Annotated in this window: 56 protein-coding genes, 3 tRNA genes, 2 pseudogenes and 1 other annotated feature (1 of these 62 only partly in view); of the genes and pseudogenes, 35 read left to right on the top strand and 26 right to left on the bottom strand. The window is 52.8% G+C overall.

From position 1 onward, the window contains the following. Positions 1-204 precede the first annotated feature (204 nt). Together tsr and MRY16398_RS24915 are read left to right on the top strand one after the other, a co-directional pair. Positions 205-1866 (top strand): methyl-accepting chemotaxis protein, encoded by a 1662-nt coding sequence (gene tsr / locus MRY16398_RS24920; protein WP_125125382.1) that lies wholly within the window; start codon positions 205-207, stop codon positions 1864-1866. Positions 1867-1949: 83 nt separating this feature from the next. Further along, positions 1950-2762 (top strand): GNAT family N-acetyltransferase, encoded by an 813-nt coding sequence (locus tag MRY16398_RS24915; RefSeq protein WP_125125381.1) that lies wholly within the window; start codon positions 1950-1952, stop codon positions 2760-2762. A gap of 15 nt (positions 2763-2777) precedes the next feature. Here the strand turns inward: MRY16398_RS24915 and MRY16398_RS24910 are convergent, their stop codons facing one another. Further along, a complete protein-coding gene (locus MRY16398_RS24910) occupies positions 2778-4139 on the bottom strand; it encodes an MFS transporter (protein ID WP_039078226.1) in 1362 nt (453 codons plus the stop codon). A gap of 214 nt (positions 4140-4353) precedes the next feature. Continuing rightward, positions 4354-5268, bottom strand: coding sequence for an FCD domain-containing protein (locus MRY16398_RS24905; protein ID WP_039078227.1), 915 nt, complete (start codon positions 5266-5268; stop codon positions 4354-4356). A gap of 139 nt (positions 5269-5407) precedes the next feature. On the opposite strand from MRY16398_RS24905, the gene MRY16398_RS24900 reads away from it, so the two are divergent. Continuing rightward, on the top strand, positions 5408-6430 hold the full coding sequence (locus MRY16398_RS24900) for a zinc-binding alcohol dehydrogenase family protein (protein WP_125125380.1): 1023 nt from the start codon (positions 5408-5410) through the stop codon (positions 6428-6430). Between the two features lie 139 nt (positions 6431-6569). Here MRY16398_RS24900 and opgB read toward each other — a convergent pair whose 3' ends face one another. From opgB to MRY16398_RS24855, 9 genes are all read right to left on the bottom strand, one after another. After that, entirely contained in the window at positions 6570-8861 is a 2292-nt protein-coding gene (gene opgB, locus MRY16398_RS24895) for a phosphatidylglycerol--membrane-oligosaccharide glycerophosphotransferase (protein ID WP_108702075.1), read from the bottom strand. Between the two features lie 237 nt (positions 8862-9098). After that, on the bottom strand, positions 9099-9599 hold the full coding sequence (locus MRY16398_RS24890) for a DUF2501 domain-containing protein (protein WP_039078230.1): 501 nt from the start codon (positions 9597-9599) through the stop codon (positions 9099-9101). Positions 9600-9672: 73 nt separating this feature from the next. Beyond that, the gene (gene dnaC / locus MRY16398_RS24885) at positions 9673-10410 is read right to left on the bottom strand and encodes a DNA replication protein DnaC (RefSeq protein WP_047371948.1); all 738 of its coding nucleotides are present in this window, start codon (positions 10408-10410) and stop codon (positions 9673-9675) included. 2 nt (positions 10411-10412) lie between these two features. Then, positions 10413-10952, bottom strand: a complete 540-nt coding sequence (dnaT, locus tag MRY16398_RS24880) for a primosomal protein DnaT (protein WP_125125379.1) — start codon at positions 10950-10952, stop codon at positions 10413-10415. Positions 10953-11137: 185 nt separating this feature from the next. Further along, positions 11138-11566, bottom strand: a complete 429-nt coding sequence (locus tag MRY16398_RS24875) for an organic hydroperoxide resistance protein (protein WP_039078233.1) — start codon at positions 11564-11566, stop codon at positions 11138-11140. 82 nt (positions 11567-11648) lie between these two features. Continuing rightward, positions 11649-12104: a MarR family winged helix-turn-helix transcriptional regulator gene (locus tag MRY16398_RS24870; RefSeq protein WP_039078234.1), complete on the bottom strand. Its 456-nt coding sequence runs from the start codon at positions 12102-12104 to the stop codon at positions 11649-11651. A 45-nt stretch (positions 12105-12149) separates the two neighbouring features. Further along, positions 12150-12791 (bottom strand): TetR family transcriptional regulator, encoded by a 642-nt coding sequence (locus MRY16398_RS24865; protein ID WP_071193580.1) that lies wholly within the window; start codon positions 12789-12791, stop codon positions 12150-12152. Positions 12792-12857: 66 nt separating this feature from the next. After that, positions 12858-13331, bottom strand: coding sequence for a threonine/serine exporter (locus MRY16398_RS24860; protein WP_039078235.1), 474 nt, complete (start codon positions 13329-13331; stop codon positions 12858-12860). Next, complete coding sequence (locus MRY16398_RS24855; protein ID WP_039078236.1) at positions 13322-14098, bottom strand: threonine/serine exporter family protein; 777 nt, start codon at positions 14096-14098, stop codon at positions 13322-13324. Before MRY16398_RS24855 ends, MRY16398_RS24860 begins: the two co-directional genes overlap by 10 nt. Before the next feature lie 515 nt (positions 14099-14613). On the opposite strand from MRY16398_RS24855, the pseudogene MRY16398_RS24850 reads away from it, so the two are divergent. Together MRY16398_RS24850 and bglJ are read left to right on the top strand one after the other, a co-directional pair. After that, positions 14614-15348 (top strand): annotated as a pseudogene (locus MRY16398_RS24850) (helix-turn-helix transcriptional regulator). Beyond that, positions 15348-15974, top strand: coding sequence for a DNA-binding transcriptional activator BglJ (gene bglJ, locus MRY16398_RS24845; RefSeq protein ID WP_039078239.1), 627 nt, complete (start codon positions 15348-15350; stop codon positions 15972-15974). The pseudogene MRY16398_RS24850 and the gene bglJ overlap by 1 nt, the downstream one beginning before the upstream one ends. 40 nt (positions 15975-16014) lie before the next feature. Here the strand turns inward: bglJ and MRY16398_RS24840 are convergent, their stop codons facing one another. Next, positions 16015-16473: a YbaK/EbsC family protein gene (locus tag MRY16398_RS24840; protein WP_039078240.1), complete on the bottom strand. Its 459-nt coding sequence runs from the start codon at positions 16471-16473 to the stop codon at positions 16015-16017. A 337-nt stretch (positions 16474-16810) separates the two neighbouring features. On the opposite strand from MRY16398_RS24840, the gene MRY16398_RS24835 reads away from it, so the two are divergent. Then, a complete protein-coding gene (locus tag MRY16398_RS24835; protein ID WP_071193582.1) occupies positions 16811-18151 on the top strand; it encodes a PTS sugar transporter subunit IIC in 1341 nt (446 codons plus the stop codon). A gap of 125 nt (positions 18152-18276) precedes the next feature. Here the strand turns inward: MRY16398_RS24835 and fhuF are convergent, their stop codons facing one another. Together fhuF and MRY16398_RS24825 are read right to left on the bottom strand one after the other, a co-directional pair. Further along, positions 18277-19068, bottom strand: coding sequence for a siderophore-iron reductase FhuF (gene fhuF / locus MRY16398_RS24830; RefSeq protein ID WP_125125378.1), 792 nt, complete (start codon positions 19066-19068; stop codon positions 18277-18279). A gap of 104 nt (positions 19069-19172) precedes the next feature. Then, complete coding sequence (locus MRY16398_RS24825; protein WP_071193583.1) at positions 19173-20243, bottom strand: GGDEF domain-containing protein; 1071 nt, start codon at positions 20241-20243, stop codon at positions 19173-19175. 252 nt (positions 20244-20495) lie between these two features. Between MRY16398_RS24825 and MRY16398_RS24820 the strand changes: the two genes are divergently transcribed. After that, on the top strand, positions 20496-20735 hold the full coding sequence (locus MRY16398_RS24820; RefSeq protein WP_039078244.1) for a DUF1435 domain-containing protein: 240 nt from the start codon (positions 20496-20498) through the stop codon (positions 20733-20735). 33 nt (positions 20736-20768) lie between these two features. On the opposite strand, the gene MRY16398_RS24815 is transcribed toward MRY16398_RS24820, so the two are convergent. The 4 genes from MRY16398_RS24815 to rsmC all read right to left on the bottom strand — a co-directional run bounded on the left by MRY16398_RS24815 (position 20769) and on the right by rsmC (position 22283). After that, positions 20769-20854: transfer RNA gene (locus MRY16398_RS24815), tRNA-Leu, on the bottom strand. A gap of 32 nt (positions 20855-20886) precedes the next feature. Continuing rightward, a tRNA-Leu gene (locus MRY16398_RS24810) sits at positions 20887-20972 on the bottom strand. A gap of 28 nt (positions 20973-21000) precedes the next feature. Continuing rightward, positions 21001-21086: transfer RNA gene (locus MRY16398_RS24805), tRNA-Leu, on the bottom strand. 168 nt (positions 21087-21254) lie between these two features. Then, positions 21255-22283 carry a 16S rRNA (guanine(1207)-N(2))-methyltransferase RsmC gene (rsmC, locus tag MRY16398_RS24800; protein WP_079497306.1) on the bottom strand — a complete coding sequence of 343 codons (1029 nt, stop codon included), beginning with the start codon at positions 22281-22283 and terminating at the stop codon, positions 21255-21257. A gap of 307 nt (positions 22284-22590) precedes the next feature. On the opposite strand from rsmC, the gene MRY16398_RS24795 reads away from it, so the two are divergent. The 8 genes from MRY16398_RS24795 (at position 22591) to MRY16398_RS24760 (ending at position 29052) form a co-directional block, all read left to right on the top strand. Next, positions 22591-23004 (top strand): DNA polymerase III subunit psi, encoded by a 414-nt coding sequence (locus MRY16398_RS24795; protein ID WP_075203559.1) that lies wholly within the window; start codon positions 22591-22593, stop codon positions 23002-23004. Further along, complete coding sequence (rimI, locus tag MRY16398_RS24790; RefSeq protein WP_039078466.1) at positions 22973-23413, top strand: ribosomal protein S18-alanine N-acetyltransferase; 441 nt, start codon at positions 22973-22975, stop codon at positions 23411-23413. The genes MRY16398_RS24795 and rimI overlap by 32 nt, the downstream gene beginning before the upstream one ends. Before the next feature lie 18 nt (positions 23414-23431). Beyond that, on the top strand, positions 23432-24109 hold the full coding sequence (gene yjjG, locus MRY16398_RS24785) for a pyrimidine 5'-nucleotidase (protein WP_071193585.1): 678 nt from the start codon (positions 23432-23434) through the stop codon (positions 24107-24109). A 91-nt stretch (positions 24110-24200) separates the two neighbouring features. Then, complete coding sequence (prfC, locus tag MRY16398_RS24780) at positions 24201-25790, top strand: peptide chain release factor 3 (RefSeq protein ID WP_039078247.1); 1590 nt, start codon at positions 24201-24203, stop codon at positions 25788-25790. Between the two features lie 385 nt (positions 25791-26175). Continuing rightward, positions 26176-26793, top strand: a complete 618-nt coding sequence (osmY, locus tag MRY16398_RS24775) for a molecular chaperone OsmY (protein ID WP_039078248.1) — start codon at positions 26176-26178, stop codon at positions 26791-26793. Positions 26794-26921: 128 nt separating this feature from the next. Next, positions 26922-27083: a DUF1328 domain-containing protein gene (locus MRY16398_RS24770; RefSeq protein WP_007373037.1), complete on the top strand. Its 162-nt coding sequence runs from the start codon at positions 26922-26924 to the stop codon at positions 27081-27083. A gap of 116 nt (positions 27084-27199) precedes the next feature. Next, positions 27200-28276, top strand: coding sequence for a patatin-like phospholipase family protein (locus MRY16398_RS24765; RefSeq protein WP_039078249.1), 1077 nt, complete (start codon positions 27200-27202; stop codon positions 28274-28276). Next, entirely contained in the window at positions 28273-29052 is a 780-nt protein-coding gene (locus MRY16398_RS24760; protein ID WP_125125377.1) for a TatD family hydrolase, read from the top strand. Before MRY16398_RS24765 ends, MRY16398_RS24760 begins: the two co-directional genes overlap by 4 nt. A gap of 1 nt (position 29053) precedes the next feature. Here the strand turns inward: MRY16398_RS24760 and MRY16398_RS24755 are convergent, their stop codons facing one another. Together MRY16398_RS24755 and MRY16398_RS24750 are read right to left on the bottom strand one after the other, a co-directional pair. Beyond that, entirely contained in the window at positions 29054-29908 is an 855-nt protein-coding gene (locus MRY16398_RS24755) for a YjjW family glycine radical enzyme activase (RefSeq protein WP_125125376.1), read from the bottom strand. Between the two features lie 91 nt (positions 29909-29999). After that, positions 30000-31565 (bottom strand): YjjI family glycine radical enzyme, encoded by a 1566-nt coding sequence (locus MRY16398_RS24750; protein WP_125125375.1) that lies wholly within the window; start codon positions 31563-31565, stop codon positions 30000-30002. A 252-nt stretch (positions 31566-31817) separates the two neighbouring features. Here MRY16398_RS24750 and deoC point away from each other — a divergent pair, with 252 nt between their 5' ends. The 5 genes and pseudogenes from deoC to MRY16398_RS24725 all read left to right on the top strand — a co-directional run. Then, positions 31818-32597 carry a deoxyribose-phosphate aldolase gene (gene deoC, locus MRY16398_RS24745; RefSeq protein WP_197718598.1) on the top strand — a complete coding sequence of 260 codons (780 nt, stop codon included), beginning with the start codon at positions 31818-31820 and terminating at the stop codon, positions 32595-32597. Between the two features lie 56 nt (positions 32598-32653). Further along, positions 32654-33976 carry a thymidine phosphorylase gene (gene deoA, locus MRY16398_RS24740; RefSeq protein ID WP_039078254.1) on the top strand — a complete coding sequence of 441 codons (1323 nt, stop codon included), beginning with the start codon at positions 32654-32656 and terminating at the stop codon, positions 33974-33976. A 52-nt stretch (positions 33977-34028) separates the two neighbouring features. Further along, positions 34029-35252: a phosphopentomutase gene (gene deoB, locus MRY16398_RS24735; protein WP_071193591.1), complete on the top strand. Its 1224-nt coding sequence runs from the start codon at positions 34029-34031 to the stop codon at positions 35250-35252. A gap of 87 nt (positions 35253-35339) precedes the next feature. Beyond that, on the top strand, positions 35340-36062 hold the full coding sequence (gene deoD / locus MRY16398_RS24730) for a purine-nucleoside phosphorylase (protein ID WP_039078256.1): 723 nt from the start codon (positions 35340-35342) through the stop codon (positions 36060-36062). 63 nt (positions 36063-36125) lie between these two features. Next, a pseudogene (locus MRY16398_RS24725) lies at positions 36126-36260 on the top strand (type II toxin-antitoxin system HipA family toxin YjjJ); the annotation flags it as partial. A 55-nt stretch (positions 36261-36315) separates the two neighbouring features. Here the strand turns inward: MRY16398_RS24725 and lplA are convergent. Further along, a complete protein-coding gene (lplA, locus tag MRY16398_RS24720) occupies positions 36316-37332 on the bottom strand; it encodes a lipoate--protein ligase LplA (RefSeq protein WP_039078257.1) in 1017 nt (338 codons plus the stop codon). A gap of 85 nt (positions 37333-37417) precedes the next feature. Continuing rightward, positions 37418-38062, bottom strand: coding sequence for a YtjB family periplasmic protein (locus MRY16398_RS24715; RefSeq protein ID WP_071193592.1), 645 nt, complete (start codon positions 38060-38062; stop codon positions 37418-37420). Positions 38063-38167: 105 nt separating this feature from the next. On the opposite strand from MRY16398_RS24715, the gene serB reads away from it, so the two are divergent. The 3 genes from serB to nadR all read left to right on the top strand — a co-directional run bounded on the left by serB (position 38168) and on the right by nadR (position 41901). Beyond that, entirely contained in the window at positions 38168-39139 is a 972-nt protein-coding gene (serB, locus tag MRY16398_RS24710) for a phosphoserine phosphatase (protein ID WP_071193593.1), read from the top strand. A 10-nt stretch (positions 39140-39149) separates the two neighbouring features. Continuing rightward, a complete protein-coding gene (gene radA / locus MRY16398_RS24705) occupies positions 39150-40532 on the top strand; it encodes a DNA repair protein RadA (protein ID WP_039078260.1) in 1383 nt (460 codons plus the stop codon). A gap of 142 nt (positions 40533-40674) precedes the next feature. Beyond that, the gene (gene nadR, locus MRY16398_RS24700; RefSeq protein ID WP_039078467.1) at positions 40675-41901 is read left to right on the top strand and encodes a multifunctional transcriptional regulator/nicotinamide-nucleotide adenylyltransferase/ribosylnicotinamide kinase NadR; all 1227 of its coding nucleotides are present in this window, start codon (positions 40675-40677) and stop codon (positions 41899-41901) included. A gap of 156 nt (positions 41902-42057) precedes the next feature. On the opposite strand, the gene ettA is transcribed toward nadR, so the two are convergent. Further along, the gene (gene ettA / locus MRY16398_RS24695) at positions 42058-43725 is read right to left on the bottom strand and encodes an energy-dependent translational throttle protein EttA (protein WP_039078261.1); all 1668 of its coding nucleotides are present in this window, start codon (positions 43723-43725) and stop codon (positions 42058-42060) included. Positions 43726-44025: 300 nt separating this feature from the next. Between ettA and sltY the strand changes: the two genes are divergently transcribed. Both sltY and trpR read left to right on the top strand, forming a co-directional pair. After that, entirely contained in the window at positions 44026-45966 is a 1941-nt protein-coding gene (sltY, locus tag MRY16398_RS24690; protein ID WP_125125374.1) for a murein transglycosylase, read from the top strand. 63 nt (positions 45967-46029) lie between these two features. Then, on the top strand, positions 46030-46359 hold the full coding sequence (trpR, locus tag MRY16398_RS24685) for a trp operon repressor (protein ID WP_039078263.1): 330 nt from the start codon (positions 46030-46032) through the stop codon (positions 46357-46359). Here trpR and yjjX read toward each other — a convergent pair. Continuing rightward, positions 46350-46865, bottom strand: a complete 516-nt coding sequence (yjjX, locus tag MRY16398_RS24680; RefSeq protein WP_039078264.1) for an inosine/xanthosine triphosphatase — start codon at positions 46863-46865, stop codon at positions 46350-46352. The genes trpR and yjjX overlap by 10 nt on opposite strands. A 102-nt stretch (positions 46866-46967) precedes the next feature. On the opposite strand from yjjX, the gene gpmB reads away from it, so the two are divergent. Next, positions 46968-47615, top strand: a complete 648-nt coding sequence (gpmB, locus tag MRY16398_RS24675) for a 2,3-diphosphoglycerate-dependent phosphoglycerate mutase GpmB (RefSeq protein WP_125125373.1) — start codon at positions 46968-46970, stop codon at positions 47613-47615. Here gpmB and robA read toward each other — a convergent pair. Beyond that, positions 47612-48481 (bottom strand): MDR efflux pump AcrAB transcriptional activator RobA, encoded by an 870-nt coding sequence (gene robA / locus MRY16398_RS24670; RefSeq protein WP_125125372.1) that lies wholly within the window; start codon positions 48479-48481, stop codon positions 47612-47614. The two genes, gpmB and robA, sit on opposite strands and share 4 nt — an antisense overlap. A gap of 211 nt (positions 48482-48692) precedes the next feature. Here robA and creA point away from each other — a divergent pair, with 211 nt between their 5' ends. From creA to creD, 4 genes are read left to right on the top strand one after another with little or no spacing between them, the layout of a single operon-like run. After that, positions 48693-49163 carry a protein CreA gene (gene creA / locus MRY16398_RS24665; protein WP_125125371.1) on the top strand — a complete coding sequence of 157 codons (471 nt, stop codon included), beginning with the start codon at positions 48693-48695 and terminating at the stop codon, positions 49161-49163. 12 nt (positions 49164-49175) lie between these two features. After that, the gene (creB, locus tag MRY16398_RS24660) at positions 49176-49865 is read left to right on the top strand and encodes a two-component system response regulator CreB (RefSeq protein ID WP_039078268.1); all 690 of its coding nucleotides are present in this window, start codon (positions 49176-49178) and stop codon (positions 49863-49865) included. Next, complete coding sequence (creC, locus tag MRY16398_RS24655; RefSeq protein WP_125125370.1) at positions 49865-51289, top strand: two-component system sensor histidine kinase CreC; 1425 nt, start codon at positions 49865-49867, stop codon at positions 51287-51289. The genes creB and creC overlap by 1 nt, the downstream gene beginning before the upstream one ends. A 56-nt stretch (positions 51290-51345) precedes the next feature. After that, entirely contained in the window at positions 51346-52725 is a 1380-nt protein-coding gene (gene creD, locus MRY16398_RS24650; RefSeq protein WP_125125369.1) for a cell envelope integrity protein CreD, read from the top strand. 38 nt (positions 52726-52763) lie between these two features. Here the strand turns inward: creD and arcA are convergent, their stop codons facing one another. Next, positions 52764-53480, bottom strand: coding sequence for a two-component system response regulator ArcA (gene arcA / locus MRY16398_RS24645; protein ID WP_039078271.1), 717 nt, complete (start codon positions 53478-53480; stop codon positions 52764-52766). A gap of 95 nt (positions 53481-53575) precedes the next feature. Here arcA and yjjY point away from each other — a divergent pair, with 95 nt between their 5' ends. The 5 genes from yjjY to thrB form a co-directional block, all read left to right on the top strand. Continuing rightward, positions 53576-53716: a YjjY family protein gene (yjjY, locus tag MRY16398_RS24640; protein WP_086870418.1), complete on the top strand. Its 141-nt coding sequence runs from the start codon at positions 53576-53578 to the stop codon at positions 53714-53716. Positions 53717-54115: 399 nt separating this feature from the next. After that, positions 54116-54802: a tRNA/rRNA methyltransferase gene (locus tag MRY16398_RS24635; RefSeq protein WP_039078272.1), complete on the top strand. Its 687-nt coding sequence runs from the start codon at positions 54116-54118 to the stop codon at positions 54800-54802. A gap of 210 nt (positions 54803-55012) precedes the next feature. Continuing rightward, a complete protein-coding gene (gene thrL / locus MRY16398_RS24630; RefSeq protein WP_071846003.1) occupies positions 55013-55081 on the top strand; it encodes a thr operon leader peptide in 69 nt (22 codons plus the stop codon). Beyond that, positions 55020-55137, top strand: a sequence feature (Thr leader region). (Overlaps the previous gene by 62 nt.) A 24-nt stretch (positions 55138-55161) precedes the next feature. After that, on the top strand, positions 55162-57624 hold the full coding sequence (gene thrA, locus MRY16398_RS24625) for a bifunctional aspartate kinase/homoserine dehydrogenase I (protein WP_039078273.1): 2463 nt from the start codon (positions 55162-55164) through the stop codon (positions 57622-57624). Position 57625: 1 nt separating this feature from the next. Beyond that, positions 57626-57671: the beginning of a homoserine kinase gene (gene thrB, locus MRY16398_RS24620; protein ID WP_039078274.1), read on the top strand. Its footprint extends 884 nt past the window's final position; only the first 46 of its 930 coding nucleotides appear in the window; its start codon is at positions 57626-57628; its stop codon lies beyond the right edge, outside the window.

Here is a 57671-nt window from a genome sequence, read left to right as displayed (position 1 = left end):
TTCGGCTTTTAAAGTGAAATTTTTAGCGAAACGTATTATTCCATGCTCGTTTATTTCCTTTATATCGACGTTTTAGACTAAATACTGTGGATGCTTACTGTTTACTCGACGTTCGTCTTTAGACAAATGCTCAATACGATCCACCATAAAGTTTTCTCTGGTCAGGCCGAAAAACTGTTACCTGGCTAATGGAAGATAGAAAACATGTTGAATCGTATGAAACTTGTCACCAGTTTACTTTTTGTACTGGGACTTTTTGGTCTTTTGCAGCTCACATCTGGCGGCTTATTCTTTAACGCACTTAAGCACGACAAAGAAAACTTCACTGTGTTGCAGACTATTCGTCAGCAGCAATCCACGCTCAACGCCAGTTGGGTGGCGCTTTTGCAGACGCGTAACACGCTCAACCGCGCCGGGATCCGTTACATGATGGATCAGAACCAGATTGGTAGCGGTGCAACGGTGAACGATCTGATGCAGATCGCCAGCAACTCGTTAAAGCAGGCGGAAACGCACTGGAAAGAGTATCAAGCTTTACCTCGCGATCCGCGCCAGAACGAGGCTGCGGCAGCGGAAATCAACCGTACTTATGATATTTACCACAATGCGCTGGCTGAGCTGATTCAGTTGCTGGGCGCAGGCAAAATCAATGAGTTCTTTGATCAGCCGACGCAGGGCTATCAGGACGCCTTTGAGAAGCCGTACCTTGACTACTTGCAGCAAAACGACCGTCTGTATGCTATCGCGGTCGAAGAGAGTAACGGCTCTTACTCCACTGCCGTATGGATAATTATTAGTGTCCTGTTGGTCGTACTGGTGGTGATTGTCGCTGTATGGCTGGGCATTAAGCGTGGTGTTATCGGTCCGATGAATCATCTGATTGAAAACATCCGCCATATTGCCGGTGGCGATCTGGAACAGACTATCGATGTGCACGGTAGCAACGAAATGGGCCAACTGGCCTCCAGCCTTCGTCATATGCAGGCTGAGCTGGTGCGTACCGTAGGCGATGTTCGTAACGGTGCCGATGCCATTTACAGCGGCGCAAGCGAAATCTCTGCAGGTAACAACGATCTCTCTTCCCGTACTGAACAGCAGGCTGCTTCGCTGGAAGAGACTGCCGCCAGTATGGAAGAACTGACCGCAACGGTGAAACAGAACGCCGAAAACGCCCGTCAGGCCAGTCATCTGGCGAAAAGCGCATCCGATACCGCGCAGAAAGGCGGTAAAGTGGTGGATAACGTTGTGCAGACAATGCGTGACATTACCGCCAGTTCGCAGAAAATTGCCGATATTATCAGCGTGATCGATGGCATTGCTTTCCAGACCAACATTCTGGCGCTGAACGCCGCGGTAGAAGCCGCACGTGCTGGCGAGCAGGGGCGTGGCTTTGCGGTGGTTGCTGGGGAGGTTCGTAACCTGGCCCAGCGCAGTGCGCAGGCGGCGCGTGAAATCAAGAGTCTGATTGAAGACTCTGTCGGTCGTGTTGAGCTGGGCTCTACGCTGGTGGAAAGCGCCGGTGAAACCATGGACGAGATTGTCAGTGCGGTAACCCGCGTCACCGACATCATGGGCGAAATCGCCTCTGCCTCCGATGAGCAGAGCCGTGGTATCGATCAGGTGGGTCTGGCTGTAGCAGAAATGGACCGTGTGACCCAGCAGAACGCCTCACTGGTAGAAGAATCTGCCGCTGCGGCTGCCGCGCTGGAAGAACAGGCCAGCCGTCTGACGCAGGCGGTTGCCGTGTTCCGTACCCGTCGCGTATCCCGCGAAGCACCGGTTGCGGCATCCACGCTGAAAACCCCATCTGCAAGCCCAATGCCGCGTAAAGCGGCGGTTGGCGACGAAAACTGGGAAACCTTCTGATAAACCTCGCGCCCTGCTGACGCGGGGCGCACTTTATCTTTTTTCATCGTGCTATCCTTGGTTTTTCCGCCCGGAGGAGCACTATGAATCTGACCGCCGTTTCTGCCCTTCACTACAGTAGCGAGCAGCTTTCTGCTTTTTTAGGGGAGTGCTTTGAAGGCTACCGTATTCCCATCTCTCTTACCCCTGAGCGTTTTGCGCTGCGTTTCGGCGCAGAAGATATTAGTCTGACCGACTCTTGTGTCTGGTGGGAAGGCGAAAAGCTTGTGGCTATTGCCCTTATCACCCGGCGTACCGAATCCGCGCGGCTGGCCGCCTTTGCCCTGCGCCCGGCATACAGGGGGAATGGGGTAAGTAAGCGGCTGTTGGTGCCCTTAATTGACAGGTTGAAGGCAAAGGGCGTTCAGCAGATGTGGCTGGAGGTGCTTGCAGACAACCAGACGGGGATCGGTCTGTATCGGTCAGTGGGTTTTGAGCAACAGCGGGTGCTGCGGGGCTATCAGGGCAATACGTTTACCGCTATCCCAGAGAACCTGTTGCGGGAGTGCAATCCCCTTGAGCTGCTCTGGCGATCCGTGGCTGAGGTAAAGAACACGCTACCCTGGCAGCTTGATCCTCTTTGCGTCATTACCCTTCCTTGCCGGGCTTTTGAGTATCGTAAGCATGCGTATGCGGCCATTTCAACGCTGATGGATGCTCCGCAACTGCGCTTTCTTTATGTCGAGCCGGAGTACCGCCACAAAGGCTTTGCCCGTGAGATGCTGATCACCCTCAATCATCACTTCCCTGGATTAACGACCAGTGTGGCGGTGCCGGAATCCTTCACCCCGCTGTTTTCCTCTGCGGGGTATTGCACGATGAACATCAGTCAAATTGAAATGCGGGCGATGTTGTAATCGCCCGTTTGTTCGTTAGTTTTGCTTCGGATCGCTGATCGGTTGGCGAACCAGCACCACATAAGCAATGGCGCCGAGGACTGTCACGCAGCCGCAGATAATCAGCGCCAGACGGAATGACTGGGTCGTATCGACGATAAATCCGGTGACAATCGGTGCAAATGAGGCGCAGATAAAGCTCGCGAAGTTCTGGATACTGCCTACTGAGGCGGTCATTCTTGATGCCACTGCGACGTGGATCAATCCCCAGCATGATGTGCCCGCAAAGTGGATGCAGAACAGCGCCATGCCAATCAGCAAGACGGCGGCCATGGAGGTTGTGGCCTCCGGTACGACGAAAGTAAAAGCGGCGGAGCAGAGCATCCCGGTGATGATACTGATTTTGCGGCTTTTGATCGGCGCCATACCGCGCTTTACCAGCCAGTCGGTGACGTAACCGTTGGTCAGCATCCCGGCGGCGCCAAACAGGAAGGGGATCGCGGCCATCATGCCGGTACTTTTCAAATCGAGATTGTAAGAGGTTTGCAGATAACCAGGCAGCCAGGCAAGGTAGAGCCAGGCGGTGTAGTTGATACCGCTAAAGCCAAGCATCATGCCCCACATGGTTCGGTTACGAAACAGGCTGCGCCATTCTGCGAAACTCAGCGGATCGCGTCGGGCATTGACACTACCGGCATTCAGATAGGCCTGTTCAACGCCGGTTAGCTGCAAATCTTCGCGGTTGCGATAGAGCATATACCAGCCAATAGCGAGGAAAATCCCCAGCACGCCAATCACGATAAACATGCCGCGCCAGCCGATCATTAGCATCATTGCGGCAAGAATAGGCGGGCTAATGGCGACGCCAATGGTCGATGCGGCGTTAAAGAAGCCCATCGGGCGGCCACGCTCTTTAATGTTGAACCAGTCGTTGATGACTTTGACGCCGCACGGATTCATTGGCGCTTCACCCAGTCCCATGCCGATACGTACCAGTACGAATTGAGTAAAACTGTGCACCATGCCGGAAAGCGCCTGGAAGAGCGACCAGAAAAACATGCCTAAGCCGAGCATGATACGCGGACCTTTGCGGTCAAGCAGAGGGCCACACGGGAGCTGTCCGATACCGTAAGCCAGTGAAAAGACGGAAAGCAGGGCGCCAATTTCGGTTGCACTTAGCCCTAACTCCTGGCGAATGGTTAAATTCGCGACCGATAATGAGCTTCTGTCGAGATAATTGATAACCGCAGCAAAAAATAATAAAAGCATCGCTGTGGTTTGGATTCGCTTAATTCGGGCGCTACGTTTTAATAAGCCATCTGGCGGAACAGGAATATCCGCTTCGGTTGTTTTATCAAACGTTGTCCGTGGGTCGAGGGTAATATCGTTTTTTTCCACGCCTGACTCCAAAATGTTACTTATCTCTCTTCGCGCTTTATCAGTGAAGGAGAAAATATCAATCCCGATGCCAGATTAATAAATCTGACACCACTCACTTACATCCAGTTAATTCAGTCGACTTAATCAAAGGATAGGAGCGGTGTTATTTTTAGTTCTTTGCCTTTTAGCAGAAGCGTGCTCCCGATTGAAATTTGCTGTTTTTAATTGGTACTTAATAGTGAGCGGCAAGGGATTGCTGAATAGAACGGATCATGGATTCTTTAGCGGTATGCAGATGGTTGCGCAACGCACATGTGGCATCAAGATCGCTGCGGCAAAGCAGGGCGCTGAGGATGGTCATATGTTCATCAATGGCGATGATATTGCGCTGCTTCAGGTCACTTTCATCCCACTGATAATGAAAATGGAAGATAACGGATATGATTTCAAGTGATTGATTAAAAAAGATATTATCGGCAGCGGAAAGCAATAACGCGTGAAAATCCCGATCCAGTTGCGAAAACATGCGAAAGCTATCGCCGATACTATCGCGCAGCATACGGTGGCGTTCGAGCAGCGTTTTGGCACTCAGCCAGCGAGGGTCATCTGCGGGCAGATTCAGGAAATGCTGCAGGGCATGGGTTTCCAGCATCTCCCGCAGTTCAAAAAGCTGTTCGGCGTAGCGCTGGTCGAACTGTTTCATGCTCCACTGGCCGCGTTTTTCATTCTCAATGAGATTATAACGGCCAAATTTGAGCAAATATTCCCGTACCACCACCGGGCTGACACCTGCCGCACGCGCCAGTTGTAGCTCGGAAAAAGATTCGCCTGCGCGCAGCTGGCGCTGGTTAATCATGGTAAAGAATGCTTGCTCAAAGAGACGATTCTGCTCGGCCAGCGGCGCGCTGATGCAGTTGAAGCCATCGTCCTGCGTCGGTTTGCGGATAATGCACCAGGCGCCTTCGGACTTGACCAGAACCCCGCACTCACACAGATGCGACAGCAGGTGCCGTACGGTTGTGCGGCTGATGTTATACATTTCTGCCAGCGCGTTTTGCGTGGGCAGCGGGGATGGAATATGACCACGCGCCATATCATCAATCACCTGATTAATTACGTTATGGCGTAAGTTTTGCGAACGGCTCATCGTGTCTCCTGTTTTTTATTATTAAAAACCTATTTAAAACATTTTTATGGGCTGAGTTTCACAATTCAGCACGCCGGTTTCGTTTTGTTTCTGCTTTTCCCTGATATCTGGAGCAACAAGAAATACGGGAGAATGAATAATGACCACAATGAATACACTGGTATGCCAGGAACCAAAAGTAATGATTTGGAAAAAACGTGAAATTCCAATGCCTGGCGATAATGAAGCGTTAATAAAAATAAAAACAGTAGGGATATGTGGAACGGATATTCATGCCTGGGCAGGTAATCAACCTTTTTTTAGTTATCCACGTGTTTTAGGCCACGAAATATGTGGCGAGATTGTTGGTCTGGGGAAAAAAATAAACCATTTGCATAATGGTCAGCAGGTTGCGGTTATTCCTTACGTTGCCTGTCGTAAATGCCCGGCCTGCCGTAGTGGGCGCACCAACTGCTGTGAGAACATCTCGGTGATCGGTGTGCATCAGGATGGCGGCTTTAGCGAGTTCCTGAGCGTGCCGGTGGCAAACCTGCTGGTGGCCGAGGGCATCGACCCGGAAGCCGCCGCATTGATTGAACCTTATGCGATCAGTGCCCATGCGGTGCGCCGTGCCGCGATCCAGCCAGGGGAACAGGTGCTGGTTGTGGGGGCGGGGCCAATCGGGCTGGGGGCGGCGGCTATTGCCAACGCCGATGGCGCGCAGGTGCTGGTTGCCGACACCTGCGCGGCCCGCCGTGCACATGTCGAAAAACATCTGGATCTGGTGACCCTCGATCCTTCCTCGGCAGATTTTGAAGCCCTTTTGCGCGCCGCCTTTGGCGGTTCGCTAGCGCAAAAAGTCATTGATGCAACGGGTAATCAGCAGGCGATGAATAACACGGTGAACCTGATTCGCCACGGCGGCAGCATCACCTTTGTGGGGCTATTTAAAGGGGATTTGCAGTTTTCCGATCCGGAATTCCACAAAAAAGAGACCACCATGATGGGTAGCCGTAACGCGACGGAGGAGGATTTTGCCAAAGTCGGGCGTTTGATGGCGGAAGGGAAGATCACCGCACAAATGATGTTGACACACCGCTATGCGTTTCACGCGCTGGCAGAAATCTACGAACAGCAGGTGATTAACAACCGCGAATTGATCAAAGGGGTTATTCATTTCTGAGTGCCTTTCGGCACTCAGGTGTTGTGGCTTGAGGCAGAGGCTGTCGCGGGGTATTCATCCGCCAGCGGAGGATAGGTTGCAAAGACAGGCAGCAATAACGATTGCTATTCAGCGCCCAGGGTATTTCGGGCGCATTTTTTTATCCTGCGGATTCAACGACTTTGATTTCCACCATCCCGATACCGAGTTTACGTGGAGAGTGGCCGAGAATATTCCCCTCATTGGTCGACTCGGGTTCCGGCGGCACAATTACCAGCGTATTGCTGCGTGTCGGGTTGTTGAAACGTAACGTGGTAGTGGAAACATCGTTGCCCAGCATCAGCGTTTGTTCCTCATCGCCGACTCTTACCGGAATAGGGCGGTTGGCGTTTGCACCATAGGCTTTTGCGGTGATCACCAGGTCAAAGGATGCTGGCAACGGGTCATTAAATTCAATTTCGACTTCGTTGCCGAGCTGCGCATTCGACCAGCGTCCCCAGCTTTCCGGGCGAGAAATACCGCTGAATTTTTTCACTTCCTCAGGCGCGCCTGCCACGTTGAAGACAAAGCTGTCGGCTTTGTAGCGGATGTCGTCATCGACAATTTTGAGCATATCCACATTTTGCTTGTAACGGTCGGTGCTGATGACGGTGTCTTTGAAAGCGGTTTTGCCTTTCCACTGATCTTTGTCGACCGCCTGGACTTTCTGTTCACCGCCAAGCTGCCCTTGCGATACACACCAGTCGGTGGAAAGCACCAGCTCCGGCGCCCACAGGCGGGCCATCTTGTAGCATTGATCAACCCAGACAAAGTTATCGCGTGGGGCGAAATCGGCGAGCTGGAAACGCAGCGGCGCAGAGTATTCGCTTTCCGGGATAGGTTCGATGCGTTTTGATGACACGCGTACCAGTAGTGGAAGGCGGAAATTACTGCCGGAGAAGGCGATCATCTTTTTATCGCGATCGATAGTGAAGTCTTTCATCTGTTTTGGGAAATTCCACAGACGAATGATATCGGGCTTCCAGGCGACGATTTTCTCTTTCATATTCAGGAACTCGCCGGAAAGCGACTGCCCGGACAGGCTGCTGCGCCCAAGGCCGAGGTAGTTATCGCCACCGAGAATGTCCAGCACCGTAGCGCCGTTATCCATGGTGCTGCGTTTCACGGCCAGCGTGTCCTGCTGTGGCTCATCGCCACGCAGAACGAAAAACAGGTTCTTACGATCCTCTTTGTTCAGGTATTTCCAGGCGGTGTTGTTCATGGCCAGATGATCGGAAGAGACCACAATGACCGTATCTTTAAACCAGGGCGAGGCTTTGATTTTGTTAATCAGCGCGGCAATATGCTGTTGGCTACAGGTTACGGCGCTAAACGACTGGTTTGGTTTACCGTCATAGCTATAGCTTTTACGACTACAGGTTCGGGAGATAAAACCGTCCGGGTGGTGGGTATCGACAGTTAACGCAAACAATGAGAAACGTTGCCCGGAACGGGATAGCGCCTCGTACTTTTTCCACACTTCATCCAGCACGGTGTCGTCGTAAAAGCCCCAGTCATTGCGGTATTTCGGATCGCTTACTTCGCCTTTTAACTCTTCTGCGCCGACCAAATAGTCAAAGCCATGTGATTTAAGAAACACATCTTTACCGGCAAAGCGCAGGTTCGCGCCCTGAACAAAATAGTTCTGGTAGCCGGAGTTTTTCAGGATATCGCCAAGGCAGGTGTTCTGCGGGAAAAAGCTGGAAACGGACGCAGATGCGTTACCTTCAAACGGCGCAAACAGGGGGATACCGCACTGAGAGGCGACCATTCCGGCAATGGTGTAATCCGTACCGGGCAGTTGTTCCGTTTGCGAGAAATCCAGACCTTCTTCTTTTAATGCGCCCAGCTCAGGTGCCAGGCCGGGAAACGCCTCATCATCGAAATAGGTGCGTTCCAGACTCTCGCCGTAGATATAGACCAGGTTCAGCTTTGGATTGGGGATCTTTTTCGCCGGTTCGCGATAATATTCTGCGAAATCAGGATCGCCTTCACGAGACTGCGATTTTACGAGTTCAGTAATCTGATGAAATGCCGGGCTGGCGTCTACGGAGGCCAGTGCCATCAGCAGTGCCAGCAGGCTGTAACCGAAGTGATAAGGGCGGTGGCGACGACGGCGTAGTATCCAGGCCAGCGCGCCAAAAACCGCCGTCAGGGCGAGAACCAGAACTGCACCGGGCAGCAGATATTTGCGCACCCCCGCGCCCGTGAGGCTATTGGTCAGCGTGTAGATAACCGCATCATTGATCCCATCGCCAGTGAAGTAGTTACTGGCGTAGAGGGTGATGTTTAGCAGGACAAAGAAACCCAGCACCAGCAATATTGCAGTGAACCACCAGGTATTACGGCCCGCTTTAGAGGCGTAAATCGCCACGGACGCGAGAAATAGAACAATAGAAAGTAACTCGGACAACCGTCATTCCTCTACGACACCAGCATCCTGCTGGCATAAATCCTTTGGGGATACAATTTAATTGCGATGTAACATAGCTGCAATTGTAGTGTCATCTTTATACAGATTTATTCGGAATTGGTTTAGAAAGATTTAAGTATGACCGCTGTCGCTTTCTTTATGGAGAGGGAAGGTACGCAGGTAAAAGGCAGGCGCCGCGTCTGGGCCCGTGGGGCGACAAACGCGACGTTTTTTAACTCAGGAGAGGAAGTTTACGCCCTGTTTCAGGACAATGTCACAGGCTTTGGTTTTCACTTTCTCCGCCAGCGGCGTGCTGCCAATATTGTTCAGATTGAGCTGCTCGCCGTTTTTGGTGTTTAACATTCCCTGCAGGCCTTCAAGATAGTTAGTGTCTTTCTGCTGTTCTGTCTGGGAATTCAGGCCAAGCTTATCCAGCACCTGATTTTTAATGTTATCCGTGTTAGTCAGTGAGGCGAGCTTATGTTTGGCACAGTAAGACATTACGCCTGCTGCATTATTCATGGTGCTTGAGCTGAGTGACTGGTTGCCACCGTTGAGCAGGCCCGTCAATGAAGACAGGGACATACCACCTTGTTGCTGACCGCCAGAACCGCTCTGCTGGCTAAGCTGGCTGGCTGCGCTGGAAAGACTGTCCTGCCAGGAAGAGGCATAACTGGCGTGAGTGAAAAACGCACCGCCGGCGAAGGCGACGCAGAGAAGGTGTTTAGCAAAGGACATGGCGTAATCCTGGGGTGGCCTGAAAGCGCATATTATACACCTGCCCGCGTCCGGATTAAGGAGTGGAAAACTCTCAATACTCTTTGCCGGTGACGCGGCTACGGTAGCTGTCCCAGTTAAAAATGACCCACAAACTGTTGCCCAGGCGCATCCTGTCCATGACACGCTCGCCCAGGAGCTTGTTCATCTCTTCCAGATTGCTGTTGGTGAGCATACCTGTCGGGCGTTTTGAGGAAGATCGACGATCGACAATCTGATTAATGATCACTTTTTCGTAGCGTGATTCGGTTTGCATGCCGATCTCATCGATAACCAGCAGATCCACGCTGCTCAGATCGTTAAGCAGTTGTTCTTCGCTGTTATCACGGTTACCAAATGTCTCTTTCATGGCGGACATGATGTCAGCGACCGTGATAATCAACACGGATTTGCCGTGCAGTAGCAGTTCATTGCAGATAGCGGCCGCGAGGTGGTTTTTACCGGTACCCGGTTTGCCGGAGAAGATAAAGCTGGCAATATTTCCATCAAACTCAGCCACATACTGCCGCGCCTGGCTCAGTGCGCGCATCTGGCCTTCGCATTCCACTTTGTAATTATCGAAAGAGCAGTTCTGGTGAAGCGGACGGATACCTGAGCGATTAAACGTGCGCTGCATTTTCATCGCCCGATTTTCGCGGGCAATCGCGGCGGCGCGGATCTTACCCTGTTCCTTCTGCCAGGCCATAAGTTCCTCGCCGTTTTTAAACGCGGGCTGAGTATTGGCAGGCATCATCCGTTGCAGACGTTTCATCAGTTCAGCGACGTTTTTCATCGTTATCCTCTAAAACCTGGTGGAATTTGGCTGTCAGGCTGGGAAATCGCGTTAATGTCGCGTTTCGCCGTGCCGCCCTGATTGGCGCGATTTATCTGGAGGCTTCGCGCCAGTTTTTGCTGCCATTGCACATGGTGGAACACTTTCCCTTCGGCTTGCCAGTAGGCAATAAACGCCGCCAGCTCTTCCGGCGCAACGGGGTGGGCAAGGGCGATGCCCCATAGCGCCGCAAGGCGTTGAAAATCCGCATCCGGCAGCCAGCCCGCATACATGGCAAATTTCCCCATAGGAACATTTACCGGTGCGGCGGCTGGCTCTTCATAGAACTGGTTATCCAGCGTGATATCACTGGCCGGACGCGCCAGACGTGACTCCAGCGCCAGCAATTCTGCCAGACGTTCGGGGGTAATGGCGTAAAACGCAGGGCTGTTATTGGCAAAAACAGCGACTGCGCCCCCTTCCGTTCGCGCCAGAACGCTTTCGTGATCGCGCATAAAATCATCAATGCCGATAACTGTAGAAGTCAGAATTCTGGAAGACATAGCGCGTTCTCAAACAGGGCAATAACAGAAAGACGTTCTGCGAAGATTTTCGCAGACATAATGACACATAGTAACACAGTGGAGGCGTGGGGGAGCAGAGACGAAAAAGCCGGGTTGCCCCGGCTGTGTGTTTTCCCAATGGTGCTGGCTGCCGGATCTTTGGCTAATGCCCGTCCGGCTTAGTATTACGCGATGATGTTTAACGTAACATCGACGTTGCCACGAGTGGCGTTAGAATAAGGGCAGACAATATGGGCGGCATCGACCAGTTTCTTCGCCTCTGCGGCATCCATTCCTTCCAGGTGGATATTGAGTTTGACCTCAATCCCAAACCCGGTCGGTAGCGGACCGATACCCACTTCTGCTTCGATAAAGGCGTCTTTTGCAATTGCGATCTTGTCGCGACCAGAGACGAACTTCATCGCACCCAGGAAGCAGGCTGAATAACCTGCGGCAAACAGTTGCTCCGGGTTGGTGACTTCACCGCCTGCGCCACCCATCTCTTTCGGTAAACCCAGTTTGACGTCCAGTACGCCGTCAGAAGAGGTTGCGCGACCTTCACGGCCACCGGTGGCTTTGGCTTTGGCGGTATAAATCACTTTTTCTAAAGACATAACAGGTTCCTTTTCATAACTGTCGTTTACTATAAAATAGCACGCTATATATATGGTCGCATAAAACCGTCCACAGTCGGGCTTATGCTTGCTGAAACTGTTGGCGCAATACTTCGAGCTGCTGTTTTAGCTCCATCAGATGCTTGTGGTCACAATCGAACGAGCACATGACCGCATTCGGTATCGCTTTTGCCTGTTGTTGCAATTCCCGACCTGCCTCGCTCAGGGTAATGACGACCTGGCGTTCATCCTGGCGGGAACGTTGGCGAATAATAAACCCGGCGCTTTCCAGCCGCTTCAACAGCGGGGTAAGTGTTGCCGAATCCAGAAATAAGCGTTCACCAATCTCCGACACCGTGACGTCATCTTGTTCCCACAACACCAGCATCACCAGATATTGCGGGTAGGTCAGATTCATCGGTGCCAGTAACTGCCGATACAGCTTATGCAGCGCCAGGTTTGTTGAGTACAACGCAAAACAAAACTGGTTATCTAACGCGAGCTGCGCATTCGCGGGTTCAGTTGATTTCGTTTTCATGTTTCTGAATATAGATAGTGCACGATTTAATTGCAAGTTATTTTTTTAGGGGCAGATATAACGCAGTACAACTTGTACCGCCATCCGGCGATAATGCTGACGTTGTTGCTGTTGATCTTCATCCGCTTCGAAGAGCATGGAGAATGAATAACTATTGGCAACGTAATGAAAACTAAAGCTACTGATCAGTCGATGCAGGTCGCGCGCGCAGACACTTTGGTTGAATAACTGCTTTTGCTGACCACGACGCAAAATATCTTCCAGCAGCGTCAGGGCGCTGAGGTTGACATCCCGCAGCCAGGCCGATTGCTGAATGAAGCGGCCGCGTTGCATGTTCTCCATGCAGATGATGCGAATAAAATCGGGGTGGTCGGCGTGGTAATCGAAGCTACTTTCTACTAACTGTACCAGCGCCTCGACAGGCGGCAGGGTGGCGAGTTCGAGGGATTTTTCGTTGGCGCGAATAGCGGCATAAACATACTCGATAACCTGCAAATACAGGTTTTCTTTGGTTTTATAGTGGTACACCACCATGCGCTTTGTGGTGCCGGCTTTTTCAGCGATTTGCTCCATGCGGGCGCCATTGAGCCCATATTCCGCAAACAGTGTAATCGCGCTGAGGAAAATTTTGTCCTTCACTCGGGTATCGTCAAAACTGTCCGGTGAATAAATGCCATGGTGTTCCACATCCGCTCCTCGTCAGTCACAATCGGTTCGGGGGATTATCACCATGGCAAAGAAATAACTCAAATTTCACACGCGCGGGCGTTTGCGGTAGATCCACAGGCCGGGGATAGACAGGCCGATTGAGAGCGCGCCGACAATCGACGACGCTTTGAGAAAATTGGTCAGCAAAAGAATCATCAGGTCTTCGTTATAACCGAGGTGACTGATCTTTACGGCGGAGATCATTGCGGTATAGGCTGATATCCCCGGAAACATGGGGATTACTGCGGCAACCGTAAAGACTTTTGGATGCGCGAGATACCAGCGTGACCAGTGAATCCCAATACTGCCGACCAACATCGAGGCGATAAATGTCGACCACTCGATGTTAAAGCCCCAGGAGACCATGGCGAAGCGCGTACCGTGACCAATTGCGCCGAGCAGAGCGCACCAGGGCAGGGCGCGATGCGGAACGTTAAACACCATTGCAAAGCCTACGGCCGGAATGGCAGCCAGCAACATGTCTTGTATCAGATTAAGCAAAAACCAGATTACATCCATCCGCGCAGCCCCCACATGGTCATAGCCAAAACGACACCAATACAGGTAGCGAGTGTTAACAGGCTGGCGATAGCCCAGCGTGCGAGGCCAGTATTGATATGGCCTTTAAACATATCTGCGACGGAATTAATCAGCGGGAAGCCGGGGACCAGCAATAAGACACTTGCGGCCATAGCGACCGTAGGCGTATGCAGGAAAACCGGTAGCGTGAGCATAAGCCCGGAAATGGTGGTCGCCACGAATGCGGTGATGCAGAAATTGATTTGCGGGTGCATATGACGGTTCGCCAGCAACAGTCGGACGTACATCGCCATACTGCTGGCGCAGAACGTGATAAACGCGCCATCCCAGCCGCCATTGTTAAGCCGACAAAAACAGGCGCAGGACAGGCCAACCATCACCGTGACCAGCCAGCGTGGGTAACGAAGGGGTTTTACCTGAGAAAAACGCTTTTCGACATCTTTGGCGTCCAGCAATTTATGTTCTGTCATGATGACAATATGCTGAACCTCAGTCACCACATGCATATTGATGCCGCGATCGCTATTTTTTCGGGTTGATGTCAGGCACTGGCCATCTTTAATGGTGGTCAGCACAATGGCGTTTGATGAGATGGAGCTTTCGACGCTATCCATGCCCAGCGCCAGTCCGAGGCGCGTGGATAATTCATCTACCAGTGCGCTTTCCGCACCGTGTTGCAATAAAAAAAGGCCGCATTGGATACACAAACGTGTAATGGCGCGTTGTGATGACTGGTCTTCTTGCATGATAGCCCTGGTAATGTTGCACAAGGTCCACAAGGCGTGGCACGAAAAGGTAATTTTTAGCACAGGAGGCCCTGTGTATGGCGTGGTGATAGATCAAGATTCGCGCAATAAATCACAAAATGGTGCGGTTTTGCTGCTCGCTGGCAGGATTGTGCGCCGTTTTCAGAAAGGGGAAGGGGAACCTATGCCAGACGAGAGATAAAAAGATAGATTCATTTTTCTGGTGTATTTATTTTCAATAAATATATATTTTGTGATTAATTAATTTATGTTTCTCTTTTTATCTTCTACAGAGTACGTAGCAGGTATCATTATTGGCTTGTTAGATATATTGACACCCCATTAAGCTGTTTTTATAATCACTAATTGTTACAACCGAATATTGACAAACACTCTCGTCATATTTTCATTTTATATTTATTAATGGGTGGTATCCGCTGACACGGTGGTTGGCGTTATTAGTAAATATTCACATAACTTATTTTATAAGGCTCGCGAATGGATGCGGAGGTTACATGTTATCGAGAAGCTGTAAATATGGGATAGTTGTCAGTAAAATTCCCGTAATGACTGTTGGGCTGGGGGACATTCTGGAACGTCATTTCCCCGAATATGAATTAACTTTTTGCCGCTCTTTAGAATAGATAACACTATTACAGTTACGCCGCGCCTCTCTGGTCATCGCAGATCTTTCTGGTGAGCAGCGTCAGATGCGCAATGCCTGTGAACAATATTATTCCCTTCTTTCTCAATACACTGATATCCATTGGATATTCTTTGTTTCACGTACGATTTATCCCATGGCCGTTGAATTACTGATGCGACCTTGTAGCACCTTACTTTCAGACAGAGAACCGGTGGACGGTGTTATTAATGCTATTCGCGCTGGTGATGAAAGTGCAGAAAGAATTAGCCAGACTTTATTATCAGCAGATTTCTTTGACGCAGATGAGGCTGTAAATAAGCTGGAGTCATTAACGCTTTCTGAGCGAAAGGTATTCCGTCTGTTGGGTAAAGGGTGGGGTATTAATCAAATTGCGATGCTACTTAAAAAAAGCAATAAAACAATTAGCGCGCAAAAAAACAGTGCCATGCGTCGGCTGTCATTACGGAGTAATGCGGAAATGTATGCATGGATTAATAGTGCGCAGGGGGCTAAAGAGCTGAATCTTGTGTCGGCGTATGGAGAGCAATCAGAATGGAAATCAGTGCCGGGAAAAAGCATGTTGCCGTCATCGAGAGATGCATGATGAGTGAGGCTGGCCTGCGCCATCTGTTCGCATCGCCAGCCATGAAATCATATCACTTTCATTTTTTTAACAGTCACAAAGCATTTGTTGAAGCGCAGAAAAAGACGCCTTTCTTTTCAGTTATTTATTCGCTATCAAGTATGCGAGAGCTCCGACGGGAATGTCTGCTTTGCTTGCATGCGTTGTCACTGACAAACCCGGGCATCCAGCGGATCGTACTGGCGGATGACGATCGCGAAGCGCGCCTTGTCAGCCGTCTTTCTCCGTCACGATTGCATGGCGTTTTAAGTAAATCAGCTTCGTTACCCATTTTACTTGGGCACATTTGTACCCTGTTGGGGGAGACCCGCCGTGTCAATGAAAACGTGGTCAATCACTGGTATGTCAGCCAAAACCGCACGTTGAGTCCGACTGAGCGCGCCATTTTGCAATGTATGACGCGTGGTTTGTCGATGCCGGAGATAGCCGTACATCTGGAGCGCAACATTAAGACCATCCGGGCGCATAAATTTAACGCCATGGCTAAGTTAGGGGTGAATTCCGATGTGGGGCTGCTGAATGCGGCAGATATTTTAACCTGGGTTCCTGCCGCAGCAGCATTGAAGGGGGCTCAATCCTTAGCATAACCCGTTTACTCAGTGCCAGGTTCGCCTGGCACTGCCTTGATTACTCACAAACATCAATCCATTTTGCGTCTGTTAATTGCGCCATGCGCTCCGGGGAAATACGCACTGCGCTATGGATGGCACCCGCTGCCGGAAGTACTTCCTCGTAGTGTTTCAATGAAACATCACAATAAACAGCCAACGGGTTTTCCAGCCCGAACGGACAGACACCGCCAACCGGATGGCCGGTAAGGGTGACCACTTCATCACTACTGAGCATTCTCGCTTTCGCACCGAAGGTGGACTTCAGCTTTTTGTTGTCCAGGCGGGCATCGCCTTTTGCGACAACTAACACCACGTCGTTTTTGATTTTGAGAGATAACGTTTTGGCTATCTGACCGGGTTCAACATTATGGGCAGCGGCAGCCAGTGCGACGGTTGCGGTACTTTGGTTGAGCTCGATGATGTCAATATCGGGGGCGTGTTCGGCAAAAAATTGCCTGACAGACTGCAAACTCATTTTCTTCTCCTGAACATAACCTTCAATAATCTGTCACAACCCTGTGATCCCTGTAAATATCTTGTCAAAACAATCCCGTTACCACGCGTTTCACGATCACCTTCACAATCGTGGAAACCGGTTTCAGTAACCGGTTGCAGTGTTTTTCATCGGGGTTAATACTGATTTTGTCACTTCCTCTGTCCCGATAATCAATAAGAGCCGTCTATGAAACGTATCCTGCTTCGCTGTAATGCTGGTTCGTTAGCCAGCATGGTCTTAAACCCTACAAATGGATTGCTGCACGGCAGAACATTCGCTGTTGCGCTGAATTATATAGACTGACAGGAGAGCCGCTATGTCTGCCAACCATGCAGTGTTTAACGTGATTTTTCGCTTCATCGAAAACTACGTCAGCCCTATAGCCGGGCGGATTTCTTCCCAGCGTCATGTCATGGCCATCCGTGATGGTTTCATTTCGGCCATGCCGTTTATGATAGTCGGTTCTTTCCTGCTGGTCTTCGCCTATCCGCCGTTTTCGCCTGACACGACGTGGGGCTTCGCCCGTGCGTGGCTCGATCTGGCAAAGCAGTATGAAGGGCGTATCCTGACGCCGTTCGACATGACGATGGGCATTATGTCTATCTACATCTGTGCGGCCATCGCCTATAACCTGGGCAAGCATTATGTGAAGTCGCATCAGCTCGATCCCTTTATGTGCGCCATGCTGTCGCTGATGGCCTTTTTACTGGTTGCGGCACCCAAAACCAACGGCACATTACCGGTAGATAGCCTGGGGGGAACCGGGATTTTTACCGCGATTCTGGTCGCCGTGTACTGTGTGGAGATGATGCGTTTCCTCAAGGCGCACAATATCGGCATCCGCTTGCCGGATCAGGTGCCGCCGATGATCAAAAACTCATTTGACCTGTTGATTCCGGTGCTGGTGGTTGTGTTGACGCTCTATCCGCTGAGTCTTCTTATTCAGTCACATTTCAATGTATTAATTCCGCAAGCCATTATGGCGCTCTTTAAGCCACTGGTGTCGGCTGCGGATTCACTGCCTGCGATTTTACTGGCGGTGCTAATCGGACATTTACTGTGGTTTGCCGGGATTCATGGAGCGGCGATTGTGTCTGGCATGCTGCAAATGTTCTGGCTGACTAACCTGGGGCTGAACCAGACGGCACTTGCGCAGGGGGCGCCGTTACCGCACATCTTTATGGAGGCCTTCTGGACATTCTTTATCGTTATTGGGGGGTCCGGTGCAACCATGGGGCTGGTGTTCTGCTATCTGCGCAGCCGCTCGGTGCATCTACGCTCCATTGGCCGTTTGAGTATTGTCCCCAGTATGTTCAATATTAACGAGCCGGTTATTTTCGGTACGCCGATTGTCATGAACCCGGTGTTCTTTATTCCTTTCCTTCTGGCGCCGTTAGTGAACGCCATTATTGCCTGGGCGGCGATGAAAATGGATCTGATTGGACGCGTGATTTCTGTCGTTCCGTGGACCGCTCCTGCACCTATTGGCGGGGCGTGGGCGCTGGGCTGGGATTTCCGTGCCGCCGTGCTTGTCGTTATCCTCGCGGTTATCTCCGCCATCATTTACTACCCGTTCTTTAAAGTGTACGAGAAACAGTTACTGGAACAGGAAGCGGAAGAGGCGCAACGCGCAGAAGAAGGCCAGCAAGTGGCCTAAATAAAAGCAAAAAGGCAACGAACGTTGCCTTTTTAGTATTTACGTTCTCTCCCTGTGGCAGAGGGCCGGGGTGAGAGCATCAAGCCGCACAACTTCACAAGCGTGAGGTATCTGGTCGCATGACGCTATTTTTTTAGTGTGCAGTCTCCGCATTGCTGGACATCCGGCAAGCGATATCGCTGGCAGCAAGTACGTCTGACCAGCGCACCATCACGGGTGACGACAGTCCGCCATAAAGGGTTGTCGTTACCGCTCGAAAGCTGCTTCTCGAAGAAGCAGAACTGGCGCAGCGCGGTGACCCGTTCATCGCCCAGCAAAGGCTTCATTTCGCCCAGACACCAGTTAATCAGATAACCCGTATTGCTCCAGATAAGCTTACCGTTGATCTCGCCGGTCGCTTCCAGTGCCGCTACGACGGGGGCCATCGCCCGAACGATTAATGCCTCAATACGCGGGATGTCACCCTGCGCCGTCAGAGCCTCATCCCGCTCTACATCCATCCAGAAGCAGGCGGCACGGCCAGTTTCATGAAACTCGACATGCAGATGCTCCGGGGAAAGATCCAGCGCAATTTTTTGCGTTAATAAGGCTACCAGCAGCGGCGGCACCATCAGGCCGAGGTACCACTGTGCCCATAATGACAGAAGCGGTTTGCCTTCATACGGCAGCGTCGGCTGCTTTTGGTAGATATGGTTTGTGTAAGTTGTCAGCAGTGATTGCAGATGATCCGGTCGCGCCCATTCCGCCAGCGTTAGCGCCTGTTGTGGCGGAAGTTCGTTCAGCTTGATGAAATCGAGAAGATGAGGGCGCAGGCGAGCAAGGATATCGCGCACCTCATTCGCCAGGGTGTCGCTCTCAGTAAAAAGCCTCGCCTGACGGATCACAAATTCATTAACGGGTGCGTAACGATAAGCCATAGTGTCAGAAAGATAGAAATCTAAATGATAATGATTTCCAATCCTAGCCAGAGGCCAGGCCTATAGCAAGATGTTTATCGTAAAGTCAGCCTGGACAGGCCGAATTATGCGACCTGGACCTGTAAGTCGCTGCTGACGAGAATACTGTTCCGTCCCTGGTGTTTGGCTTCGTACAGTGCTTTATCTGCTTTATCGAGTGCGTCTTCAATGTCGCCATCTTCCAGCGGGGCAATGCCAATGCTCACAGTGACGTTCGTCGCGACACTCTCATTAAACATATGGGGGATCTTCAGGTCGTAAACATGCTGACGAATCCGTTCCGCTGCAACACGAGCACGTTCCAGATCAACGCTGTTTAATAAGATCAGGAATTCTTCGCCGCCAAAGCGGGCGACAATATCTCTGGATCGCACGGCATTACGAATGGCGGCAGAAACGCGAATTAACGCCTGATCACCCATCATATGACCGTAGTGATCGTTGTAGGCTTTGAAGTGGTCGATATCCAGCAGTAGGACAAAACGCGTACCGTCATCAAGTGCCAGCAGATTATCGAGCTTGTTTTGCAGACCACGTCGGTTGTAGAGCCCCGTAAGCGGATCCAGCATACTTAAATCGTTCAGCGTTTTGCGCTCCTGCATCAGGCGATACATCAAAGCCTGTGAGAAGTTGTCGTTACGCTTTTGAATCACATGCTGAATAGCAATCCCGATCATGGGCAGAGCAAAAGCGTAGACAATCCGCAATGTTATTTCACCGCTGCTTAACAAGACGCACCCCATGAAAGCAGGTAAAGAGTGCAGCATAAATGCGATGATATTATTAGAGAAAGCGAGCGAGCCAATAAATAAAACACTTAATAGGGCGATAAGTAGATAGGTTGAACCATTATCTCCTAATGCTGCGGATTTAATAATGATATCCCACGCCCACATACAGCCAAATAAAAACGAGATCAGCGTTATATTTATTTTCTTTTTTGGAAATTTCCAGTGACCGAACAAGCCAGCAAGGCTTGAGCCCAGGATCAGGCATACGGGCAATGTAAACGCATGCAGGTTATAAAGTGGCAGTGCGATAGAAAAAAGAGCCGAGATGGTATTAAGTAGCAAGAAGAGTCGCACGGATAAGCGATATTTCTTGTTACAAAGGGATTGCCAGGAGTGTGGTGTCATATTTAAAAAAGTCGTTATTAATCTGCAATGTATAATTGAACTGGTTGCCAAACTGAAAAATAACGCGAAGAAAGATTACCGCGAAAAAAGCAATTTTTTAGATTTAATTAAGTGGTGCTTAATTTATCACCTTCGTGAATCCCTGTCACCAGAAGATGCGTAAAGTTCATACCGATTCGCTAAGGCAGGCTGACAAATGAGAAAAAATATCATATGATATTGGTTATCATTATCGTTGTGAGAGTCTAAAGCATGTTGCAACGCGCACTGGGTAGTGGATGGGCTATCTTGTTGTCAGGGGTTATCGTCGCGGTGATGGCCTTTGCGGATCTTTCCGTGGGTGCCTGGCGCTCGGTGATTGTCATTGGCTTGTTGCTAACGTCCGCGATGCTTTATCACAAAAGATTACGTCATTTTGTTTTACTGCCGTCAGGGATTGCGCTTGTCGGGGGAATAATGCTGGTGATGCTGAATTTGAAGCTGATGATGTAACAGGAAGGTCATACAGGGAGGCTGTAAGATATTTGGTGCGAGGGGGGGGACTCGAACCCCCACATCCAAAGGACACTAACACCTGAAGCTAGCGCGTCTACCAATTCCGCCACCTTCGCACATCTATCTTACTGTTTTGATATCGCCTCGTTGGTGCGAGGGGGGGGACTCGAACCCCCACATCCAAAGGACACTAACACCTGAAGCTAGCGCGTCTACCAATTCCGCCACCTTCGCCCGGTGAGAGCAATATCAACGTGGATTATGGTGCGAGGGGGGGGACTCGAACCCCCACATCCAAAGGACACTAACACCTGAAGCTAGCGCGTCTACCAATTCCGCCACCTTCGCATACCATCGATACCCAATAAGTATCGTTACCACGGAGGCGCATTCTAGATGTTTTCCAGGTTTCGTCAATAGTTAATTGCGTGTCGATTTTATAACTGCTTTAAAAACCAACACCTGGAATTTGCTGCGGAATTGCCCGGTAACGAAATGCTACCGGGCCGGAAAAGATCAGCGTTTTGCCTGACGAGTCATCACGGTACGGTAGACTTTAAAACGCCCTGTTTGCGCGATCACTTCGTGGAAACCAAAGGTTTCGTCCAGCACCGCCGGGTAGGGCAGGAAGGCGTTAGCGACGATACGCAGCTCGCCGCCACTGTTCAGATGACGCACCGCGCCGCGAATCAGCGTTTGCGCGGCTTCCAGGCTGGTTTGCAGGCCATCGTGGAAAGGCGGATTTGAGATGATCATATCGAAACGGCCCGTCACCTCAGAGAAGACATTGCTGGCAAAAACGTCACCTTCAAAGCCATTCGCCGCGAGGGTTGCTCGGCTGGCTTCAATAGCCGGCGCCGAGACATCGCACAGAGTCAGACGTACTTTCGGCGAGTGGCTGGCCAGTACGGCTGCCAGTACACCCGCGCCACAGCCCACATCCAGTACCTTGCCCTTAGTATGCGGGGTCAGCGTAGAGAGCAACAACTGGCTACCCACATCCAGACCGTCGCGGCTAAAGACGCCCGGCAGCGTTTTAATAGACAACCCGTCCAGGTGATATTCATCCCAGAATGCCTGAGCATCAAACGTTGGTTGTTTTTCCAGACGTCCATGATAAAGCCCGCAGCGACGCGCACTGTCGACTTTGTTCAGCGGCGCAAACTCCGCCAGCATTTGTTCCGCACTGCGAACGCCGCTGCGGTTTTCGCCAACAACAAAAATATCCGTGCCAACCGGCAGCAGCGACAGCAGATTCATTAACTGAAACTGTGCTTCCGGCTTATTCTTCGGCCAGTAGTAAATCAGTGTATCGCTCTCGCCAGTGGCAGCCTTGTCAAGCGTAAGCCCGAAAACGGCCTTGTCACCCATCTGACGGCTGAGTGTCTGCCACTGATGGTACTGTTGAGTCCAGGCGCGGCTTTCAACCGACTCCAGCCTTGCAGGCAGGTCATCCTGTAAATCACCGGCAAAAAGAATGCGGCTCTGTTCGAAATCGTCACTGTGGCGCAGCAAGACTTCACTTGCCGGAGTTAAAGCAGACATGAATGGTTCCTCATTAAACTTAGGCGGGGATTATACACGTTATCCTTCACGCTGCCTCTTTGTTGGCAGCGTCTTCGTACCCCGGTCACTTACTTATGTAAGCTCCCGGGGATACTCATCCTTGCCGCCTCGACGCATCATGAATGATTTTGTGTATGACAACGTTATCCTTCACGCTGCCTCTTAGTTGGCAGCGTCTACACCTCATTAATGCCTTTAATAGAGACAGAGAGAGGACAGAGACCAGATGGCGAAAATTCGTCGGGTTTGTTATATTTGCGCGCCTGACAGACAGGAGTGTTTCGCTATGACTTCCCGACGCGACTGGCAATTACAGCAACTGGGCATCACCCAGTGGTCCCTGCGCCGTCCGACGGCGCTGCAAGGAGAAATCGCAATTTCCCTACCCGCGCACATCCGGTTAGTGATGGTAGCTCCTGATCTTCCTGCATTGACTGAGCCGCTTGTTGGCGATGTGCTGCGTGCGCTTGCCGTCAGTCCGGATCAGGTTTTACAGCTCACCCCGGACAGGGTAGAGATGTTACCGCCGGACAGTACTTGCAACAGTTGGCGGCTGGGCATTGACGCGCCCCTCTCGCTCAAGGGGGCGCAGGTAACGACGCCTGGCCTCGATGAACTACGTGGCAACCCTGCGGCACGCGCCGCGCTATGGCGACAAATTTGCAATTATGAACACGATTTCTTCCCTCACGACGACTGATTTAGCCCGCGCATACGAGATCGAAACCCGGGCGCACGCGTTTCCCTGGAGTGAGAAGACCTTCGCCAGTAACCAGGGCGAGCGCTACCTTAATTACCGTTTACTGGTGGGTGATGTGATGGCGGCTTTCGCCATTACTCAGGTGGTGCTGGATGAAGCCACCCTCTTTAATATTGCCGTCGATCCCGCCTGGCAACGTAAGGGGCTGGGTCGCCAGTTGCTTGAGCATCTGATCGGCGAACTGGAAAAACGTGGCGTGTTGACGCTGTGGCTGGAAGTGCGGGCCTCCAATACCGCTGCCATCGCGTTATATGAAAGCCTGGGGTTTAATGAGGCGACAATTCGCCGCAACTATTACCCCACAGCGCAAGGACGTGAAGACGCCATCATCATGGCGCTGCCAATTTAATAAATGAAAGGTGATGTAATGAAATGGGACTGGATCTTTTTTGACGCCGACGAAACGCTGTTTACCTTTGATTCGTTTGGTGGCCTGCAGCGAATGTTTCTGGATTACAGCGTGACATTTACTGCCGAGGATTTTAAAGATTATCAGGCCATTAACAAACCGTTGTGGGTGGAATATCAGAACGGTGCCATCACCGCACTACAATTACAGCATCAGCGCTTTCAGGGATGGGCGGAGCGTCTGCGCGTTGCGCCAGGCGACCTGAACAACGCGTTTCTCAATGCGATGGCAGAGATTTGCGCACCGTTGCCGGGGGCGGTTTCGCTCCTGTCGGCGTTAAAAGGGAAAGTGAAGCTTGGCATTATCACCAATGGTTTTACCGCACTGCAGCAGACGCGTCTGGAACGTACCGGTTTTCGCGACTACTTTGATTTATTGGTGATTTCTGAGCAGGTCGGCGTGGCGAAACCCGATCCGCGTATTTTCGACTACGCGCTGGAACAGGCACAAAATCCGGACCGTTCGCGGGTGTTGATGGTTGGCGATACCGCTGAATCGGATATCCTGGGCGGCATTAATGCGGGGCTTTCCACCTGCTGGCTGAACGCTAACGGCCGCGCGTTGCCCGAGGGGATCAACCCGACCTGGACCGTGACATCGTTAACCGAACTGGAGCAACTCCTGTGTAAACATTAATTGTCTGCACTCAGCCGTTGAGTACAATAGCCGCATTTTTCGAATTTCATAGCGTGGCCGAGGCCGCGCATTTTCACAGAAGAATTTTACTATGACGTTGTCTCCTTATTTACAAGAGGTGTCGAAGCGACGCACGTTCGCCATCATCTCGCACCCCGATGCCGGTAAAACCACGATCACTGAAAAAGTGTTGTTGTTCGGACAGGCTATCCAGACTGCCGGTACGGTTAAAGGTCGCGGCTCTAACCAGCATGCAAAATCTGACTGGATGGAGATGGAAAAGCAGCGTGGTATTTCTATTACCACCTCTGTGATGCAGTTCCCTTACCATCACTGTCTGGTCAACCTGCTCGATACCCCCGGGCACGAAGACTTCTCCGAAGATACCTATCGTACGCTGACGGCGGTTGACTGCTGTCTGATGGTTATCGATGCCGCAAAAGGCGTTGAGGACAGGACCCGCAAGCTGATGGAAGTTACCCGTCTGCGCGATACGCCTATCATCACCTTTATGAACAAACTCGACCGTGACATCCGTGACCCGATGGAGCTGCTGGATGAAGTAGAAAACGAGCTGAAAATCGGCTGTGCGCCGATCACCTGGCCGATTGGCTGCGGTAAGTTGTTCAAAGGCGTTTACCACCTCTATAAAGATGAAACCTATCTGTACCAGACCGGTAAAGGCCATACGATCCAGGAAGTCCGCATCGTTAAAGGGCTGAATAACCCGGATCTTGACGCCGCTGTTGGTGAAGATCTGGCGCAGCAACTGCGCGACGAACTGGAACTGGTTCAGGGCGCCTCTAACGAGTTCGATAAAGACCTGTTCCTGGCAGGTGAAATCACGCCGGTCTTCTTTGGTACCGCGCTGGGTAACTTTGGCGTTGACCATATGCTGGATGGCCTGGTGGAATGGGCCCCTGCGCCGATGCCGCGTGCGACCGACACGCGTGAAGTGGAAGCGGCGGAAGAGAAATTCTCCGGCTTCGTCTTTAAAATTCAGGCCAACATGGACCCGAAACACCGCGACCGCGTGGCCTTCCTGCGCGTGGTATCGGGTAAATATGAAAAGGGCATGAAGCTTCGCCAGGTGCGTCTTGGCAAAGATGTGGTGATCTCTGATGCGTTAACCTTTATGGCTGGCGATCGCTCGCACGTTGAAGAGGCTTATCCGGGCGATATCATTGGCCTGCACAACCACGGCACCATCCAGATTGGCGACACCTTCACGCAGGGTGAAATGATGAAGTTCACCGGTATTCCGAACTTCGCGCCGGAACTGTTCCGCCGTATTCGTCTTAAAGATCCGTTGAAGCAGAAACAACTGCTCAAAGGGTTGGTTCAGTTGTCAGAAGAAGGTGCGGTTCAGGTCTTCCGTCCCATCGCTAACAACGATCTGATCGTCGGTGCAGTCGGCGTGCTGCAGTTCGACGTTGTCGTTTCGCGTCTTAAGAGCGAATACAACGTGGAAGCGGTCTATGAGTCCGTTAACGTCGCTACCGCCCGTTGGGTGGAGTGCAGCGATGTGAAGAAATTTGAAGAGTTCAAACGCAAAAACGAAGTACAACTGGCGCTCGATGGCGGCGATAACCTGACATACATTGCCCCAACGATGGTTAACCTGAACCTGGCGCGTGAGCGTTACCCTGACGTTCAGTTCCACCAGACCCGCGAACACTAATCTCCTCTACGGAGCGCGGCAGACGCCGTGCTCCGTCACTTTACCTGTCTTTTTAGCCCCTTGCGGAAAGTTCTTAAATAGCCGCATTTCTCTCTTCTCTGGTCACTTTTTAACCGCTTTCGCAAGCGTTTCTGCGATTGTGTTCTATATTTAACAAAGTAATGACATTTTGACTGGATATAAATCCTATTCAATGCGTGTTTAGCGGTTTTTTGTTCAAGAAAATAGGCATTACATAATATTAATTACTGACTTAAGTCTAATGAGTTAGCGTTAATAACCTAACTTATTGATTTGTCAGACTGGTGATTCACCACAGCAGGAAAAGCGGCCTTCATTGCTGCTTACCGCCCAAATTGTGGGCAAACCAACAGGATATAGATCGATGACGATGACAAGACTGAAGATTTCGAAAACTCTGCTGGCTGTCGTGCTGGGTTCTACCCTGGCAAGTGGTTCCGTAATGGCGGAAAACACGACGACCAATAAGGCGCAAAACGCGGCCGATAACGCAGGGCAAAAAATCGATAGCTCTATGAATAAAGTCGGTAATTTCATGGATGACAGCGCGATTACGGCGAAAGTCAAAGCAGCGCTGGTCGATCACGAAGATATCAAGAGTACCGATATCTCCGTAAAAACTGAGAAAAAAGTGGTGACGTTGAGTGGCTTCGTTGAAAGCCAGGCACAGGCAGAGCAGGCGGTAACCGTCGCGAAAGGGGTGGAAGGCGTTGCTTCAGTAAGCGACAAACTCCATGTTCGTGATGGTAAAAACACCTCTGCGAAAGGCTATGCCGGCGACACCGCGACTACCAGTGAAATCAAAGCAAAATTGCTGGCCGACGACATCGTTCCTTCCCGTAAGGTGAAAGTTGAAACGACCGATGGCGTTGTACAGTTGTCCGGTACCGTAGATTCACAGGCGCAAATTGAGCGGGCCGAAAGTATCGCTAAAGCGGTAGATGGCGTCAAAAGTGTGAAAAACGATCTGAAAGCTAAGTAACGAATTCCTAAATGTGCAATCCCGGCGCTTTGCCGGGAGTCAGTAGAACGCACCTGGAAAATATCGCCAGTGAGCATCCTGAGCGCTCACATTAGCGGTCGACATTAACTATGGTTAAGGAGAGTCTTATGTTTCGTTGGGGCATTATATTTCTGGTTATCGCGTTAATTGCCGCCGCTCTGGGCTTTGGTGGTCTGGCAGGTACGGCAGCGGGTGCCGCGAAAATTGTCTTTATCGTCGGTATCATTCTGTTCCTCGTCAGCCTGTTTATGGGCCGCAGACGCCCGTAGCGCGAGCTACCCTCTTAAACGAATCATCAAGCCAGTCCTCGTGACTGGCTTTCATTGTTTCTACGAGGGGAAAATTGCGTTACTTTGTTAAAACCTAACATCGAAAGGAAAGCAGGGTGGGGCAATATATTCCGGTAACGCTTGGCAACATTGCGCCATTGGCGTTAACGCCATTTCGCCCAGGCCGACTCGCTCTGGTATGTGAGGGAGGCGGTCAGCGGGGCATTTTTACGGCCGGCGTACTGGATGAGTTCATGCGCGCTGACTTTAACCCCTTTGACCTTTTTCTTGGCACCTCCGCCGGGGCGCAAAACCTGTCGGCATACCTGTGTAATCAGCCCGGTTATGCGCGTAAGGTCATTATGCGCTACACAACCACTCGCGACTTCTTTGATCCCGTACGTTTCGTGCGTGGCGGCAACCTGATCGATCTGGACTGGCTTATTTCTTCTACCTCAACTCAAATGCCGCTGGCGATGGACTACGCCGCGCGTGCCTTCGATACAGGCAAAGCCTTCTATATGTGCGCCTGCCGTCAGGATGACTACACGCCGGAATACTTCTCCCCCGACAGTCGTTCCTGGCTGGATATCATTCGCGCATCCAGCGCTATTCCCGGGTTCTATCGTCCGGGCGTTACTCTTAACGGCGTCAATTACCTTGATGGCGGCGTCAGCGACGCTATACCTGTTCAGGAAGCGGCGAAACGCGGGGCGAAGACCATTGTGGTTATCCGTACCGTGCCGTCGCAAATGTATTACACCCCTCAATGGTTTAAGCGAATGGAACGCTGGCTGGGAGAAAGCAGCTTGCAGCCTTTCGTTAATCTCGTTCAGCATCACGAGAAGACCTATTCGGCGACGCAGAAATTTATCGAAGCACCGCCCGGTAAGTTGCGCATTTTTGAAATCTACCCGCCGAAGCTTCTGCACAGCATGGCGCTGGGAAGCCGTTTACCTGCGCTGCGGGATGATTACAAACTGGGAAGACTCTGCGGGCGTTATTTCCTGGCGACGGTGGGTAAGCTGTTGGCAGAAAAGCCGCCATTAATTCGTCATGCGCCGCGCGTGGCCACGACTTCTGCCACCATCGTGGTGCCGCCAGCCGCCGTCGCCAACGATGCGGTCGATACGCCGCTTGTCAGCGCGGTTCAGGCCAACGATTTGCCTTTTAATAATGAGGATACTGCGTGACGTTCCGCTTTATCGATACTCACTGTCACTTCGATTTTCCCCCCTTCCAGGATGATGAATCGGACAGTATTACCCGCGCCAGCGCCGTTGGGGTCGAACAGATTATCGTCCCGGCGATTGGCTCACAGTACTTTGCCCGCGTTATCAAACTTGCCGGGGATTATCCGGCACTCTATGCCGCGCTGGGGCTGCATCCGATCATCATTGAAGAGCATACGGCGAGCTGCCTGGAGCGACTTGAGCAACTGCTCGCAACCCGTCCGCAGAAGGTGGTGGCGATTGGCGAAATTGGTCTGGATCTGTATCGTGATGATCCGCAGTTTGAACGTCAGCAGGCGGTGCTGGATGCGCAGCTTAAGCTGGCAAAGCGCTTTGATCTGCCGGTGATCCTGCATTCGCGCCGCACGCACGACAAGCTGGCGATGCACCTTAAACGCCATGACCTACCGCGAACGGGGGTGGTACATGGCTTTGCCGGTAGCCTGCAGCAGGCGGAACGTTTTATCAGCCTGGGATATAAAATTGGCGTTGGCGGTACCATTACCTACCCGCGCGCCAGCAAGACCCGCGAAGTGATGGCGCAATTGCCGCTAAACGCTCTGTTGCTGGAAACTGATGCCCCGGATATGCCATTAAACGGTTTTCAGGGCCAGCCTAATCGCCCGGAACAGGCGGCTCGGGTCTTTGACACCCTCTGTGAATTACGCCCGGAAGCGCCAGACGTGATTGCTCAGGCGCTGTTCGACAATACCCACGCCACGTTTTCGTTAAGCTGATTTACAGATACAACGCCGGAAGGATCACGGTGTTCACGCCTCGGGCAGTCAGCGCCTGCGCCAGCGGTTCCACATCCCCGGCGGTGGCGCTACGCCACTGTTTTGCTTCGCCATACACGCCATGGGTTTGAAAGGCGTTAATACGCACCGGCACATCGCCTAACTCGCCGATAAATTCGCACAACTCATCAATGTGTTGCAGGTAATCACACTGGTCGGGGATGACCAATAAACGTAACTCCGCCAGCCGCTGATGCGCCGCCAGAAGACGGATGCTGGCCTTTATCTGCGCATTATCGCGCCCGGTCAGAAATCGATGACGGTCGCTACCCCAGGCTTTGAGATCGATCATCGCCCCGTCACAGACAGGCAGAAGTCTGTGCCAACCCGTTTCGCTAAGCAGACCGTTGCTGTCGACCAGACAGGACAAGTGTTGAAGCGACGGCGTCGATTTGAGCGCACTGAACAGCGCAACCAGAAACGGCAACTGCGTCGTTGCCTCGCCGCCGCTGACGGTGATCCCTTCGATAAACATTGCCGCTTTGCGGACGTGGGTCAGCACCTCTTCCACACTGAGCGTTTTCGCCATGGGCGTGGACTGCTGTGGGCAGAGATGTAAACAGGTATCGCACTGCTGGCAGGCGCTGGCATCCCAGTTAACCCGTCCATCAACCAGTGTTAAAGCGTTATGCGGGCAGGCGGGAACACATTGTGCACAGTGGTTGCAGCGTCCGATCGTCCACGGATTGTGGCAATTTTTACAATTCAAATTACAGCCCTGTAAGAACAGCGCCAGACGGCTGCCTGGCCCATCGACGCAGGAGAACGGGATAATCTTACTGACTAAATACTTCATCCTTCGTGCTGTCTCCTTGTTAGCTGTCCCTTCGAAGTCTGAGCGCATCCTGTATTGATACGCTCAGGCTTCTCCATCATGGTGCCTTGATTCAATCTGAATCACGTTGCGTGTTGAAGCGCATCTGCTGTTCATGGCTGACCACGCGCGGTTGTCTTTCAAGGATGTGGGTATTTCGGGCGGCTTCCTCTCCAAGCCAGGTCGTGTTGGTGCGTGACCCCTCGGCACGGAATTTTTCCAGGTCCGACAGGCGCACCATATAACCTGTTACGCGCACCAGATCGTTGCCGCTGACATTGGCGGTGAACTCACGCATACCGGCTTTAAAGGCGCCGAGGCAGAGTTGCATGACGGCCTGCGGATTGCGTTTGACGGTCTCATCGAGGGTCAGAATGTCGCTGATACCCGCCGTGTACCAGGCATGATGTGGGGCAACCGTCAGCAGGTGAGTAATGGGATCCGGCTCATCGCCGTAGGGTAAACGCGCCCCCGGCGTGGTGTCCGTATCCGAACTGATCGCCGATTGCGCATGCAACATCGCTCTGTTATTCCAGCCATGTTTTACCGGCGTGTTAGCGACAAATGTCGCCAGTTGTTCACTGATTCTGTAACCCAGCGCGTTGGCTTCTTCATTTTTGCCGTAGCGGGCGCTGAGCCCTGCACGTTCGCAGAGGGTATTCACCGCTTCGGCCAGACCGTACATACCAAACATGGGCGCAAAACGTTGCGGGTCTATCAGCCCTTCGGCCACCAGGAAGTTATTCTCGAAGAAGCCGGATTGCGAATAGAGGAAGTCGCAGCGTGCATCAATGATCGCGATTTGCTGCTGACAGTAGTGGGGAAGCTGGCGTGTGAAGAAATCCTCAATACTGCTGCTGCGTTCGGCGATGGCTTTCAGGTTAAGTCGCACCAGCGTACTGCCACCGCCGCTGAGCGGCAGCGAGTTGTAACAACTGACGATGCCATAGCCACCTTTTGTGAAAATTTTATCATTTTTGGGGCCGTTAGCGATATGGGGCTTACTGCACTCACAAATGTTTTTTGCCACTTCAAGCAGTAAGTCATCCGGCGTCATCTCCGGGTCATAAATAAAGGTCAGATTAGGCGAAACCTGCTTAAGCTCTGCGTCGGCGCGTAAAATGGCACGGGTAACTGGCGTATCGGCAGGGCCAATATTGGCGTGCATAAACGCATCCGGCAGGGTTCTGTCCAGATAACGCCAGAAACGTTTTATTCGAATATCGATCTCTTCTTGTGTTAGAATTCTAACATACGGTTGCAGTATCACATCCAGTTGGCCCAGCCAGACGGGCATAGATGTGACTGACGGAACATGGTGATAAAGGATGGTGAGCATCGATAACGCGTCGTCGAGATCGGTTGCCCCTTCGAGTTCCAGCCATTGCGAGCCATTCGCGAGGAATTTCGCATAGTCTGGCAAGACATAGCGTGGTTTGTAGGGCGCATGCCCTTCGAACATATCGCAAATGGCGCCCTCATCAAGCGCAGCGCGCGCTTCTTTAGCCAGTGGGGGATAAGGCAGACTGTTCTCGGCCTCAAGCGCAAGAAAATGGCGTTTTTGTGCGGGAGTCAGGGTGCTGCTTGTCGCAATCTGCTGGCAACGAGCCAGATAAGCTGAATCATTTGGCGTGGACATATTCGTTCCTCTTATTCCTTGAGCATCTGGCCCAGTGTAAGTAACCGAACGGAGCCCGCCTTTGATCCACACCCCTAAATATCCGGGTATGGGGCTATGTTAAGGCTAAAAATTTGATGAATGTCTCATTACGGTTTTGCAAATATGAATGTGGTTTTCATTAACTGTGATGAGTGTCGAAGTGTGATGGTGGGTTAATGTTAGAATAATAACAGACCCGTATTTAACCGGCTTATGCCGACGGAGAGAGAAATGACTGATTTAACTGCAAGCAGCCTGCGCGCGTTGAAACTGATGGACCTGACTACCCTGAACGACGACGACACGAACGAAAAAGTGATCGCGCTGTGTCATCAGGCGAAAACCCCGGTTGGCAACACGGCCGCTATCTGTATCTATCCGCGTTTTATCCCGATTGCGCGCAAAACGCTGAAAGAGCAGGGCACGCCAGATATCCGCATCGCAACGGTCACTAACTTCCCGCACGGTAACGACGATATTGAGATCGCGCTGGCGGAAACGCGCGCGGCGATTGCTTACGGCGCTGATGAAGTCGATGTGGTATTCCCGTACCGTGCGCTGATTGCAGGCAATGAACAAGTGGGCTTTGATCTGGTTAAGGCCTGTAAAGATGCCTGTGCAGCGGCCAATGTTCTGCTGAAAGTGATTATCGAAACCGGCGAATTGAAAGAAGAGGCGCTGATTCGTAAAGCGTCTGAAATTTCTATCAAAGCGGGGGCTGATTTCATTAAAACCTCTACCGGTAAAGTGCCAGTAAATGCCACACCGGAAAGTGCGCGCATCATGCTGGAAGTGATTCGCGATATGGGTGTGGCGAAAACCGTTGGTTTCAAACCGGCTGGCGGCGTGCGTTCAGCAGAAGATGCGCAGAAATTCCTCGCGATTGCCGACGAACTGTTTGGCGCTGACTGGGCGGATTCTCGCCACTATCGCTTTGGTGCTTCCAGCCTGCTGGCAAGCCTGCTCAAAGCACTGGGCCATGGCGACGGTAAGAGCGCAAGCGGCTACTAATTCTACTTTGCGGCGGCGCGTCCGCCGCAACCAACCTTGATTTTCAGGGGGTTACCTTGTTTCTCGCTCAAGAAATAATTCGTAAAAAACGCGATGGCTACGTGCTCAGCGATGAAGAGATTCGTTTCTTTATTAATGGGATCCGTGACAACACCGTGTCCGAAGGGCAAATTGCCGCGCTGGCAATGACCATTTTCTTCCACGACATGGCAATTGAGGAGCGCGTTTCGCTGACCATGGCGATGCGAGACTCAGGGACTGTCCTCGACTGGAAACACCTTAATCTCAACGGACCTGTCGTCGACAAGCACTCCACGGGCGGCGTGGGCGATGTCACTTCGCTCATGCTTGGGCCGATGGTTGCGGCCTGTGGCGGCTATATCCCAATGATTTCCGGGCGCGGGCTTGGTCATACCGGCGGTACGCTCGACAAACTGGAAGCCATTCCAGGGTTTGATATTTTCCCCGATGACAAACGCTTTCGCGACATCATTAAAGATGTGGGCGTCGCGATTATCGGACAAACGAATTCTTTAGCCCCTGCTGACAAACGCTTTTATGCCACGCGTGATATTACCGCGACGGTCGATTCTATTCCGCTGATCACCGCCTCGATCCTTGCCAAGAAACTGGCGGAAGGACTGGACGCGCTGGTCATGGACGTCAAAGTGGGCAGCGGGGCCTTTATGCCGACGGCAGAACTTTCTGCGGAACTGGCGCAGGCGATTGTTGGGGTGGCGAATGGCGCGGGTGTGCGTACGACCGCACTGCTCACTGATATGAACCAGGTACTCGCCTCCAGCGCAGGTAACGCTGTTGAAGTGCGCGAAGCCGTCCGCTTCCTGACTGGCGATTACCGCAATCCGCGTCTCTTTGATGTGACGATGGCGCTCTGCGTAGAAATGCTGGTCTCCGGCAAACTGGCGAAAGATGACGCCGAAGCGCGCAGACAATTACAGGCGGTGCTGGATAACGGTAAAGCGGCAGAAATCTTCGGGCGTATGGTGGCGGCACAAAAAGGCCCGACCGATTTCGTCGAAAACTATGACAAATACCTGGCAACCGCGACGCTCAGCAAGGCCGTGTATGCCGATACCGAAGGGTTTATTGCGCAGATGGACACCCGCGCGCTGGGTATGGCGGTGGTCTCCATGGGCGGTGGTCGTCGTCAGGCGTCCGATACCATCGATTACAGCGTCGGCTTTACCGATATGGCGCGTCTGGGTGATGCGATCGACGGGCAGCGTCCTTTAGCGGTGATCCACGCAAAAGATGAAGCAAGCTGGCAGGAAGCGGCAAATGCGGTCAAAGCCGCGATTGTGATTGCCGATAAAGCGCCAAAAGAGACGCCAACAGTCTGGCGACGCATTACCGATTAACGATATACTGATCTGATCGCTATTTTTTGAAGCACTACGTACGGAGAACAATATGAAACGTGCATTTATTATGGTGCTGGACTCCTTCGGCATCGGCGCAACAGAAGATGCCGAGCGTTTTGGTGACGTGGGTTCCGATACCATGGGTCACATCGCAGAAGCCTGTGCCAAAGGCGAAGCGGACAACGGTCGTAAAGGCCCGTTGCACCTGCCAAACCTGACCCGCCTGGGCCTGGTGAAAGCACATGAAGGTTCTACCGGTAAAATTGCAGCCGGAATGGACGGCAACGCGGAAGTGGTGGGCGCATACGCCTGGGCGCATGAGCTCTCTTCCGGTAAAGATACCCCGTCTGGCCACTGGGAAATCGCTGGTGTACCGGTACTGTTTGACTGGGGCTATTTCTCCGATCATGAAAACAGCTTCCCACAGGAACTGCTGGATAAACTGGTCGAACGCGCAAACCTGCCAGGCTACCTCGGCAACTGCCACTCTTCCGGTACGGTCATCCTTGACCAACTGGGCGAAGAGCACATGAAAACCGGCAAACCGATTTTTTATACCTCTGCCGACTCCGTGTTCCAGATTGCCTGCCATGAAGAGACATTTGGTCTGGATAAACTCTACGAGCTGTGCGAAATCGCACGCGTTGAGTTGACCGAAGGGGGTTACAACATTGGTCGCGTGATCGCCCGTCCGTTCGTTGGCGATAAAGCCGGTAACTTCCAGCGCACCGGTAACCGCCATGACCTGGCCGTTGAGCCGCCGTCAGCGACCGTGCTGCAAAAACTGGTCGATGAGAAAGATGGTCAGGTGGTTTCCGTGGGTAAAATCGCGGACATCTATGCCAACTGCGGTATCACCAAAAAAGTGAAAGCAACAGGCCTGGATGCGCTGTTTGACGCCACCGTGAAAGAGATGAAAAGCGCGGGTGATAAGACAATCGTCTTTACCAACTTCGTTGATTTCGACTCATCATGGGGCCACCGTCGCGATGTCGCCGGTTATGCGAGTGGTCTGGAGTTGTTTGACCGTCGTTTGCCGGAGCTGATGGAGCTGGTGGGGGAAGATGACATTCTGATCCTGACCGCTGACCACGGCTGTGACCCGACCTGGCAGGGCACCGATCATACCCGCGAGCACATCCCGGTGCTGATCTACGGCCCTAAAGTGAAACCGGGCTCACTCGGTCACCGTGAAACTTTCGCCGATATCGGCCAGACCATTGCGTCGTACTTCGGTACGTCACCCATGGACTACGGCAAAAACATGCTTTGATTTGGGAATGGGCATCGTTTGATGCCCTTGCCCCGACTCTCTCCTGCGGGAGAGGGGGAAAACACAACGAATAAAAAGGAACTGAAGATGGCTACTCCTCACATTAACGCTGAAATGGGTGATTTTGCTGACGTTGTGCTGATGCCTGGCGACCCGCTGCGCGCAAAGCACATTGCTGAAACTTTTTTTGAAGATATCCGTGAAGTGAACAACGTGCGCGGCATGTTGGGTTACACCGGTACCTATAAAGGCCGCAAAATCTCCGTAATGGGCCATGGTATGGGTATCCCATCCTGCTCCATCTACGCGAAAGAGCTGATCACCGATTTCGGCGTGAAAAAAATCATCCGTGTGGGCTCCTGCGGCGCGGTACGTATGGACGTGAAACTGCGTGATATCGTCATCGGTATGGGCGCGTGCACGGACTCTAAAGTCAACCGTATGCGTTTTAAAGACCATGATTTTGCAGCCATTGCTGACTTTGGTATGGTGCGTAACGCTGTTGATGCTGCTAAAGCGCTGGGTGTAGATGCCCGCGTTGGTAACATCTTCTCAGCGGATCTGTTCTATGCACCGGACGGCGGCGAGATGTTCGACGTTATGGAAAAATACGGCATTCTGGGTGTGGAAATGGAAGCGGCCGGTATCTACGGCGTTGCCGCAGAGTTCGGTGCGAAAGCGCTGACCATCTGTACCGTTTCTGACCATATCCGTACCCACGAGCAGACCACCTCTGCAGAGCGTCAGACCACGTTCAACGACATGATCAAAATCGCGCTGGAATCTGTTTTGCTGGGCGATAAAGAGTAAATCTTTTTCAAAACGGGCGGCTTTTATGCTGCCCGTTTTATCTATTCATAAATCTATTCGCACATGAGCGCCTTAACCGATTTACTCTTGCAAGGGGCGCGCTCTGTCTCTGAACTGGCCATCAGCCAGGCCACGTTCTCGCGTCTTGTGTCAGCACATGATGAGGTGGTGCCGTTTGGTAAAGCCCGGGCAACCCGATGCTGGAAAAATTAACGCTCGCCGCCTCGATTATCCAGCGACTTGCATAAAAAGGTCATCTCACCGCCCCGGCAATCCACGCCGACAGCTCCCGCAGCTCTTTTTCCTGCTCAGGGAAATCACCTAAGAGCGCATCACACTCCTGTGCCAGCATATCCGCCCGGTACAAACAACCCTGCAGGCGTGCCGCCAGTGCCTCCAGCGGGGCGGGATTCAGGCTGTCGGTGAACACCTGTGTGCGGGTGATATGCCCTTTCTCCACGTCAAAATGCAGCTCCACACCGCCCCAGCTAAAGCGCTCATCCAGCAAGTGGCTGAACGCAGGCGCCTGACCAAAGTTCCACTCCCAACTGCTCTGGCGGGCAAAGGTTTCCGCGAAATTGGGGAGGTCCGGGGTCTTATCCGGTGAAATCACCTCGGCTTGCACGCGCTCACCGTAGTGGGCGAAGAAGGCTTCCGTCACCGCCTCGCAGATACGCTCATGGCTGATCCCCGGCAACAGATCGACCAGATTCGCCACGCGCCCACGCACAGAGGTAATGCCTTTGGCCTGGAGCTTCTTCTTATCCGGGTTGAGATAGTTGGCCAGGCGGCTGAGGTCGGCATTGAGCAACAGTGTGCCGTGATGGAAACCGCGATCTTTGGTTTCGCGGTAGGCGGAGCCTGAGACCTTACGATCGCCCTCCGGCGTTTTGACCACCAGATCGTTACGCCCGGATGCTTCTGCCGTCACGCCCAGCGAGTTCAGCGCCTGCAACACAATCGCGGTAGAAATCGTTTTGTCGTACTCCGGCTTGCCTGCCATAAAGGTGAAGCAGGTATTGCCTAAATCATGGAACACCGCGCCGCCGCCGCTACTGCGCCGCGCCAGACGCACATTGTCTTCTTCCATGCGCCGGGTATTGCACTCCTTCCACGGGTTCTGTGCCCGCCCGATAACTACCGTATCGGCGTTACGCCAGAGGAAAAGTACCCGCTGGGTGGCGGGCATCTGACGGAAAATGCACTCTTCCACCGCCAGGTTAAACCAGGGATCATAAGAATCAGAGATAAGCAGACGCAGTGTGGACATGGCAGATTTCCTTTCCTGAAAAAGCGCCGTTTTTCACGTTGCTACCGCGCGGGCTGCAACGTGAAATCCGTAGGGTGTAGGTAGATTACACTTTCTTTTCGTTCTCTTCCTCTTCCGGCACCGGCTTGCTGGCGGTAAGCAGGAAGGGAGACTGTTGCCAGCGGGTACGCTTCCCCTGCAACAGCGTACGGGTCAGCACGACGCCTATCGCCAGTGAAAGTAGCAGCATCAGGCGTAAAATATTGGTGGTGTTGTCGACCTGTTTGGCGTCCGTCGCCAGCGTATGGGTATCCAGCGTTAAACGCAGGTAGCCCAGCGGACTGCTTTTGCCCTGAATCGGCTCGACGATCTGCTGGTTGAAATAGCCCCCGGCTTTTTTGCCGTCCAGCGCCAGCCTGTCGCGCACATCAATGCTTTCGCCAGACCGGGCAATCAGATCGCCGCGTTCGTCATAGACGCCCGCATCGAGAATTCGGCTCTCCTCGGTCAATTGCCGCAGCACAACGCTGATACGCTTATCGTCAGGCGTCTCCGCGCGCATCAGTGGCGCAAGGTTTAGCGTGACCTGTTTCGCCAGCGTGCGGGCCAGCTCTTCAAGCTGCGGATTGCGCTGACGCTGGTGATTCTGACTGAACCAGGATGCGCCCTGCATAAGGGCGACCAGCAGCGCCAGACAGAAGAGCACGATCACGGCACGATGAAGCCGGAATTTGAGTTTTGCGCGAGCCATATTCCACCTGTTGAAAATTTGCGGCTTAATGTTGCCAGAAGCGCTGGTTACAAGGTAGCCTCATGCGTTATTTTTACCTCAGCACATACCCCTACAGGAGCTGTAATGCCGAATAATTTGACCTGGTGCGACCTGCCCAACGACGTTTCTCAGTGGCCTGGGTTGCCGCTCTCTTTAAGTGGCGATGAGGTCATGCCCCTGGATTATCACGCGGGTCGTAGCGGCTGGCTTCTGTATGGACGCGCCCTGAATAAAGAACGTTTGACCGCCTGGCAACGTAAACTGGGCGCGGCAATGGTGATCGTGGCCGCCTGGTGTGTGGAAGATTATCAGGTTATCCGCCTTGCCGGTTCACTCACCCCGCGTGCTACCCGCCTGGCACATGATGAAGGGCTGGACGTTGCGCCGCTCGGTAAAATTCCGTCTCTGCGTCATCCGGGCCTGATGGTGATGGATATGGACTCAACTGCGATTCAAATTGAGTGCATTGATGAAATCGCTAAACTGGCCGGTACGGGCGAAATGGTATCGGAAGTAACGGAACGCGCCATGCGCGGTGAGCTGGACTTCACGGCCAGCCTGCGTCAACGTGTGGCAACGCTCAAAGGGGCTGACGCAAACATCCTGCATCAGGTCCGAGACAGCCTGCCCCTGATGCCAGGCCTTACGCAACTGGTGTTAAAACTGGAAGCGCTGGGCTGGAAAGTGGCGATTGCGTCTGGCGGCTTTACCTTCTTTGCCGATCACCTGCGCGAGATGTTGCGCCTGACAGCGGCGGTAGCCAACCATCTGGAAGTGGTTGACGGTAAGTTCACCGGCAACGTGCTGGGCGACATTGTGGACGCGCAGTATAAAGCCAATACCCTCAAGCGTCTGGCGCAGGAACATGAGATTCCGGCGACTCAAACGATCGCCATTGGCGACGGTGCTAATGATCTGCCGATGATTAAAGCCGCCGGGTTAGGTATCGCCTTTCACGCGAAACCGAAAGTAAATGAAAAAGCCGAAGTCACCATCCGTCACGCTGATTTGATGGGGGTGTTCTGCATTCTCTCAGCCAGTCTGGCGAAGAAATAACGAGGTATCTGTGGCGAAAGCTCCAAAACGCGCATTTGTCTGTAATGAATGTGGTGCCGATTATCCCCGCTGGCAGGGGCAATGTAGCGCCTGCCATGCCTGGAACACGATTACCGAAGTGCGTGTGGCCGCCTCGCCTGTCGTGGCGCGTAATGAGCGCTTAAGCGGGTATGCTGGCAATGCGGGCGCGTCGAAAGTACAGAAACTTTCCGATATCAGCCTGGAAGCCTTGCCGCGTTTTTCGACCGGTTTTAAAGAGTTCGACCGCGTGTTGGGCGGCGGCGTGGTGCCGGGAAGCGCTATCCTGATTGGCGGTAACCCTGGTGCAGGTAAATCGACGCTTCTGCTACAAACCCTGTGCAGACTCGCGGAACAGATGAAAACGCTGTACGTCACCGGGGAAGAGTCGTTGCAGCAGGTGGCGATGCGCGCGCACCGTCTTGGCCTGCCGACTGCCAATCTGAATATGTTGTCGGAAACCAGCATTGAGCAAATCTGCCAGATTGCCGATGAAGAGCAGCCGAAGCTGATGGTTATTGACTCCATCCAGGTCATGCACATGGCAGATATTCAGTCTTCTCCCGGTAGCGTGGCGCAGGTGCGTGAAACGGCGGCTTATCTTACGCGCTTCGCGAAAACGCGCGGGGTGGCGATTGTCATGGTCGGGCACGTGACCAAAGATGGCTCGCTGGCGGGGCCGAAAGTCCTTGAGCACTGTATTGACTGCTCTGTGTTACTGGATGGTGATGCGGACTCTCGTTTCCGTACGCTGCGCAGCCATAAGAACCGCTTTGGCGCGGTCAACGAGTTGGGCGTCTTTGCGATGACCGAACAAGGGCTACGGGAAGTGAGTAACCCGTCCGCCATCTTCCTTAGCCGTGGCGATGAAGTGACTTCCGGCAGTTCGGTGATGGTGGTCTGGGAAGGCACGCGTCCGCTACTGGTAGAGATTCAGGCGCTGGTGGATCACTCGATGATGTCCAATCCCCGGCGTGTTGCTGTCGGGCTTGAGCAGAACCGCCTTGCCATTCTGCTGGCGGTTCTGCATCGCCACGGCGGCCTGCAGATGGCCGACCAGGATGTGTTCGTCAACGTTGTCGGCGGCGTAAAAGTGACGGAAACCAGCGCGGACCTGGCGTTGTTACTGGCTATGGTGTCGAGCCTGCGCGACCGGCCTCTGCCTCAGGACCTGGTGGTCTTTGGCGAGGTTGGGCTGGCGGGTGAGATCCGCCCGGTGCCCAGCGGGCAAGAGCGTATTTCCGAAGCGGCGAAACATGGCTTCCGACGCGCCATTGTACCTGCCGCGAATGTGCCGAAAAAACCACCAGAAGGGATGCAGGTCTTCGGTGTTAAAAAACTCGCAGATGCACTAAGCGTCTTTGACGACTTATAATTACATTCCCGTCGTCTTTCTGGCGGCAGGTGTGATGGCTGCGTTTATTCCCCGCCTCCTGCCCCGAAATGCATAGGGAATTTTGCATAATAGGCCTGGCACGTTGATGCTGCCAGGCAGGTTCAGCCAGCAGGAGGCACTCGTGTCGTCATTCGACTATCTCAAGACCGCAATCCGTCAAAAAGGCTGCACGTTGCAGCAGGTGGCCGACGCCAGCGGCATGACCAAAGGCTATTTGAGCCAACTCCTGAATGCCAAAATCAAAAGTCCCAGCGCGCAAAAACTCGAGGCGCTGCACCGTTTCCTCGGATTGGAATTTCCGCGTCGGCAAAAAAGCGTTGGCGTGGTGTTTGGTAAGTTTTACCCGCTGCATACCGGGCATATCTACCTGATTCAGCGTGCCTGTAGCCAGGTGGATGAGCTGCATATTGTGATGGGGTATGACGAGAAGCGCGACCGCGAACTGTTTGAAGACAGTGCGATGTCCCAGCAGCCGACCATCAGCGACCGCCTGCGTTGGCTACTGCAGACCTTCAAATATCAGAAAAACATTCGTATTCATGCGTTTAATGAAGAGGGCATGGAGCCTTACCCGCATGGCTGGGATGTCTGGAGTAAAGGCATTAAAGCCTTTATGGATGAAAAGGGCATTCAGCCTAACTGGATCTACAGTTCGGAAGAGGCGGACGCTCCCCAGTACCTTGAGCATCTGGGTATTGAAACGGTGCTTATCGATCCCAAACGCACTTTTATGAATATCAGCGGCGCGCTCATTCGTGAGAATCCGTTCCGCTACTGGGATTATATTCCGACCGAAGTGAAGCCGTTTTTTGTGCGCACCGTGGCGATACTGGGAGGGGAATCCAGCGGGAAATCGACGCTGGTCAATAAGCTCGCGAATATCTTCAATACCACCAGTGCGTGGGAGTACGGGCGGGATTATGTCTTCTCCCATCTTGGCGGCGATGAGATGGCGCTGCAGTATTCCGACTATGACAAGATAGCATTGGGGCAGGCGCAGTATATTGATTTTGCTGTGAAATATGCCAATAAAGTGGCTTTTATCGACACGGACTTTGTCACTACGCAGGCATTTTGCGTGAAGTATGAAGGGCGTGAGCACCCTTTTGTGCAGGCGATGATCGATGAATACCGTTTCGACCTGGTGATTCTGCTGGAAAATAATACGCCATGGGTTGCCGACGGGTTGAGAAGCCTGGGCAGTTCAGTGGATCGCAGCGAGTTCCAGCAGATGCTGGTGGATATGCTCAAAGAGAACAATATTACCTGGCGGCATGTGGAAGAACCTGATTATGACTCCCGGTTTCTGCACTGCGTGGAACTGGTAAAAGAGTTGATGGGGGATTAGCAGCCGGGTAAGGCGTTTACGCCGTCATCCGGACATGCCCCGGCTGGCGTTTCACTTAGCCGGGCTACTTGCTTTGACCTTGTGCGGTCTGATGCCCTCACCCACGTGGAGAGGTAGCAAACATTAAAAAGGCAGCTTACGCTGCCTTTTTGCGGTTTATTTTGAAATACGTTTGTACTTGATACGCTTCGGCTCCAGCGCATCGGCGCCAAGGGTGCGTTTCTTATACTCTTCGTACTCGGTAAAGTTACCTTCGAAGAACTCCACCTTACCTTCATCCTGATAATCCAGAATGTGGGTCGCGATACGGTCAAGGAACCAACGGTCGTGCGAGATAACCATCGCGCAGCCCGGGAACTCCAGCAGGGCGTTTTCCAGCGCGCGCAGGGTTTCGATATCCAGGTCGTTGGTCGGTTCATCGAGGAGCAGTACGTTACCGCCAACCTGCAACAGTTTCGCCAGGTGCAGACGACCACGCTCACCGCCGGACAGCTCGCCAACGCGCTTGCCCTGGTCAACGCCTTTAAAGTTAAAGCGGCCCACATAGGCGCGGCTCGGCATCTCGGTGTTGCCAATCTTCATGATATCCAGCCCGCCGGAAACTTCTTCCCACACGGTTTTGCTGTTATCCATGGCGTCGCGGAACTGATCGACGGAGGCCAGCTTGACGGTTTCACCCAGGGTGATTGAACCGGCGTCAGGCTGTTCCTGACCGGACATCATACGGAACAGGGTCGATTTACCCGCGCCGTTCGGGCCGATAATCCCGACGATAGCGCCTTTCGGTACGGAGAAACTCAGGTCGTCAATCAGCACGCGGTCGCCGTAGGACTTACGCAGGTTGCTGACTTCCACCACTTTATCCCCCAGACGTGCGCCTGGCGGAATAAACAGTTCGTTGGTCTCGTTACGTTTCTGATATTCGACGTTGTTAAGCTCTTCAAAGCGCGCCAGACGGGCTTTGCCCTTAGACTGACGGCCTTTCGCGCCCTGACGAACCCACTCAAGTTCTTTCTCGATGGATTTACGACGCGCCGCTTCCTGAGAGGCTTCCTGCGCCAGACGCTGATCTTTCTGCTCCAGCCAGGAGGAGTAGTTGCCTTCCCACGGAATGCCTTCGCCGCGGTCCAGTTCGAGGATCCAACCGGCAACGTTGTCGAGGAAGTAACGGTCGTGGGTGATTGCCACCACGGTGCCTTCGAAGTCGTGCAGGAAGCGTTCCAGCCAGGCGACAGACTCGGCGTCCAGGTGGTTAGTCGGTTCGTCGAGCAGCAACATGTCTGGTTTTTCAAGCAGCAGACGGCACAGCGCAACGCGGCGGCGCTCACCACCGGAGAGGTTAGCGATTTTCGCGTCCCAGTCCGGCAGACGCAGTGCGTCAGCGGCGCGCTCAAGTTGCACGTTCAGGTTATGGCCGTCGTGCGCCTGGATAATCTCTTCAAACTTGCCTTGTTGTGCCGCGAGTTTATCGAAGTCAGCGTCCGGTTCAGCATATTTCGCATACACTTCGTCCAGACCTTTCAGCGCGTTCACCACCTCGGAAACCGCTTCTTCAACGGATTCACGCACGGTCTGTTCCGGGTTTAGCTGCGGTTCCTGCGGCAGGTAGCCGATTTTCAGACCAGGCTGTGGGCGGGCTTCACCTTCAATATCGGTGTCAATGCCAGCCATAATGCGCAGCAGGGTAGATTTACCGGCACCGTTAAGGCCCAGTACACCGATTTTTGCGCCAGGGAAGAAACTCAGCGAGATATTTTTCAGAATATGACGTTTCGGCGGAACCACTTTGCCGACACGATGCATGGTATAAACGAATTGAGCCACGTTGGACTTCGCCTCTTTTTATCCCTTCATCCATCAGGTTGCTGATGCCGCGCCAGGATTCTTTCCTTTGCCGCCGCCTTGCAACCTGAATTATTCAGGGCTAATGAATGGTGATAGTTTTCAAAGGCGAAGTGTAGCCGTTTTCCGTGCTCAATCCCAGCCAGCAGCACCCGTAGTGTTAAATGACACAAGAAAGGTAAAAAAGTGTGCATTACGTGGCGCGTTACGGCGGGCGCGGTTAGCATTAAGGCATTATGCGGCATGACGCTGTAGGTATCGTTTTTATAAGGGGAATAAGCTGTGCAGAGAGCTAAACATGCCGCCTGGCGTTTGCTGGCGGCCAGTATTTGTTTGCTGTCCCTCAGCAATGTGGCGCGAGCGGACTCACTGGATGAACAACGTAATCGCTATGCTCAGATCAAACAGGCATGGGATAACAAGCAGATGGATGTGGTATCGCAACTGATGCCAGGGCTGCAAAACTATCCGCTATACCCTTATCTGCAGTACCGGCAGATAACCGATGATCTGATGAACCAACCCGCCGTAACGGTAACCAATTTTATTCAGGCAAACCCCACATTGCCGCCGGCCCGCACGCTGAAAACACGTTTTATCAACGAGCTGGCACGTCGGGAAGACTGGCGTGGTCTGCTGGCATTCAGCCCGGAAAAACCCACGACAACGGAAGCGCAATGTAACTACTACTTTGCGAAATGGAACACCGGGCAGGCAGACGAGGCCTGGCAGGGGGCGAAGGAGCTGTGGCTGACAGGAAACAGCCAGCCAAACGCCTGTGACCGGCTGTTTGGCGCATGGCGTGCGTCCGGCACGCAAGACCCGCTGGCGTTTCTGGAACGTATCCGCCTCGCTATGAAAGCGGGCAATACCCGGCTGGTTATTCTGCTGGCGGGCCAGATGCCCCCGGATTATCAGACCATCTCTTCCGCCATCATTACGCTTGCCAATAATCCTGGCAGTGTCATGACTTTCGCCCGTACCACGGGGGCGACCGATTTTACCCGCCAGATGGCGGCTGAAGCGTTCGAAAGCGTCGCGCGTGATGATGTGGAAAACGCCCGGCTGATGATCCCGTCGCTGGTGCAGGCGCAACAACTGAATGAAGATCAGACGCAAGCGCTGCGTGACATTGTCGCCTGGCGTTTGATGGGCAATGACGTGACCAGCGAACAGGCGCGCTGGCGCGATGACGCCATCATGCGTTCGCAGTCCATTTCGATCGTTGAACGACGGGTGCGGATGGCTATCGGCAACGGCGACCGCCGTGGGCTGAATACCTGGCTTGCGCGCTTACCGATGGAAGCAAAAGAGAAGGATGAGTGGCGCTACTGGCAGGCCGACCTGCTGCTGGAACGTGGGCGTGACGCCGAGGCGAAAGAGATCCTGCATGCGCTCATGCAACAACGTGGATTCTACCCGATGGCGGCGGCCCAGCGGCTGGGTGAAGAGTACACCATGAAAATCGATAAAGCGCCGGGCAACATCGATCCAGCGCTGGCAAACGGGCCTGAAATGTCCCGTGTGCGCGAGCTTATGTACTGGAATCAGGACAACACTGCCCGTAGCGAGTGGGCCAATTTGATCACCAGCCGCAGTGTGCAGGAGCAGGCGCAACTGGCGCGCTATGCCTTTAACCAGCACTGGTGGGACCTGAGCGTACAGGCGACTATTGCCGGTAAGTTGTGGGATCAACTCGAAGAGCGATTCCCGCTGGCCTACAGCGACTTGTATGCCCGCTATACGAGCGGGAAAGATATTCCGCAAAGCTATGCAATGGCGATCTCTCGTCAGGAGAGCGCCTGGAACCCGAAAGCGCGCTCCCCGGTCGGAGCAAGTGGGTTAATGCAGATCATGCCGGGCACGGCAACGCATACGGTGAAGATGTTTAACATTCCAGGTTACAGTAACGCGGCTCAATTGCTGGAACCGGAAGTGAATATCAACATCGGTACCAGCTATCTGCAATATGTCTATCAGCAGTTTGGTAACAACCGCATCTTCTCCTCTGCGGCGTACAATGCCGGTCCGGGCAGGGTGCGCACCTGGCTGAACAACAGCGGTGGACGCATTGACGCGGTGGCCTTTATTGAGAGCATCCCCTTTTCCGAAACCCGTAGTTATGTGAAAAACGTGCTGGCCTATGACGCGTATTACCGTTTCTTTATCAATGGCAACAAAGGGCCAGTGCTGACGGACGCGGAGTGGCAGCGTCGTTACTGATTTCTGTGGTTTGTGTTATGCTGTGTACTCTCAAGCGAGTACATAGCATAACGGCGGCATATTATGACCCAGCAATCACCTTATTCAGCGGCCATGGCCGAACAGCGTCACCAGGAATGGCTTCGCTTTGTTGAACTCGTCAGGCAGTCTTACGAACAGGATCTACATCTTCCGTTACTTAACCTGATGCTCACCCCAGATGAACGTGAAGCGCTGGGTACCCGCGTACGTATTATCGAAGAGTTGTTGCGCGGAGAGATGAGTCAACGAGAACTCAAAAGTGAACTCGGGGCGGGTATTGCCACGATCACCCGGGGATCCAACAGCCTGAAAGCGGCGCCAGCCGACCTGCGTTTATGGCTGGAGCAGACGCTGCTTAACGATCAGCGATAGACCGCATTGTGAAAGGGGCTTAATGCCAGTATCACGGCCTGATGATAGACGCTGGCGCGCGTCAATTTTCCGGCGGTAAACACGCCAATTGCGCCATCTTTGCGCCCAATTTCATCAATACCGGTATATGCCGACATCGCCGGACCAAGCGCTTGCCCGGCACGGATCTTTTGCAGAATCACCTCAGGCAAGGGCAGGGTGGCAGAGCGGGCTTCGCCGCGCTGGTCGCGACTTTCGATGACGACCCAGCTAAACGTGCTGCCTTCATCAATTCCGGCTTCGATAGCTACCCAAAAGTCCGCATTTGGACAGGCGTGGCGGGCATTTTCGACACGGTTACGTGCGCCTTCAAGCGTCTCTTTACTGCCCATAGGCTGTTCCGGTACACCGCTTTCAACAGCAATTGCGTCGATGCGGCTGGCGTTTTCACCGAAAATCTCATTAAAAGCGTGCAGAATAGCCCGAATTTTGGCGGGGTTTGTGGTAGCAGCGACAACATGGTGCATAATCAATAGCTGGCTGCCCGTAATGAGACCAGTTCTGTCTGCATGACGGGTAAGGCCTTCCTCATATAATAAACTTCATCGCAGTATAATGGATATAAAAGCATGTTACAGGTATACCTTGTCCGCCACGGTGAAACGCAGTGGAACGCCGAGCGTCGTATTCAAGGCCATTCAGACAGTCCGTTAACCGAAAAAGGCGAGCAGCAGGCATGGCAGGTGGCTGAACGCGCGAAAGCGCTGGGCATCACCCATATTATTGCCAGCGATCTCGGACGTACACGTCGCACGGCTGAAATCATTGCAGAGCTATGTGGCTGCGATATCACCCTCGACTCGCGCCTGCGTGAACTCGATATGGGGGTGCTCGAACAGCGCAATCTTGAAACCCTGACCGAAGAAGAAGAAGGCTGGCGTCGCCAACTGGTAAATGGCACCGCAGGGGGGCGCATTCCCGGCGGCGAGTCGATGCAGGAACTTGCCGATCGTATGCATGCTGCTCTTGCGACCACGCTGGAGTTACCGCAGGGTAGCCGCCCGATGATCGTCAGCCACGGCATGGCCCTGGGCTGTCTGGTCAGCACCATTCTGGGGCTTCCGGCGTATGCTGAGCGCCGCCTGCGCTTGCGTAACTGCTCTATTTCCCGTATCGATTATCAGGATAGCGCATGGCTGGCGTCGGGATGGGTAGTGGAAACAGCAGGAGACATCTCACATCTGGACGCCCCTGCGCTGGATGAACTGCAGCGTTAACGGCGGACGGGAATCAGATACTCGCAGCGGATGTAAAGCGGTGGCTCTTGCGCCCGCGCATCTTCCTGCGGGTAGAAACGCTCAATATCCTGGCCTTTACGGCGTGTCAGATTCAGCATCGGCATGCAGGTACCGTAGACGGTCAGGATAAACTCCTGCACGCCCGTGCCCGGCCCTTCGTAGAAGAACATGACATACTCACCGCCTTCGAGCTTCACTGGCTGGGCATTATGCATGTAGCCGTTCGCCATCTCTGGTGTTAAAGCGGTGGTGTAAAACACCTCTTGCTCGTCATCTTTCTCAAGACTTGGTCGCGGTTCATGCAGGCCATACATCTCAGCCGGAATGGTGGGCGAATTGCCTAAAAAGTCACGCCAGAACTGGATACGCATCTGGTTGCGGAAATCGGAAATTTCTTCCAGCGAGCAGGTATAGCTCTGCGTTGTACCGATGAGCTGCATATCCGGAAGGGGGATAAATTCATGTCTCGGCATGGCAAACTCACCTAAACGCAGCGGCGGACGAATGCCGAAGGCGCTCCAGTCAGGTGAACGGCGATACAGCGCGGGCGTCAGATTAAACTGCTTTTTAAACGCGCGGGTAAAGGTTTGCTGAGAGTCAAAGCGGTACTGCAGGGCGATATCCAGAATGGGACGCGAGGTCAGACGCAAAGCAACAGCAGACTTCGACAGGCGGCGCGCGCGAATATAAGCGCCAATCGCATGGCCCGTCACGTCTTTGAACATCCTTTGCAGATGCCACTTGGAATAACCCGCTTTTGCCGCCACATTATCTAACGACAATGGCTGATCCAGGTGGCTTTCCAGCCAGGTAAGTAGATCACGAATAATCCCAGCCTGATCCATAAAATATCCTCATCCTTAAAACGGCTTACGCCTGATACCAGGGGATGGATAATACCACTGTTTGGCGTTTTAGCATTCAGTGTTTTTTTTGTGCATTAGTGCGCATTGTGTCTGATTTTCATGATAATTTTTGTAAATTGGTGATCTATAAACCTTTTCCTCTTAAACCCGAGAATAGTCGCTCAACGTTATATTCAAAAATGGTAACAATATGAAATACACGCGTTTAATACTTTCCTCATTAGCGTTGCTGTGGGGTTCTGCGCAGGCGGAACAGATTGGCTCAGTAGACACTGTGTTTAAAATGTTCGGCCCGGATCACAAAATTGTGGTGGAAGCCTTTGACGATCCTGATGTGCAAAATGTGACCTGTTACATTAGCCGGGCAAAAACGGGCGGCATTAAAGGGGGGCTGGGGCTGGCGGAAGATACATCCGATGCGGCGATTTCCTGCCAGCAGGTAGGGCCAATCGAACTCAGTCATAAGATTAAAAATGGGAAAGCCCAGGGCGATGTGGTCTTCCAGAAACGTACTTCGCTGGTGTTTAAGAAACTTCAGGTGGTCCGCTTTTATGACAGCAAACGTAACTCTTTGGTTTATCTGACCTATTCCGATAAAGTGGTGGAAGGTTCCCCGAAAAACGCACTGAGTGCGGTGCCGATTATGCCGTGGAGTAAATAAAAAGGAATGGAGATGCCACAACCGCGAATCTGGCTGGTTGAAGATGAGGCAAGTATTGCCGAGACGCTGATTTATATGCTGCAGCAGGATGGGTTCGCCGTCACGTCATTTGAGCGGGGATTGCCTGTTCTTGACGCGGCGGCGCGGCAGTTGCCGGACCTGGCGATCCTGGATGTCGGGCTGCCGGACATCAGTGGTTTTGAGCTGTGCCGCCGTTTGCTGGCCAGGGCGCCGGGGCTGCCAGTGCTGTTTCTGACCGCGCGTAGCGACGAGATCGACAAATTGCTGGGGCTGGAAATGGGGGCTGATGATTATATCGCCAAACCGTTTTCGCCCAGGGAAGTTTGTGCCCGAGTACGTACCGTGCTGCGCCGCTTCCAGAAAGCCACGGTGCAATCTTCTCTTCTTCGTGTCGGGCAATTCGAACTGGACGAAGAGGCGGCTATCGTTCGCTGGTGTGGCGATATTCTCCCCCTTACACGCTATGAATTTCTGCTGTTAAAAACCCTGCTGCATGCACCGGGCAGGGTTTTCTCACGCCAGCAACTCATGGATCTCGTCTGGACCGATGCCGAAGAGAGCTTCGATCGCACTGTCGATACCCATATCAAAACGCTGCGCGCCAAATTGCGTGCGGTGAATAGCGAATTGTCACCGATTAATACTCATCGCGGTATGGGTTACAGCCTGGGCATCCGCTAATGCGTATCGGGATGCGATTGTTGCTGGGCTACTTTCTCCTTGTGGCGGTTGCCGCCTGGTTTGTGTTGTCGATTTTTGTCCAGGAAATCAAACCGGGCGTCAGGCGGGCAACCGAAGGCACGCTCATTGATACCGCCACGCTGCTGGCCGAGGTAGCGCACGATGATTTGCTCTCCGGACAGGCGCAAAATGGCAAGCTGGCAGAGGCGTTCACTTCGCTCAACCAAAGCAACATTAACGCCAATATCAGCGGCATTCGCAAAGTACGTAACGAATACCATGTCTATATGACGGATGCGCTGGGTAAGGTTGTTTTTGATTCTGCGGGCCAGGCCGTAGGTCAGGATTATTCCCGCTGGAACGATGTCTGGCTGACGCTGCGCGGTAAATATGGCGCGCGCAGTACACCTTCCGATCCTAACGATCCGGAAAGTACGGTGATGTATGTGGCGGCTCCCGTCACTGACCAGGGGCGCATTATCGGCGTTTTGAGCGTGGGCAAACCTAATAGTGCGATTGCCCCGGTCATCAAACGCAGTGAGCGGCGCATGCTCTGGGCCAGCGCGGCCTTACTGGGGATTGCTCTGGTGATTGGGTTTGGGGTGACGCTATGGATTAACCGTTCCATCGGCAAGCTGACACGCTATGCGGATGCCGTGAGCGAAAAAAATCCTTTACCTCTTCCTGACCTGGGAAGTAGCGAGCTGCGTAAGCTGGCGCAGGCGCTGGAGAGTATGCGCCTTAAGCTCGAAGGAAAAAATTATATTGAGCAGTATGTCTACGCGCTTACCCATGAACTTAAAAGCCCGCTGGCGGCCATACGCGGCGCGGCAGAAATTCTCCATGAGAACCCGCCACCGGATATCGCCACCCGTTTTACTAACAATATCCTGGCGCAAAATGCGCGGATGCAGATACTGGTTGAGAAGCTGCTACAGCAGGCGAAGCTCGAAAATCGTCAGGAAGTAGTGACAACATCCATCCCTGTTGACGCTCTGTTCCGACAGCTTGAGGACGAACGCAGCGTGGTGCTGTCCGCCAAAAATCTGACCCTGGAATGCGATGCGGGGCAGCTTGTCGTCGAAGCGGATGCCGGGCTGCTTAGCCAGGCATTGGGCAATCTGCTCGACAATGCGATCGACTTTACCCCGCGCGACGGGCATATTTCACTGCGCGCTCACGAACACGCTGAACATGTCGTCTTTACCGTATGCGATAACGGGCCGGGTATTCCGGATTACGCCCTTGAGCGGATCTTTGAACGGTTTTACTCATTGCCCCGAGAGAATGGACAAAAGAGCAGTGGCCTTGGGCTGGCCCTGGTGCAGGAGGTGGCGCGTTTGCACCAGGGAACTATTCAGGTATGTAACCTGCCGCAGGGTGGCGCAGAGGCGCGACTGACACTTCACCGTCACTTCACATAACTTCAAATTCTCCTCTTATAGCCCCGTTACTCTGCGCGCAACACAAAGGAGGGGCTATGTTGAAATCACCGTTATTCTGGAAAATTACCACCCTGGCAGGGTGCATTTGTCTGTTGCTGATCCCACTGATAATGGTTGGCAATTTAATCAAAGAGAGAGGCGACTACCGTAATGAGGTCGCCGATACGCTGCGGCAAAGTAGCGCCGGGCCGCAAAAGTTGATTGGTCCGCTGATTGCGATTCCGGTGACGGACGTTGTGACTTCGCTGGAGTCGACGGGAGATGAACCGCCCAAGGAGGTTCGCCGTTCGAAAAGCTATATCCGTTTCTGGCTACCTGAGTCGCTCATGGTCGAGGGGAAACAGCAAGTCGAGAACCGCCAGGTGGGTATCTACGAAGGGCAAGTCTGGCATGGGGATATCAGTATAAACGCAGAATTTGACCCAAAACGAGCCGGGCTGGAGGCGAGTGATACCAGGGAACTGGGCGAGCCGTTTGTCGTGTTTGCCCTGAGTGATGCCCGAGGGATCGGGCAAATACGGGCGATGAAGGTGAACGGTGAATCGCTCAGCGTAGAGCCGGGATCGGGACTGATGAGCGACTTACAGGGTATTCATGTTCCACTGACTGCGCCGGGTATTACGCAAAAAAATATCAAACTAAACGCTTCATTTAGTCTCAATGGTACCGGCGCATTTTCCGTGGTCCCACTTGGCAGAAACAGCGAAATGGCGCTGATGGGGGACTGGCCTCACCCCGGCTTCACCGGTGACTTTCTACCTGCGAAACGCGAAGTTACCCCTGCGGGTTACCAGGCGCGCTGGCAAAGTACGTGGTTTGCCAATAACCTGGATAGCAAAATCCGTGATGTCCTGAGTCTGAGCAGCGACAATGAGTGGCGCCTGCCCGCATTCAGCGTCAATATCGCCACGCCAGCGGATCAGTACCAACTGACGGACAGAGCGGTAAAATATGCGATTTTGCTTATTGCCCTCATTTTTGCCGCGTTTTTCGTCTTTGAAAGTCTTACCGGGCGGCAAATGCACCCCATGGAGTATCTGCTGGTGGGGTTATCGCTGGTGATGTTCTATCTGGTCCTGCTGGCGTTGTCAGAGCATGTCGGCTTTACCTGGGCGTGGATTATTGCCAGTGGGCTGGGGGCGACGATCAACGGTATCTATTTGCAAGGCGTGATGAAAAGCTGGCGTGCCAGCCTGCCGTTTAGCGGTGCGCTATTGGTGCTCTATGGCGTAATGTGGAGTTTGTTGAATTCCGAAGACAGCGCGTTGTTACTGGGAACAGGCGTACTGTTTGCGGCACTGAGTACCGTGATGATACTGACACGGCGCTTTGACTGGTACTCCCTTTCGCGGGCGGTGAAAAAGCCCGTAGAAAGCCAGGTTCCTGTCGATGAAGAACTACGGATATGGAAATAAAAAAAGCGGCGCCTGGCGCCGCTTTTTTTGAAGGAGGATTATTCCTGCAGATCACCGCAAAAACGGTAACCTTCACCGTGGATCGTCGCGATGATTTCCGGTGTGTCCGGCGTGGATTCAAAATGCTTACGGATGCGACGGATGGTGACGTCAACCGTACGGTCGTGTGGTTTCAGCTCACGCCCGGTCATTTTTTTCAGCAATTCGGCGCGGGATTGGATCTTGCCCGGGTTTTCGCAGAAATGCAGCATCGCACGGAATTCGCTACGCGGCAGCTTATACTGTTCGCCATTAGGGCTGATCAGTGAGCGGCTGTTAATATCCAGTTCCCAGCCATTAAACTTATAGCTGTCGACACTGCGGCGCTCTTCGCTGATGGTGCCCAAATTCATGGTACGGGACAGCAGGTTACGCGCACGGATAGTCAGTTCACGCGGGTTAAACGGTTTGGTGATGTAGTCATCCGCACCGATTTCGAGGCCCAGGATTTTGTCTACTTCGTTGTCACGACCGGTCAGGAACATCAGTGCGACATTCGCTTGCTCGCGTAATTCACGGGCAAGTAAAAGGCCATTTTTACCTGGCAGATTGATATCCATAATCACCAGGTTGATATCATTTTCGGAGAGGATCTGATGCATTTCAGCGCCATCTGTCGCTTCAAAGACATCGTAACCTTCCGCTTCGAAGATGCTTTTCAACGTGTTGCGTGTTACCAACTCGTCTTCAACGATAAGAATGTGCGGGGTCTGCATGTTTGCTACCTAAATTGCCAACTAAATCGAAACAGGAAGTACAAAAGTCCCTGACCAGCCTGGTACATGTCGCAAATTAACATGAACGGCGTAACATGACTAAAGTACGTAATTGCGTTCTTGATGCACTTTCCATCAACGTCAACAACATCATTAGCTTGGTCGTGGGCACTTTCCCTTTGAACCCGACAGTGTCAAAAACGGCTGTCATCCTAACCATTTTAACAGCAACATAACAGGCTAAGACGCAAGGGACACCCAATAAAACTACGCTTCGTTGACATATATCAAGTTCAATTGTAGCACGTTAACAGTTTGGTGAAATCTTGATATCTAAATGCTAGCGATTATCACAATTTTTCAATAAACCAACTAGTTGCGGATATTAATTGATAAATAAGTTGAATCCAATAGGAGATTCAGATTCATAATTAAAATGCCATGAAGAAACATAGGGATAAGCACTTTCTGTTAACATTTCAGCGGTTAATACCGCCAGTCAACAGTTTAGCTTTTTTTAACCGTTGGCAAGACGAAATTCAGTGATTGCTGTTACAAAATTGTAAATTCGCGACGCGAAATATGCTGACATTACCCTTCGCTCGCGCGTCGGTATGATAAAAAAGAGAGTAAAAATGCACCTGGCCATTGTATTGGTTTCTCCCGCCAGAGCGGAGAATGTTGGCGCTGCCGCGCGCGCGATGAAAACGATGGGTTTCACAGATCTGCGCATTGTCGACAGCGATGCCCATTTACAGGAAGGCGCTCGCCGTGTCGCACATGGTGCCGGGGATGTGCTTGATAATATTAAAACTTATTCTGCATTATCCGATGCGCTGGCCGATATTTCATTCACCGTCGCCACGACGGCGCGAAGTCGCGCTAAATTCCATTACTACGCAACGCCTGCGGAACTGGTACCGCTTCTGGCGGAAAAAAGCGCGTGGCTCCCCGCCGCCGCACTGGTGTTTGGCCGGGAAGATTCGGGCCTGACAAATGACGAACTGGCGCTTGCAGACATTTTGACGGGTGTGCCGATGGTGGCCGATTATCCTTCACTCAATCTGGGGCAGGCCGTCATGGTTTATTGTTATCAATTAGCATCTTTAATACAAAATGCTCCCAAAGTGGTAACGCAACGTGATGATAACCAGCTTCGTGCTTTACGTCTGCGGGCGCGCGCGTTGCTCGAAAAACTCGATGTGGCGGATGACATGAAAATGGCCGACTGGCTGGATCAGCGTGTGGGGATGCTGGAGCAGCGAGACACCGCAATGTTGCACCGTTTGCTCCACGACATTGAAAAAAAACTCGCCGAGTAAATCACTGCCATAAGAATGTTTTATGGATTAAGTCACTGCAATGGTGCGGTTTGTATGGTCTTTACCTATGATAAGTCAATAAGTCGCGGGCGTAGCGGAAGGTTGCGCAAAATAGCTGAAAACTAAAAATTCGTTGACTTAAGGCGGCAGATACTTTAACCAATATAGGCAGAGCACAGACAGAATAAAATTACAGAGCACACAACATCCATGAAACGCACCAGCACCGTCACCATTATTATTACCACCACCATTACCACAGGTAACGGTGCGGGCTGACGCGTACAGGAAACACAGAAAAAAGCCCGCACCTGAACAGTGCGGGCTTTTTTTTCGAGCAAAGATCAAGGGGTAATACCATGCGAGTGTTGAAGTTCGGCGGTACATCAGTGGCAAATGCGGAAAGGTTTCTGCGTGTTGCCGACATCCTGGAGAGCAATGCCAGGCAGGGGCAGGTGGCAACTGTGTTATCTGCCCCGGCGAAAATCACCAATCACCTGGTCGCCATGATCGAAAAAACGATCGGAGGTCAGGATGCCGTACCAAATATTAGCGATGCCGAACGTATTTTTTCTGAGCTACTGCAAGGATTGGCGGATGCACAGCCTGGTTTTCCCCTCGCACAGTTAAAAACCTTTGTCGAACAAGAATTTGCGCAGATCAAACACGTCTTGCATGGGATAAGCCTGCTGGGGCAGTGCCCTGACAGCATCAATGCGGCGCTGATCTGCCGTGGCGAAAAGCTCTCCATCGCCATTATGGCGGGGTTGCTTGAAGCGCGCGGTCATAAGGTGAGTGTGATTGATCCGGTCGAGAAACTGCTGGCTATTGGGCACTATCTTGAGTCTACGGTGGATATTGCGGAGTCAACGCGCCGCATCGCCGCCAGCCGTATCCCGTCCGACCATATGGTGTTGATGGCAGGGTTCACTGCCGGAAACGAAAAAGGTGAGCTGGTTGTTCTGGGACGTAATGGTTCTGATTACTCCGCTGCGGTTCTGGCTGCCTGCCTGCGTGCGGATTGTTGCGAAATCTGGACCGATGTTGACGGTGTCTACACCTGTGATCCACGCCAGGTACCGGATGCCCGTCTGCTGAAATCCATGTCGTATCAGGAAGCGATGGAACTCTCCTACTTCGGTGCGAAAGTGCTCCACCCGCGTACCATTACCCCTATCGCCCAGTTCCAGATCCCTTGCCTCATTAAAAATACCGGTAACCCGCAGGCACCCGGTACTCTGATTGGCGCCACCTCTGATGAGGATGGCCTGCCGGTCAAAGGTATTTCCAATCTGAATAACATGGCGATGTTCAGTGTTTCAGGTCCGGGGATGAAAGGCATGGTTGGCATGGCGGCGCGCGTGTTTGCCGCGATGTCGCGTGCGGGTATTTCTGTCGTGCTGATTACCCAATCCTCCTCTGAATACAGCATCAGCTTCTGTGTACCGCAATCCGATTGCGTCCGCGCGCAGCGGGCAATGGGCGATGAATTTTATCTGGAACTGAAAGAAGGATTGCTGGAGCCACTGGCCGTGATGGAGCGTCTGGCTATCATCTCTGTCGTGGGTGACGGCATGCGTACTCTGCGTGGCATTTCCGCGAAATTCTTTGCTGCACTGGCGCGCGCCAATATCAACATCGTGGCGATCGCGCAAGGATCTTCCGAGCGTTCGATTTCTGTCGTGGTGAGCAACGATGATGCCACTACGGGTGTGCGCGTCACGCACCAGATGCTGTTCAACACCGACCAGGTTATTGAAGTGTTTGTGATTGGCGTGGGCGGTGTTGGTGGTGCGCTGCTCGAACAGCTTAAGCGTCAGCAAGCATGGCTCAAAAGTAAGCATATCGATTTGCGCGTCTGCGGCGTGGCAAACTCGAAAGCGTTGCTTACCAACGTACACGGGTTAAATCTGGAAAACTGGCAGTCTGAGCTTGCTGAGGCCAAAGAGCCTTTCAACCTGGGCCGTTTGATTCGTCTGGTGAAGGAATATCACCTGCTGAACCCGGTTATTGTAGATTGTACGTCACACCAGGCTGTGGCCGATCAGTATGCCGACTTCCTGCGTGAAGGTTTCCATGTGGTGACGCCCAACAAAAAGGCCAACACCTCATCGATGGCTTACTACCATCAGTTGCGCCATGCGGCGGCGAAATCACGCCGTAAGTTCCTCTATGACACCAACGTGGGCGCGGGCTTGCCGGTTATCGAAAACCTGCAAAACCTGCTCAATGCGGGTGATGAGTTACAACGTTTCTCCGGCATTCTTTCTGGCTCGCTATCGTTTATTTTCGGTAAACTCGATGAAGGGATGAGCCTGTCAGATGCGACTAAGATCGCACGCGAAATGGGTTACACCGAACCTGATCCGCGTGACGATCTTTCCGGTATGGACGTGGCGCGTAAGCTCCTGATCCTGGCTCGTGAAACCGGGCGTGAGCTGGAGCTTTCCGATATTGTGATTGAACCTGTGCTGCCAGCTACATTCGACGACAGCGGTGACGTTGAAAGTTTTATGGCGCGTCTGCCGCAGCTTGACGATCACTTCGCCGATCGTGTGGCGAAAGCGCGCGACGAAGGCAAAGTGCTGCGCTACGTCGGCAACATCGAAGAAGATGGCACCTGTCGGGTGAAAATTGCCGAAGTGGACGGTAACGATCCGCTGTTCAAAGTGAAAAACGGCGAAAACGCCCTTGCGTTTTATAGCCACTATTACCAACCGCTGCCGCTGGTCCTGCGTGGCTATGGTGCGGGTAATGATGTTACTGCGGCAGGGGTGTTTGCAGACTTGCTGCGTACGCTGTCCTGGAAGTTGGGAGTTTAAGATGGTGAAAGTATATGCTCCGGCCTCCAGCGCCAATATGAGCGTGG

Origin of the sequence: Phytobacter sp. MRY16-398 (assembly GCF_003925915.1) — a bacterium.
Lineage (GTDB): Bacteria > Pseudomonadota > Gammaproteobacteria > Enterobacterales > Enterobacteriaceae > Phytobacter > Phytobacter diazotrophicus.
The sequence above is the reverse complement of the archived record's forward strand: the minus strand, read 5'-3'. Positions and strand labels throughout refer to the sequence as shown.

Coding starts and splice junctions, on each gene's coding strand:
- tsr (WP_125125382.1), top strand. CDS start 205: ATGTTGAATCGTATGAAACTTGTCACCAGTTTACTTTTTGTACTGGGA.
- MRY16398_RS24915 (WP_125125381.1), top strand. CDS start 1,950: ATGAATCTGACCGCCGTTTCTGCCCTTCACTACAGTAGCGAGCAGCTT.
- MRY16398_RS24905 (WP_039078227.1), bottom strand. CDS start 5,268: ATGAGCCGTTCGCAAAACTTACGCCATAACGTAATTAATCAGGTGATT.
- MRY16398_RS24900 (WP_125125380.1), top strand. CDS start 5,408: ATGACCACAATGAATACACTGGTATGCCAGGAACCAAAAGTAATGATT.
- MRY16398_RS24890 (WP_039078230.1), bottom strand. CDS start 9,599: ATGTCCTTTGCTAAACACCTTCTCTGCGTCGCCTTCGCCGGCGGTGCG.
- dnaC (WP_047371948.1), bottom strand. CDS start 10,410: ATGAAAAACGTCGCTGAACTGATGAAACGTCTGCAACGGATGATGCCT.
- dnaT (WP_125125379.1), bottom strand. CDS start 10,952: ATGTCTTCCAGAATTCTGACTTCTACAGTTATCGGCATTGATGATTTT.
- MRY16398_RS24875 (WP_039078233.1), bottom strand. CDS start 11,566: ATGTCTTTAGAAAAAGTGATTTATACCGCCAAAGCCAAAGCCACCGGT.
- MRY16398_RS24870 (WP_039078234.1), bottom strand. CDS start 12,104: ATGAAAACGAAATCAACTGAACCCGCGAATGCGCAGCTCGCGTTAGAT.
- MRY16398_RS24860 (WP_039078235.1), bottom strand. CDS start 13,331: ATGGATGTAATCTGGTTTTTGCTTAATCTGATACAAGACATGTTGCTG.
- MRY16398_RS24855 (WP_039078236.1), bottom strand. CDS start 14,098: ATGCAAGAAGACCAGTCATCACAACGCGCCATTACACGTTTGTGTATC.
- bglJ (WP_039078239.1), top strand. CDS start 15,348: ATGAGTGAGGCTGGCCTGCGCCATCTGTTCGCATCGCCAGCCATGAAA.
- MRY16398_RS24840 (WP_039078240.1), bottom strand. CDS start 16,473: ATGAGTTTGCAGTCTGTCAGGCAATTTTTTGCCGAACACGCCCCCGAT.
- MRY16398_RS24835 (WP_071193582.1), top strand. CDS start 16,811: ATGTCTGCCAACCATGCAGTGTTTAACGTGATTTTTCGCTTCATCGAA.
- fhuF (WP_125125378.1), bottom strand. CDS start 19,068: ATGGCTTATCGTTACGCACCCGTTAATGAATTTGTGATCCGTCAGGCG.
- MRY16398_RS24825 (WP_071193583.1), bottom strand. CDS start 20,243: ATGACACCACACTCCTGGCAATCCCTTTGTAACAAGAAATATCGCTTA.
- MRY16398_RS24820 (WP_039078244.1), top strand. CDS start 20,496: ATGTTGCAACGCGCACTGGGTAGTGGATGGGCTATCTTGTTGTCAGGG.
- rsmC (WP_079497306.1), bottom strand. CDS start 22,283: ATGTCTGCTTTAACTCCGGCAAGTGAAGTCTTGCTGCGCCACAGTGAC.
- MRY16398_RS24795 (WP_075203559.1), top strand. CDS start 22,591: ATGACTTCCCGACGCGACTGGCAATTACAGCAACTGGGCATCACCCAG.
- rimI (WP_039078466.1), top strand. CDS start 22,973: ATGAACACGATTTCTTCCCTCACGACGACTGATTTAGCCCGCGCATAC.
- yjjG (WP_071193585.1), top strand. CDS start 23,432: ATGAAATGGGACTGGATCTTTTTTGACGCCGACGAAACGCTGTTTACC.
- prfC (WP_039078247.1), top strand. CDS start 24,201: ATGACGTTGTCTCCTTATTTACAAGAGGTGTCGAAGCGACGCACGTTC.
- osmY (WP_039078248.1), top strand. CDS start 26,176: ATGACGATGACAAGACTGAAGATTTCGAAAACTCTGCTGGCTGTCGTG.
- MRY16398_RS24770 (WP_007373037.1), top strand. CDS start 26,922: ATGTTTCGTTGGGGCATTATATTTCTGGTTATCGCGTTAATTGCCGCC.
- MRY16398_RS24755 (WP_125125376.1), bottom strand. CDS start 29,908: ATGAAGTATTTAGTCAGTAAGATTATCCCGTTCTCCTGCGTCGATGGG.
- MRY16398_RS24750 (WP_125125375.1), bottom strand. CDS start 31,565: ATGTCCACGCCAAATGATTCAGCTTATCTGGCTCGTTGCCAGCAGATT.
- deoC (WP_197718598.1), top strand. CDS start 31,818: ATGACTGATTTAACTGCAAGCAGCCTGCGCGCGTTGAAACTGATGGAC.
- deoB (WP_071193591.1), top strand. CDS start 34,029: ATGAAACGTGCATTTATTATGGTGCTGGACTCCTTCGGCATCGGCGCA.
- deoD (WP_039078256.1), top strand. CDS start 35,340: ATGGCTACTCCTCACATTAACGCTGAAATGGGTGATTTTGCTGACGTT.
- lplA (WP_039078257.1), bottom strand. CDS start 37,332: ATGTCCACACTGCGTCTGCTTATCTCTGATTCTTATGATCCCTGGTTT.
- MRY16398_RS24715 (WP_071193592.1), bottom strand. CDS start 38,062: ATGGCTCGCGCAAAACTCAAATTCCGGCTTCATCGTGCCGTGATCGTG.
- serB (WP_071193593.1), top strand. CDS start 38,168: ATGCCGAATAATTTGACCTGGTGCGACCTGCCCAACGACGTTTCTCAG.
- trpR (WP_039078263.1), top strand. CDS start 46,030: ATGACCCAGCAATCACCTTATTCAGCGGCCATGGCCGAACAGCGTCAC.
- yjjX (WP_039078264.1), bottom strand. CDS start 46,865: ATGCACCATGTTGTCGCTGCTACCACAAACCCCGCCAAAATTCGGGCT.
- gpmB (WP_125125373.1), top strand. CDS start 46,968: ATGTTACAGGTATACCTTGTCCGCCACGGTGAAACGCAGTGGAACGCC.
- robA (WP_125125372.1), bottom strand. CDS start 48,481: ATGGATCAGGCTGGGATTATTCGTGATCTACTTACCTGGCTGGAAAGC.
- creA (WP_125125371.1), top strand. CDS start 48,693: ATGAAATACACGCGTTTAATACTTTCCTCATTAGCGTTGCTGTGGGGT.
- creB (WP_039078268.1), top strand. CDS start 49,176: ATGCCACAACCGCGAATCTGGCTGGTTGAAGATGAGGCAAGTATTGCC.
- creC (WP_125125370.1), top strand. CDS start 49,865: ATGCGTATCGGGATGCGATTGTTGCTGGGCTACTTTCTCCTTGTGGCG.
- creD (WP_125125369.1), top strand. CDS start 51,346: ATGTTGAAATCACCGTTATTCTGGAAAATTACCACCCTGGCAGGGTGC.
- arcA (WP_039078271.1), bottom strand. CDS start 53,480: ATGCAGACCCCGCACATTCTTATCGTTGAAGACGAGTTGGTAACACGC.
- yjjY (WP_086870418.1), top strand. CDS start 53,576: ATGACTAAAGTACGTAATTGCGTTCTTGATGCACTTTCCATCAACGTC.
- MRY16398_RS24635 (WP_039078272.1), top strand. CDS start 54,116: ATGCACCTGGCCATTGTATTGGTTTCTCCCGCCAGAGCGGAGAATGTT.
- thrA (WP_039078273.1), top strand. CDS start 55,162: ATGCGAGTGTTGAAGTTCGGCGGTACATCAGTGGCAAATGCGGAAAGG.